The sequence below is a fragment of the Pararhizobium antarcticum genome (assembly GCF_001885585.1).
Classification (GTDB): Bacteria; Pseudomonadota; Alphaproteobacteria; order Rhizobiales; family Rhizobiaceae; genus Pararhizobium; species Pararhizobium antarcticum.
Window position 1 is genome coordinate 1 of the sequence record NZ_LSRP01000073.1, and the last position, 56,920, is coordinate 56,920.

The 56,920-nt window shown below is 60.7% G+C and carries 51 protein-coding genes and 1 tRNA gene; 36 read left to right on the forward strand and 16 right to left on the reverse strand.

The window, feature by feature from the left end:
* Nucleotides 1–9 precede the first annotated feature (9 nt).
* Complete coding sequence (aceA, locus tag AX760_RS06975; protein WP_071832274.1) at nucleotides 10–1,299, reverse strand: isocitrate lyase; 1,290 nt, start codon at nucleotides 1,297–1,299, stop codon at nucleotides 10–12.
* A 228-nt stretch (nucleotides 1,300–1,527) separates the two neighbouring features.
* Between aceA and AX760_RS06980 the strand changes: the two genes are divergently transcribed.
* A complete protein-coding gene (locus AX760_RS06980) occupies nucleotides 1,528–2,937 on the forward strand; it encodes a helix-turn-helix domain-containing protein (RefSeq protein ID WP_071832275.1) in 1,410 nt (469 codons plus the stop codon).
* Nucleotides 2,938–2,946: 9 nt separating this feature from the next.
* Here AX760_RS06980 and AX760_RS06985 read toward each other — a convergent pair whose 3' ends face one another.
* A complete protein-coding gene (locus tag AX760_RS06985; protein ID WP_071832276.1) occupies nucleotides 2,947–3,900 on the reverse strand; it encodes a fatty acid desaturase family protein in 954 nt (317 codons plus the stop codon).
* A gap of 347 nt (nucleotides 3,901–4,247) precedes the next feature.
* Between AX760_RS06985 and AX760_RS06990 the strand changes: the two genes are divergently transcribed.
* The 5 genes from AX760_RS06990 to AX760_RS07010 all read left to right on the forward strand — a co-directional run bounded on the left by AX760_RS06990 (nucleotide 4,248) and on the right by AX760_RS07010 (nucleotide 8,672).
* The gene (locus AX760_RS06990; protein ID WP_071832277.1) at nucleotides 4,248–5,342 is read left to right on the forward strand and encodes a polyamine ABC transporter substrate-binding protein; all 1,095 of its coding nucleotides are present in this window, start codon (nucleotides 4,248–4,250) and stop codon (nucleotides 5,340–5,342) included.
* Between the two features lie 94 nt (nucleotides 5,343–5,436).
* Nucleotides 5,437–6,579, forward strand: coding sequence for an ABC transporter ATP-binding protein (locus tag AX760_RS06995; RefSeq protein ID WP_071832339.1), 1,143 nt, complete (start codon nucleotides 5,437–5,439; stop codon nucleotides 6,577–6,579).
* A 4-nt stretch (nucleotides 6,580–6,583) separates the two neighbouring features.
* The gene (locus AX760_RS07000; RefSeq protein ID WP_071832278.1) at nucleotides 6,584–7,495 is read left to right on the forward strand and encodes an ABC transporter permease subunit; all 912 of its coding nucleotides are present in this window, start codon (nucleotides 6,584–6,586) and stop codon (nucleotides 7,493–7,495) included.
* A 2-nt stretch (nucleotides 7,496–7,497) separates the two neighbouring features.
* On the forward strand, nucleotides 7,498–8,313 hold the full coding sequence (locus AX760_RS07005) for an ABC transporter permease (protein WP_071832279.1): 816 nt from the start codon (nucleotides 7,498–7,500) through the stop codon (nucleotides 8,311–8,313).
* Between the two features lie 146 nt (nucleotides 8,314–8,459).
* Nucleotides 8,460–8,672, forward strand: a complete 213-nt coding sequence (locus tag AX760_RS07010; protein WP_071832280.1) for a hypothetical protein — start codon at nucleotides 8,460–8,462, stop codon at nucleotides 8,670–8,672.
* A gap of 39 nt (nucleotides 8,673–8,711) precedes the next feature.
* On the opposite strand, the gene AX760_RS07015 is transcribed toward AX760_RS07010, so the two are convergent.
* Nucleotides 8,712–8,966, reverse strand: a complete 255-nt coding sequence (locus tag AX760_RS07015) for a DUF6460 domain-containing protein (protein ID WP_071832281.1) — start codon at nucleotides 8,964–8,966, stop codon at nucleotides 8,712–8,714.
* 108 nt (nucleotides 8,967–9,074) lie between these two features.
* On the reverse strand, nucleotides 9,075–10,919 hold the full coding sequence (locus tag AX760_RS07020) for an AsmA family protein (RefSeq protein WP_175552031.1): 1,845 nt from the start codon (nucleotides 10,917–10,919) through the stop codon (nucleotides 9,075–9,077).
* A gap of 177 nt (nucleotides 10,920–11,096) precedes the next feature.
* Here AX760_RS07020 and AX760_RS07025 point away from each other — a divergent pair, with 177 nt between their 5' ends.
* Nucleotides 11,097–13,049: an acetoacetate--CoA ligase gene (locus AX760_RS07025; RefSeq protein ID WP_071832282.1), complete on the forward strand. Its 1,953-nt coding sequence runs from the start codon at nucleotides 11,097–11,099 to the stop codon at nucleotides 13,047–13,049.
* Between the two features lie 280 nt (nucleotides 13,050–13,329).
* Here the strand turns inward: AX760_RS07025 and AX760_RS07030 are convergent, their stop codons facing one another.
* From AX760_RS07030 to AX760_RS07040, 3 genes are all read right to left on the reverse strand, one after another.
* Nucleotides 13,330–15,012 (reverse strand): ABC transporter permease, encoded by a 1,683-nt coding sequence (locus AX760_RS07030; protein WP_071832283.1) that lies wholly within the window; start codon nucleotides 15,010–15,012, stop codon nucleotides 13,330–13,332.
* 171 nt (nucleotides 15,013–15,183) lie between these two features.
* Nucleotides 15,184–15,597 carry a hypothetical protein gene (locus AX760_RS07035; protein ID WP_071832284.1) on the reverse strand — a complete coding sequence of 138 codons (414 nt, stop codon included), beginning with the start codon at nucleotides 15,595–15,597 and terminating at the stop codon, nucleotides 15,184–15,186.
* Nucleotides 15,598–15,638: 41 nt separating this feature from the next.
* Nucleotides 15,639–19,817: an ATP-binding protein gene (locus AX760_RS07040; protein ID WP_071832285.1), complete on the reverse strand. Its 4,179-nt coding sequence runs from the start codon at nucleotides 19,815–19,817 to the stop codon at nucleotides 15,639–15,641.
* Between the two features lie 262 nt (nucleotides 19,818–20,079).
* On the opposite strand from AX760_RS07040, the gene AX760_RS07045 reads away from it, so the two are divergent.
* From AX760_RS07045 to bcsN, 6 genes are all read left to right on the forward strand, one after another.
* Nucleotides 20,080–20,529: a phasin gene (locus tag AX760_RS07045; RefSeq protein WP_071832286.1), complete on the forward strand. Its 450-nt coding sequence runs from the start codon at nucleotides 20,080–20,082 to the stop codon at nucleotides 20,527–20,529.
* Nucleotides 20,530–20,725: 196 nt separating this feature from the next.
* Nucleotides 20,726–20,802: transfer RNA gene (locus AX760_RS07050), tRNA-His, on the forward strand.
* A 272-nt stretch (nucleotides 20,803–21,074) separates the two neighbouring features.
* On the forward strand, nucleotides 21,075–23,357 hold the full coding sequence (gene bcsA / locus AX760_RS07055; RefSeq protein WP_245294960.1) for a UDP-forming cellulose synthase catalytic subunit: 2,283 nt from the start codon (nucleotides 21,075–21,077) through the stop codon (nucleotides 23,355–23,357).
* The gene (locus tag AX760_RS07060) at nucleotides 23,350–25,719 is read left to right on the forward strand and encodes a cellulose biosynthesis cyclic di-GMP-binding regulatory protein BcsB (RefSeq protein ID WP_071832287.1); all 2,370 of its coding nucleotides are present in this window, start codon (nucleotides 23,350–23,352) and stop codon (nucleotides 25,717–25,719) included. Before bcsA ends, AX760_RS07060 begins: the two co-directional genes overlap by 8 nt.
* A complete protein-coding gene (locus AX760_RS07065; protein WP_071832288.1) occupies nucleotides 25,716–27,818 on the forward strand; it encodes a hypothetical protein in 2,103 nt (700 codons plus the stop codon). Before AX760_RS07060 ends, AX760_RS07065 begins: the two co-directional genes overlap by 4 nt.
* Nucleotides 27,815–28,828, forward strand: coding sequence for a cellulose biosynthesis protein BcsN (bcsN, locus tag AX760_RS07070; protein ID WP_071832289.1), 1,014 nt, complete (start codon nucleotides 27,815–27,817; stop codon nucleotides 28,826–28,828). The genes AX760_RS07065 and bcsN overlap by 4 nt, the downstream gene beginning before the upstream one ends.
* Nucleotides 28,829–28,843: 15 nt before the next feature.
* On the opposite strand, the gene AX760_RS07075 is transcribed toward bcsN, so the two are convergent.
* Together AX760_RS07075 and AX760_RS07080 are read right to left on the reverse strand one after the other, a co-directional pair.
* Nucleotides 28,844–29,725, reverse strand: a complete 882-nt coding sequence (locus AX760_RS07075) for a LysR family transcriptional regulator (RefSeq protein WP_071832290.1) — start codon at nucleotides 29,723–29,725, stop codon at nucleotides 28,844–28,846.
* A gap of 10 nt (nucleotides 29,726–29,735) precedes the next feature.
* Nucleotides 29,736–30,053 carry a putative quinol monooxygenase gene (locus tag AX760_RS07080; protein WP_071832291.1) on the reverse strand — a complete coding sequence of 106 codons (318 nt, stop codon included), beginning with the start codon at nucleotides 30,051–30,053 and terminating at the stop codon, nucleotides 29,736–29,738.
* Between the two features lie 125 nt (nucleotides 30,054–30,178).
* Between AX760_RS07080 and AX760_RS07085 the strand changes: the two genes are divergently transcribed.
* From AX760_RS07085 to AX760_RS07095, 3 genes are all read left to right on the forward strand, one after another.
* Nucleotides 30,179–31,675 carry a CoA-acylating methylmalonate-semialdehyde dehydrogenase gene (locus tag AX760_RS07085; protein ID WP_071832292.1) on the forward strand — a complete coding sequence of 499 codons (1,497 nt, stop codon included), beginning with the start codon at nucleotides 30,179–30,181 and terminating at the stop codon, nucleotides 31,673–31,675.
* A gap of 194 nt (nucleotides 31,676–31,869) precedes the next feature.
* The gene (locus AX760_RS07090; protein WP_071832341.1) at nucleotides 31,870–32,961 is read left to right on the forward strand and encodes a YjgN family protein; all 1,092 of its coding nucleotides are present in this window, start codon (nucleotides 31,870–31,872) and stop codon (nucleotides 32,959–32,961) included.
* Nucleotides 32,951–34,021, forward strand: a complete 1,071-nt coding sequence (locus AX760_RS07095) for a M48 family metallopeptidase (protein WP_071832293.1) — start codon at nucleotides 32,951–32,953, stop codon at nucleotides 34,019–34,021. Before AX760_RS07090 ends, AX760_RS07095 begins: the two co-directional genes overlap by 11 nt.
* A gap of 88 nt (nucleotides 34,022–34,109) precedes the next feature.
* Here the strand turns inward: AX760_RS07095 and AX760_RS07100 are convergent, their stop codons facing one another.
* The gene (locus tag AX760_RS07100) at nucleotides 34,110–35,141 is read right to left on the reverse strand and encodes a Fe(3+) ABC transporter substrate-binding protein (RefSeq protein WP_425348823.1); all 1,032 of its coding nucleotides are present in this window, start codon (nucleotides 35,139–35,141) and stop codon (nucleotides 34,110–34,112) included.
* Between the two features lie 195 nt (nucleotides 35,142–35,336).
* On the opposite strand from AX760_RS07100, the gene rirA reads away from it, so the two are divergent.
* The gene (gene rirA / locus AX760_RS07105; RefSeq protein ID WP_071832295.1) at nucleotides 35,337–35,810 is read left to right on the forward strand and encodes an iron-responsive transcriptional regulator RirA; all 474 of its coding nucleotides are present in this window, start codon (nucleotides 35,337–35,339) and stop codon (nucleotides 35,808–35,810) included.
* A 56-nt stretch (nucleotides 35,811–35,866) separates the two neighbouring features.
* Here the strand turns inward: rirA and AX760_RS07110 are convergent, their stop codons facing one another.
* The gene (locus AX760_RS07110; protein WP_071832296.1) at nucleotides 35,867–36,256 is read right to left on the reverse strand and encodes a response regulator; all 390 of its coding nucleotides are present in this window, start codon (nucleotides 36,254–36,256) and stop codon (nucleotides 35,867–35,869) included.
* A 173-nt stretch (nucleotides 36,257–36,429) separates the two neighbouring features.
* The gene (locus AX760_RS07115) at nucleotides 36,430–37,044 is read right to left on the reverse strand and encodes a helix-turn-helix transcriptional regulator (protein ID WP_175552032.1); all 615 of its coding nucleotides are present in this window, start codon (nucleotides 37,042–37,044) and stop codon (nucleotides 36,430–36,432) included.
* Nucleotides 37,045–37,636: 592 nt separating this feature from the next.
* Here AX760_RS07115 and AX760_RS07120 point away from each other — a divergent pair.
* The 10 genes from AX760_RS07120 to AX760_RS07165 all read left to right on the forward strand — a co-directional run bounded on the left by AX760_RS07120 (nucleotide 37,637) and on the right by AX760_RS07165 (nucleotide 46,489).
* The gene (locus tag AX760_RS07120; protein WP_071832298.1) at nucleotides 37,637–39,232 is read left to right on the forward strand and encodes an ABC transporter substrate-binding protein; all 1,596 of its coding nucleotides are present in this window, start codon (nucleotides 37,637–37,639) and stop codon (nucleotides 39,230–39,232) included.
* A gap of 148 nt (nucleotides 39,233–39,380) precedes the next feature.
* Nucleotides 39,381–40,385 (forward strand): ABC transporter permease subunit, encoded by a 1,005-nt coding sequence (locus AX760_RS07125; protein ID WP_071832299.1) that lies wholly within the window; start codon nucleotides 39,381–39,383, stop codon nucleotides 40,383–40,385.
* A gap of 9 nt (nucleotides 40,386–40,394) precedes the next feature.
* Nucleotides 40,395–41,303 (forward strand): ABC transporter permease subunit, encoded by a 909-nt coding sequence (locus AX760_RS07130; RefSeq protein ID WP_071832300.1) that lies wholly within the window; start codon nucleotides 40,395–40,397, stop codon nucleotides 41,301–41,303.
* Complete coding sequence (locus tag AX760_RS07135) at nucleotides 41,303–42,157, forward strand: ABC transporter ATP-binding protein (protein WP_083531108.1); 855 nt, start codon at nucleotides 41,303–41,305, stop codon at nucleotides 42,155–42,157. The genes AX760_RS07130 and AX760_RS07135 overlap by 1 nt, the downstream gene beginning before the upstream one ends.
* Nucleotides 42,154–42,981: a dipeptide ABC transporter ATP-binding protein gene (locus AX760_RS07140; protein ID WP_071832301.1), complete on the forward strand. Its 828-nt coding sequence runs from the start codon at nucleotides 42,154–42,156 to the stop codon at nucleotides 42,979–42,981. Before AX760_RS07135 ends, AX760_RS07140 begins: the two co-directional genes overlap by 4 nt.
* Nucleotides 42,982–43,123: 142 nt before the next feature.
* Nucleotides 43,124–43,408, forward strand: a complete 285-nt coding sequence (locus tag AX760_RS07145) for a PepSY domain-containing protein (RefSeq protein ID WP_071832302.1) — start codon at nucleotides 43,124–43,126, stop codon at nucleotides 43,406–43,408.
* The gene (locus AX760_RS07150; protein ID WP_071832303.1) at nucleotides 43,405–43,974 is read left to right on the forward strand and encodes a cytochrome b/b6 domain-containing protein; all 570 of its coding nucleotides are present in this window, start codon (nucleotides 43,405–43,407) and stop codon (nucleotides 43,972–43,974) included. Before AX760_RS07145 ends, AX760_RS07150 begins: the two co-directional genes overlap by 4 nt.
* Nucleotides 43,975–43,998: 24 nt before the next feature.
* Nucleotides 43,999–44,673 carry a response regulator transcription factor gene (locus tag AX760_RS07155; RefSeq protein ID WP_071832304.1) on the forward strand — a complete coding sequence of 225 codons (675 nt, stop codon included), beginning with the start codon at nucleotides 43,999–44,001 and terminating at the stop codon, nucleotides 44,671–44,673.
* Nucleotides 44,670–46,043, forward strand: coding sequence for a sensor histidine kinase (locus AX760_RS07160; protein ID WP_071832305.1), 1,374 nt, complete (start codon nucleotides 44,670–44,672; stop codon nucleotides 46,041–46,043). The genes AX760_RS07155 and AX760_RS07160 overlap by 4 nt, the downstream gene beginning before the upstream one ends.
* Nucleotides 46,044–46,144: 101 nt before the next feature.
* The gene (locus AX760_RS07165; RefSeq protein ID WP_071832306.1) at nucleotides 46,145–46,489 is read left to right on the forward strand and encodes a RidA family protein; all 345 of its coding nucleotides are present in this window, start codon (nucleotides 46,145–46,147) and stop codon (nucleotides 46,487–46,489) included.
* A 49-nt stretch (nucleotides 46,490–46,538) separates the two neighbouring features.
* On the opposite strand, the gene AX760_RS07170 is transcribed toward AX760_RS07165, so the two are convergent.
* A complete protein-coding gene (locus tag AX760_RS07170; RefSeq protein ID WP_071832307.1) occupies nucleotides 46,539–46,922 on the reverse strand; it encodes a hypothetical protein in 384 nt (127 codons plus the stop codon).
* Between the two features lie 157 nt (nucleotides 46,923–47,079).
* Between AX760_RS07170 and AX760_RS27095 the strand changes: the two genes are divergently transcribed.
* The 6 genes from AX760_RS27095 to AX760_RS07195 all read left to right on the forward strand — a co-directional run bounded on the left by AX760_RS27095 (nucleotide 47,080) and on the right by AX760_RS07195 (nucleotide 53,344).
* The gene (locus AX760_RS27095) at nucleotides 47,080–47,250 is read left to right on the forward strand and encodes a hypothetical protein (RefSeq protein WP_087149184.1); all 171 of its coding nucleotides are present in this window, start codon (nucleotides 47,080–47,082) and stop codon (nucleotides 47,248–47,250) included.
* A 213-nt stretch (nucleotides 47,251–47,463) separates the two neighbouring features.
* The gene (locus AX760_RS07175) at nucleotides 47,464–48,951 is read left to right on the forward strand and encodes a sensor histidine kinase (protein ID WP_071832308.1); all 1,488 of its coding nucleotides are present in this window, start codon (nucleotides 47,464–47,466) and stop codon (nucleotides 48,949–48,951) included.
* Nucleotides 48,948–49,394, forward strand: a complete 447-nt coding sequence (locus AX760_RS07180) for a response regulator (RefSeq protein WP_071832309.1) — start codon at nucleotides 48,948–48,950, stop codon at nucleotides 49,392–49,394. The genes AX760_RS07175 and AX760_RS07180 overlap by 4 nt, the downstream gene beginning before the upstream one ends.
* Nucleotides 49,394–50,449, forward strand: coding sequence for a sensor histidine kinase (locus AX760_RS07185; RefSeq protein WP_071832310.1), 1,056 nt, complete (start codon nucleotides 49,394–49,396; stop codon nucleotides 50,447–50,449). Before AX760_RS07180 ends, AX760_RS07185 begins: the two co-directional genes overlap by 1 nt.
* A gap of 450 nt (nucleotides 50,450–50,899) precedes the next feature.
* Nucleotides 50,900–52,030, forward strand: a complete 1,131-nt coding sequence (locus tag AX760_RS07190; RefSeq protein ID WP_071832311.1) for an AI-2E family transporter — start codon at nucleotides 50,900–50,902, stop codon at nucleotides 52,028–52,030.
* 66 nt (nucleotides 52,031–52,096) lie between these two features.
* Nucleotides 52,097–53,344 carry an NAD(P)/FAD-dependent oxidoreductase gene (locus tag AX760_RS07195; protein WP_071832312.1) on the forward strand — a complete coding sequence of 416 codons (1,248 nt, stop codon included), beginning with the start codon at nucleotides 52,097–52,099 and terminating at the stop codon, nucleotides 53,342–53,344.
* Between the two features lie 29 nt (nucleotides 53,345–53,373).
* Here AX760_RS07195 and AX760_RS07200 read toward each other — a convergent pair whose 3' ends face one another.
* Nucleotides 53,374–54,177 (reverse strand): response regulator, encoded by an 804-nt coding sequence (locus AX760_RS07200; RefSeq protein ID WP_071832313.1) that lies wholly within the window; start codon nucleotides 54,175–54,177, stop codon nucleotides 53,374–53,376.
* A gap of 240 nt (nucleotides 54,178–54,417) precedes the next feature.
* Between AX760_RS07200 and AX760_RS27100 the strand changes: the two genes are divergently transcribed.
* A complete protein-coding gene (locus AX760_RS27100; RefSeq protein ID WP_245294961.1) occupies nucleotides 54,418–54,570 on the forward strand; it encodes a NepR family anti-sigma factor in 153 nt (50 codons plus the stop codon).
* 105 nt (nucleotides 54,571–54,675) lie between these two features.
* Here AX760_RS27100 and AX760_RS07210 read toward each other — a convergent pair whose 3' ends face one another.
* Both AX760_RS07210 and AX760_RS07215 read right to left on the reverse strand, forming a co-directional pair.
* Nucleotides 54,676–54,924: a YMGG-like glycine zipper-containing protein gene (locus AX760_RS07210; RefSeq protein WP_071832315.1), complete on the reverse strand. Its 249-nt coding sequence runs from the start codon at nucleotides 54,922–54,924 to the stop codon at nucleotides 54,676–54,678.
* A gap of 49 nt (nucleotides 54,925–54,973) precedes the next feature.
* Entirely contained in the window at nucleotides 54,974–55,129 is a 156-nt protein-coding gene (locus AX760_RS07215) for a DUF3309 family protein (protein WP_071832316.1), read from the reverse strand.
* Nucleotides 55,130–55,346: 217 nt separating this feature from the next.
* Here AX760_RS07215 and AX760_RS07220 point away from each other — a divergent pair, with 217 nt between their 5' ends.
* Entirely contained in the window at nucleotides 55,347–55,676 is a 330-nt protein-coding gene (locus AX760_RS07220; protein WP_071832317.1) for a hypothetical protein, read from the forward strand.
* A gap of 209 nt (nucleotides 55,677–55,885) precedes the next feature.
* A complete protein-coding gene (locus AX760_RS07225; RefSeq protein WP_071832342.1) occupies nucleotides 55,886–56,875 on the forward strand; it encodes a PRC-barrel domain-containing protein in 990 nt (329 codons plus the stop codon).
* The last annotated feature ends 45 nt before the right edge of the window (nucleotides 56,876–56,920 follow it).

Consider the following 56,920-nt stretch of genomic DNA (forward strand, 5'->3'; position numbering starts at 1 on the left):
GGAACTGCCTTACTCCGCTGCGGGGCGGAACTGGTCGTGCTCGGTGGATTCGTGCATGGCGGTGGTCGAGGACTTTCCGCCGGAAATCGCCATCGACACGGCATCGAAATAGCCGGTGCCGACTTCGCGCTGGTGCTTGGTGGCGGTGTAGCCGTTGACCTCGGCGTCGAATTCCGCCTGCTGCAGCTCCGAATAGGCGGCCATCTGCCGGTCCTTGTAGCCGCGGGCAAGTTCGAACATGCCGTAGTTCAGCTGGTGGAAGCCGGCGAGTGTGATGAACTGGAACTTGTAGCCCATCTTGCCGAGTTCGCGCTGGTACATGGCGATCGTTGCGTCATCGAGGTTCTTCTTCCAGTTGAACGACGGCGAGCAATTATAGGCCAGCTTCTTGCCGGGATGCACCTTGTGCACGGCTTCGGCAAATTTCTTCGCCTGGCCGAGATCCGGCTTGGAGGTTTCCATCCAGATCATGTCGCAATAGGGCGCATAGGCGATGGCGCGGGCGATGCAGGGTTCGATCCCGTTCCGGACCTGATAGAAGCCCTCGACGGTGCGACCGGCATCATAATCAACAAACGGCTGGTCGCGCTCGTCGATGTCGGACGTCAGAAGCTTGGCGGCCTCCGCATCGGTGCGGGCAATGATCAGCGTTGGCGTGCCCATGACGTCGGCCGCAAGCCGGGCTGCCGTCAGGTTGCGGATGTGCGCTGCCGTCGGGATCAGCACCTTGCCGCCGAGATGGCCGCACTTCTTTTCAGATGCCAGCTGGTCCTCGTAGTGGACGCCGGCCGCACCGGCCTCGATGAAGGCCTTCATGATCTCGAAGGCGTTGAGCGGGCCGCCAAAACCGGCTTCCGCATCGGCGACGATCGGCGCGAACCAGGTGTCGACGGACAGGCCCTTGCCTTCGGCCGTCTCGATCTGGTCTGCCCGCTGCAGCGTCTTGTTGATCCGCTTGGCCAGCTCCGGCGCGGCATTGGCCGGATAGAGCGACTGGTCGGGATACATCGAGGATGCCGTATTGCTGTCGGCAGCGACCTGCCAGCCGGAGAGGTAGATCGCCTTCAGCCCGGCGCGAACCTGCTGCATGGCCTGGTTGCCGGTCATGGCACCGAGCGCATTGACGAAGTCCTCTTCGTGGATCAGTTTCCAAAGCCGGTTTGCGCCGCGCTCGGCCAGCGTATGGCTGATCTGCACCGAACCGCGCAGGCGCTGGACGTCTTCAGCGGTGTAGGGGCGCTCGATACCATCGAACCGGCCCTGCGGTGCGCCTGAAACCAGATTGTAAAAATTAGTCATGCTGTTCTCCTCGCAATTTTCATGACAACCAGAACTTTCGTTCAAGCGTTCGTCTCGTCTCAATGTGTGTGACAAGATTTACATTGCAGGGCACAATCAATCCAGTAGAAACCGAGAATACGCCTCTGGAAAAGGGTTATGCTGTCTTGTCTTTTACAAAAGCGAATTGTAATTCTGTAAAGACTGTAAATACGCATCTCCGCGCAGTTGTGTAAAAGGTATGACAGAATGGCCGAAACAAAAATTTTTGCAGGCCCCCGTGTCCGGCGCATTCGCAATGGCCTGTCGCTGACGCAGACGGCGATGGCCGAGGCACTGGCAATCTCCCCGTCCTATCTCAATCTCATCGAGCGCAACCAGCGTCCGCTGACGGTCCAGCTGCTTCTGAAGTTATCCTCGGTCTACAAGGTCGATCTCGACGAGTTGCAGGGCGAGACGTCGGGCAGTGCGGCGCAATTGCGCGAAGTGTTTGCCGATCCGTTGCTGGCGGGCGAATTGCCGGGCGATCAGGAACTGATCGAAGTGGCGGAGGCCGCGCCGAATGTGGCCAGCGGCATCCTGAAACTCTATCGTGCCTATCGCGAGCAGTCGTTGCGGCTGAAGGATCTGACGGGGCTGTTGTCGCAGGAGGGGCATGGCGCGGCCCTGTCCGAGACGCGGCTGCCGATGGACGGGGTCCGGGACCTGTTCGAGACGCAGCCATCCTATTTCGCCGGGCTCGACGCCGCAGCCGAGGCCTTTCACGCGCGGCTTTCGCCAGCGGATGATCTCCTGACCGCCTTGCGCGAATGGCTGCGCCGGGAGCATGGGCTTGCCGTCCGCACGCTGCCGATCCACGCCATGCCGAACCTGCGCCGCCGCTACGACCGGCATTCGATGCGGCTTTTCCTGTCCGAGCGCCTGTCGCCGGAAGAGCAGTTGCGCGAGATCGCGATGGAGGCTTCGGCACTGGCTTTCCCCGATGTTTTCACGCAGACGCTGGACGATATGCCGCTCTCCGGCGGCGAGGCCCGGCGCATCGCCCGCTTCGAACTGGCGCGCTATGCCGCCCATGCGCTGATGATGCCCTATGGCGTCTTCCACGCCGCCGCCCTGCGCGCGCGCTACGACGTGGACCTGCTGCGCGCGCGTTTCCGCGTTTCCTTCGAGCAGGCGGCCAGCCGTCTGACGACGCTGCAGCGGCCGGACATGGCGGGCATTCCGTTCTTCATGATGGAAATCGACAATGCCGGTCATCGCCTGCGCCGCGGCGGCGCGCAGGGGTTTCCGCAGGCACGGTTTGGCGGGCAGTGTCCGAAGCTTGCTGTGCACTCGGCCTTCACGCAGCCGGGCCAGGTCCTCGTCGACAGGGTCGAGATGCCGGGCGGGGCGATCTTCCTGACGGTGGCGCGGACACTGGAAGGGCCGCAGGCCGGTTTTCAGGAGCGTGTCCGCCGCACGGCCCTTCTGCTCGGCTGCGACTCGGCCCATGCAGGCGAGACGGTCTATGGCGATGGCGCATCGCCGCCGGTTCCTGTCGGTACCGCCTGCCGCCTTTGCGATCGGCAGGGCTGTCTGTCGAGGGCCGAGCCGCCTGTGACCCGCCCGCTCGGGCTCGACGAAATGGTCACCGGCCTCAGTGTCTTCGACTTCCAGTAGAAGCTGGATTCAATAGCTGACCGGGTGGTGGCTCGGCAGGAGTGGTGCGGTCGGGGCAAAACACTCCGATGCAAGGCCGGTCGTGTAGCCCCGCGTGATGTGGGCCTTTTCGGCATAGGTCTGGTTGCGCATCAGGATCGCATGCAGTTCCGGCAGATTATAGTAGGGCACGCCGGGATAGAGGTGGTGCTCGAGATGATAGTTGATGTTGTGGGGCGCGAAGAACAGCTTTTCCCACGCATGCGGATAGACGGTGCGTGAACTGCCGAGTTCGTCGGAATAATCCATGCTTCCGAAATGCTCCGCGACGCTGCGCACATAGAGAAACAGGCAGAAAAGCGTCAGGAAGGGCACGAGCCAGTAGGCAGCGAATGCCGTCCACAGGTCGAAAACGGAAAACACGATCGCCGCCGCCACATAAAAGCCGATCCGCAGCATCTTGTAGGTGCGGGTCGAGCGGTCGTGTTTGGAAATGCGTTTCGCCATATGCAGGATGTCGCGGATCGAATTGACCGCCACCAGATAACCGAGCAGCTGCACGATGCCGTGCAGGAGTTTCTGCGGAAAGGTGAACTGCGCCATGCCCAGTTTGGCTGCCCAGTCGGGGTCGTCGTCCGTGTTGGTGTGCTGGTGGTGGGCAAGGTGGTTCATCCGGTAGCCATCGACGGTCGCCATGATTGGCCAGGCGAGCAGAAGATCGCTCATCCAGTCGCTGACCTTGCGGTTCTTGATGATCCGGTAATGGGCCGCCTCATGCATCAGGCAACCGAAGGCATGCATCCGGCCGGCAATGACCAGCACGGCGGCGATATAGGCAAGCGGATGCTGCATGTACACGCTGAAGGCGATGGCGGCGGCGATGATCGCCCAGTCGCCAATGATCGCCAGGAGTGTTCTGTGGGGCTGGAGGACGGAGAGCCGTTTCAGCTCCCGCGGGTCGATCCGCTGCGACTTGACACTCATGATGCACACCCCGTGACGAAAAACACGAGACCCAAAATCGCAGCTTGGATAGGGTTAATCAATCGTTAATCGACTGGCCCGCAGACGATCTGCCGATATGGTTAAAATGCGATGCATTCCGCTCCGGCCGATTGTCCAAGGATCCAAGGGTACTGAAAAAACTGCATATTTGTCCAGATGCCCGATTTTTTAGCAGCCATGGGATTTGCCTTGCAGGCTTGCGTAAAAGCGCTTGTGGTTGTTCGAAAACATGCCTAACTTCCCAGAAGAACAATCAAGAGAGACCGGTAATGTCACAGGCAGGCACAGCGGCATGCCTCGGCAGAACCGATAAAAAGGGGAATTCTATGTCGAGAAAGATTGTCGCAGCCCTGTCCGCCCTGCTGGTGGCCGGGTCTGCCTCCTTTGCCTTTGCGCAGGAACGCGTCGTCAACGTCTACAACTGGTCCGACTATATCGATGCCAGCATCCTGGAAGATTTTACCAAGGAAACCGGCATCAAGGTTGTCTACGACGTCTTCGATTCCAACGAGATACTGGAAACCAAGTTGCTTGCCGGCAGCAGCGGCTATGATGTCGTGGTCCCCACGGCCGACTTCCTGCAGCGCCAGATACAGGCCGGTGCCTTCCAGAAGCTCGACAAGTCCAAGCTCCCCAATATCTCCAATATGTGGGACATGGTGATGGAGCGCACCGCCCAATACGATCCGGGCAATGAATATGGCCTCGACTACATGTGGGGCACGACAGGCATCGGCTATAATGTCGCGAAGACGAAGGCGATCCTCGGCAACGACGAGGCGCCGACCTGGGACGTGATCTTCAAACCGGAGATCGCTGCCAAGTTCAAGGACTGCGGCATCTACCTGCTCGATTCGCCGACGGACATCGTGCCCACCGCTTTGCTCTATCTCGGTCTCGATCCCAACAGCCACAACAGCGACGACCTGAAGAAGGCCGAGGAATTGCTGCTGTCCGTTCGCCCGAACATCCGCAAGTTCCATTCGTCGGAATACATCAATGCGCTGGCCAATGGCGATATCTGCCTGGCTGTCGGCTGGTCGGGTGACATCCTGCAGTCCCGCGACCGCGCGGCCGAGGCAAAGGCCGGTGTCGAGGTGAACTATGTCGTGCCGCCGCAGGGCGCCAAGATGTGGTTCGACATGATGGCCATTCCCGGCGATGCACCGCATGTCGAGGAGGCCCATGCCTTCCTCAACTACCTCATGAAGCCGGAAGTCATTGCCAAGGCCAGCGACTATGTCTTCTATGCCAATGGCAACAAGGCCTCCCAGGCCTTCATCAGCAAGGACGTGCTCGATGATCCGGCTGTCTATCCGAAACCGGAAACCATCGAGAAGTTGTTCAGCTTCCTGCCTTACGACCCGAAAACCCAACGCGTCGTGACGCGCCTCTGGACCAAGGTCGTCACCGGCCAATAACGATGAAGCGAATGGCCCGGATTTTGTAAATCCGGGCTTTTTCTTAAAGTGGGGTGCGAGGGATGCACCTGTCTGTGTCATTCGGGGATCGATGATGAAATCACTCGGCAGTATCCGGCGTTCCTTTGCTCCCTGGTCGGACCCCGCGTCCAAGCCGTTCATCTCCTTCAAGAACGTCACCAAGACGTTCGGCGATTTCGTCGCGGTCGACAATCTCTCGCTGGATATTTTCACCCGCGAATTCTTCGCGCTGCTGGGCGCATCCGGCTGTGGAAAGTCGACCTTGCTGCGCATGCTGGCCGGCTTCGAGCAGCCCAGTTCCGGCGAGATCATCCTTGATGGCCAGAGCCTTGCCGGCATTCCGCCCTACAAGCGGCCGGTCAACATGATGTTCCAGTCCTATGCGTTGTTCCCGCACATGACGGTCGAGAGCAATGTCGCTTTCGGCCTGAAGCAGGACGGCATGCCAAAGGCGGATATCGCCGAGCGCGTCGACCAGATGCTGAAGCTGGTCAAGCTCGACAAGTTTGCCAAGCGCAAGCCGCACCAACTCTCCGGCGGGCAGCGGCAGCGCGTGGCGCTTGCCCGCTCGATCGCCAAGCGTCCGAAGGTGCTTCTGCTCGACGAGCCGCTCGGTGCCCTCGACAAGAAGCTGCGTGAGGAAACCCAGTTCGAACTGATGGATCTACAGCAGCAACTCGGCCTGACGTTCGTGGTCGTCACCCATGACCAGGAAGAGGCCATGACCATGGCTGACCGCATTGCCGTCATGGCACACGGCAAGGTCATCCAGGTGGCAACGCCACCCGAAATCTACGAGGCACCGAATTCGCGTTTCGTCGCCGACTTCATCGGTGACGTGAACATATTCGACGGGACGGTGTCTGCGGTCAGCGACGGTTTTGTGCGGATCGAGACCGAAGGTGGCCTGTCGATCAAGGTCGCATCGCAGGAGACGCCGGCCGTCGGCGGCAAGGCGGGCTTTGCCGTTCGCCCGGAAAAGATCCGGGTCGGCAACACGCAGCCGGCCTGCGCCCCGCTCAATGCCGCGCAGGGTGTCGTCTGGGACATCGGCTATCTCGGCGACATGACGGTCTTCCACGTCAAGCTTGGCGATGGGCGTGTGGTCAAGGCATCGTCCTTGAATGCCGTGCGCTTGGTCGAGGATCCGATCGGCTACGATCAGGACGTCTGGGTCTGGTTTGACGAAAACGCCGGCGTCGTGCTGAGGGATTGAGCCCATGTCTAAATTCGGATCGGCAATCTTCAACCGGCTCGTGATCATCATTCCCTATGCCTGGTTGCTGGTTTTCTTCCTCATACCGTTTTTCATCGTCTTCCGGATTTCCCTGTCGGAAACCGCGGTCGCCATGCCGCCCTATCTTCCCGTCTTCAACTGGGACGATGGCCTGTCGGGTATTTTTGATGGCATCCGGCAGTTTTCGATCGCCAACTACCTCTGGCTGACGGAGGATTCGCTCTATATCAATGCCTACGGATCCAGCCTCTGGATTGCCGGCGTGTCGACGCTCCTGACACTGATGATTGCCTATCCGATTGCCTATGCCATGGCGCAGGCGCCCGGCTCCATCCGCCCGACCCTGCTGATGCTCGTCATCCTGCCGTTCTGGACCAGCTTCCTGATCCGGGTCTACGCCTGGATCGCCATCCTGAAGCCGGAGGGGCTGTTCAACCAGCTGCTGTTGACGCTGGGGCTGATCGACCAGCCGCTGATCATTCTCAACACCAATTGGGCGATCTATATCGGCATCGTCTATTCCTACCTGCCGTTCATGGTGCTGCCGATCTATTCCGCGCTGGAAAAAATGGACCACAGCCTGACCGAAGCGGCACAGGATCTCGGTTGCACGCCGATATCCGCCTTCTGGCAGGTCACTTTCCGGCTGTCGATGCCGGGTGTCATTGCCGGCTGCATGCTGGTGTTCATTCCAGCGGTCGGCGAGTTCGTCATTCCGGATCTGCTCGGCGGATCGGAAACCCTGATGATCGGCAAGACGCTGTGGAACGAATTCAACGCCAATCGCGACTGGCCGGTGTCCTCGGCGGTCGCCACGATCCTCCTGCTCATTCTGGTGGTGCCGATCATGTTCTTCCAGCAGGCCCAGGCCAAAGCTGATAGCGAGGGGAGATAGGCATGCAACGCTGGTCCCGCTTCAACATCCTGTCTCTCGTTTTCGGCTTTGCCTTCCTCTATCTGCCGATCGTGCTGCTGGTGATCTTCTCCTTCAATGAATCCAAGCTCGTGACCGTCTGGTCCGGCTTCTCCATCAAATGGTACGTGCAGCTGTTTCAAAACCAGGGCCTGATCGATGCCGCCTGGGTGACGTTCCGCGTGGCGCTGCTTTCTGCCACCTGCGCCACCGTTCTGGGCACGCTGGCGGCCCTGGCCATCACGCGTTACACCCGGTTTCGCGGACGCATGCTGTTTTCCGGCATGATCTATGCGCCTCTGGTCATGCCGGAAGTCATCACCGGACTGTCGCTGCTGCTTTTGTTTGTGGCGATCGGCTTTGATCGTGGCTTCTGGACGCTGACCTTGGCCCACATCACCTTCACCATGTGCTTCGTGGCCGTTGTCGTGCAGTCCCGCCTGATGAGTTTCGATCGGTCGATCGAAGAGGCGGCCATGGATCTGGGGGCAACGCCGGTCACTACCTTCATGAAGATCACGCTTCCAGTCATCGCACCGGCGGTGTTTTCCGGCTGGGTTCTGGCGCTGACACTGTCGCTCGACGATCTCGTGATCTCCAGCTTTACCTCCGGGCCGGGCGCAACGACATTGCCGATGAAAATCTACAGTCAGGTGCGGCTGGGTGTGACGCCGGAGATCAACGCCGTCTGCACGATTCTGATCGGCATCGTCGCCTTCGGCGTGCTGATCGCCTCGATCGTCTCGCGTCGCGCTGAGGCGCAGCGCGTCAAGGATGAACGGGCTGCATTCGGACATTAGTCGTGCATAGGACCCGTGCGGCATGTGCCATCGGCGATCGTGACATGATTTGAACAGTTTCCGCACGTTTAAACGCTGGGTAAATAAAAGTTGATTCCGCTTAACGGCGGATATCGTGACGTATTCTTTCTGGGGGGCATTGCACAATGAGCAAATGGCGAAACGAACCCATGCTGCCGCATCATGTTAATCTGTGTCAGCGTGTCTTTGACAGGGCGAAAGCGGCGAGACGGATTTCGGTCGAAAGCGATGCAAATGATCCGGTTGCGGCGCTTGTTCTGACGCTGTACCGGCATGGCGTTCACGAAGAGGACGATTTGCTGGCGCGCGTGCTGGCAGCACTCGACGAGGAATCGTAAGGTCTTCTCCATCCGCGCTATCGGTGAGCCAGGCGGCGCTCAGTCGCGCTCGCGTTCCCTTGGCGGGAGAAAGACGTAGGTGAGGAACCACAGCGGCAGCACGATCATCGATCCCAGAAGCATGTTGGGCACGGCCCAGTTCGTCGCCTGCAGGACATAACCCCAGACTGCCTCAGGCGTCATGCCGATCTGTTCGAGGATCTGTGCCGACGAAATGTTGAACAGGGAAAGCCCGGCCCCCGCAAACAGCGATGCGAGCGCGATCTTGAAAACGGCGGCCAGAAAACGCAGCACGGGCACATCTCCTGTGAGCTGATTCGCTGATTTATTTTAGAGGTTTATCAGGCAGTCCGCATAAGTCTTTCGCAGACGATCCGCGGTCGTCAGGGTCGTAATCTGTCTTCAGGGGCGGATAAGCACCGAAAGTGGTGAAATCACCGGGTTTGGCCATGATCCGCCGACGAAAAAACGCAACGGCGCCGCCTCCGGCTGCGGCTTGGCTGCTTTCAACACGCCCGCCAGGGCAAGGCTTCCGGTTCGGTAGGGGATGCGGCCCGCCAACGTGAGCGTTTGCTGCTGGCCAACGATATCGGCTCTCGTCAATTCAGCGACGCCGTCCTTGATGGTCGCCTCGATATCGGCTGTCGAAAAAGCAAACGAGCCGGCCGTCACCTCCGAAAGATTGAAAAACGCATCCCGGGCCACCAGCGTTTCGAAGTCCGCGGCGTTGAAGTTGACGAGCTTTCCGTCGTTGACGGCCAGCCGGACCCGCCCGGACAGATCGCTGGCGGTCATGGCCCACATCGGCTTGTCCGTTGAAAGGTCGAGGCTGAGGTCGCCGCGGCCGAGCGGCAGGGGGCCTTCAAGCGCGAGCTGGCTGGCCAGCGATTCCAGATCGGCACCCTTGAGCGCAAGGGCCAGTTCGCCCCCACCATTGATCCATTGCTCGGCGATGGCGATGCGGCCGCTGAGCGAGCCGCCGGCATAACCGCTGTCGCCAATATCGAAGGATGCCCGGCCATCCCGCACCATGGCGCCAGCGGCAAGATCGGTCAGCATGATAGGCCCGAGTTTGGCCTGTTGCGCTGACAGGCGCAGATCGAGACGCAGCCATTCCATGAAGCGGGTGTTGACGGTTCTGGCAATCCCGTCGGACGCAGCCGGCAGCGGTGCAAGCGCCCGGAACAGGGTGTTGAGATCAAGACTGTCGAAGGCCAAAGTTCCGCCGATGCGCGGCAGGTGGCCGTCGGGCCGCGTGATGTCGAGAACGCCGGTCGCATTTCCACCGTTGAGCGCCAGGGTCAGATTGTCGAGCTTGAGCGCCTGCCTGCCGACCGTCATTGCTGCGTCCAGGCTGATGGCATCAACCGCTGCAGCTTGGCCGATATCCATTCCGACCCAGCGCAAAAGGGCCGAAACAGACGGTGCAGAAAAGGATGACTGTCCGGAAAAGAAGGCACTCGCCGAAAGACTGCCTGCACCGTCAAACGCGAAGTTGACCGGCGCCGAGGTCAACGCGGTGCTGATCGGCGTTCTGAGGCCGGAGAAAAACGACAGGGGATCATCGCAGACAAACGACCATTTGACGCTTTCCCCCTTGATAACGGCGGACAGGTTGGCCCGGATCCGCTCGGACGGGGTCGGCCAGGCAATGGTGCCGGTGATATCGGTGATGCGGTAATCGGTACCTGTTGGCTGGTCGGCAATGTCGAGGATGCCGTTTTCGATTGTGATATCACCGATCGGTGTACCCTGCGCCAGCACGGGCTTCTGGTCTGGCTCGCCGTCCATCGCATCCGCCATCCATCCGGCCTTGCGCCAGTTGAGCGTGCCGTCCGCCAGCCGTTCGATGCGGAATGCCGGCGCTAGAAGATGGAAATCGGTGAAAACCGGCGTGCCGCGAAGAGCGGCCAGAACGTCGAAATCGGCGGTGATCGCCTGGGCTTTCGCCATGGTTTGCGGATTGTCTCCAACCGAGACGATGGTGACGTCGTGCAGCGTCAGGTGCGGACGCGGCCAGAAGCTGATCGTCGGATCATTGCTGATGCTTGCAAGCCCGCCGGTCCAGGACGAAAGCGCATCTTCCATGTTCGCCTTGACGCTGGCCGTCGACACGAAAAGCGGCAGGGCGACCTTGAACAGCACCACAAGAAGGAAGGCCGCAAGCACCGTCAGTCGGAAGATCGTCGACTGCAAAACACCGCCGAGCCGGATTGTCTTGATCCTGTTCTGAAAGATGTTTTTCATTGTAGCCCGACGATTGTTGCGATCGCAGCCGATCCCGGCCTCTGGATAGGCTTTCAACCGCAAAAAATCAAACGCCAGGGACCGGAAATGTCGCTGCAATGGCATTGCGGCGCGGGCCAGGCTGTTTATCCTGCGTCGCAGCATGATATAGCATCAGGCAGTGGAGTGGAGGACAGCATGCAGTCAGATCGGCCTTTGTGGACACCATCCGAAAGCTTCATTGCGCAGACGCCCATGCGTGCCTTCATGACCTGGTGCGAAACACGGTTTTCCCGCCGGTTTGCGGATTATGACGCCTTCCACGACTGGTCCGTCGTCGAGCCTGGCGATTTCTGGATAGCCGTCTGGGAGCATTGCGGGGTGATCGGCGATCGCGGCGCGGAAGCCCTGGTCCACGGCGATGTCATGCTGGACGCGCGGTTCTTCCCGGACGCAACGTTGAATTTTGCCGAAAACCTTCTCACCAGGACCGGCGGCGGTGATGCGCTGATCTTCCGCGGCGAAGACAAGGCCGCATCGCGCCTGTCATGGGACGACCTGCAGGCGCTCGTCTCGCGTTTGCAGCAGGCGCTCACCGCCATGGGGATCGGCAAGGGCGATCGCGTCGCGGCGATGATGCCGAACATGCCGGAAACCATCGCGTTGATGCTGGCCGTGACGTCGATTGGCGGCATCTGGTCATCCTGTTCGCCGGATTTTGGTGAGCAGGGCGTGCTCGACCGCTTCGGCCAGATCGAACCCAAGCTGTTCATCGCCTGCGATGGCTACTGGTATGGCGGCAAGCTGCAGGACGTATCCGTCAAGGTGCAGGCCGTGACGCGGAAGCTGGCTATCCCGGCGCTGGTCATTCCCTATGCCGGCGATGCCGGGTCGCTGGCGTTGTCGCTCGAGGACGGGCGCACGCTTTCGGAATTCATCGCGCCGTTCGAGGCGCGGCCGGTGGAATATCCCCGCCTGCCGTTTTCGCACCCGCTCTATATCCTGTTTTCGTCGGGCACCACGGGCGTGCCCAAGTGCATCGTCCATTCGGCGGGCGGCACCTTGTTGCAGCATCTCAAGGAGCACCGGTTTCATTGCGGCCTGCGCGAAGATGAAAAGCTCTTTTACTTCACCACCTGCGGCTGGATGATGTGGAACTGGCTGGTCTCGGGGCTCGCCGTCGGCGCCACGCTCTGCCTCTATGACGGCTCGCCCTTCCATCCGGATGGCAATGTCCTGTTCGATTACGCCCAGGCCGAAAAGTTCGCGATCTTCGGTACCTCCGCCAAATATATCGACGCGGTGCGCAAGGGCGGTTTCACGCCGGTCAGCACCCATGATCTGAGTGCGCTCCGGTTGATGACCTCGACCGGATCGCCGCTGTCGCCGGAAGGCTTTTCCTTCGTCTACGAGGGCATCAAGCCCGACGTGCAATTGGCCTCGATCTCCGGAGGCACCGATATTGTCTCCTGTTTCGTGCTCGGCAATCCGCTAAAGCCCGTCTGGCGCGGCGAGATCCAGGGGCCGGGCCTTGGCCTTGCCATGGATGTCTGGAATGACGAGGGCAAGCCGGTGCGCCGCGAAAAGGGCGAGCTTGTCTGCACCAGGGCTTTTCCGTCCATGCCGGTGATGTTCTGGAACGATCCCGAAGGCGCCAAGTACCGGGCTGCGTATTTCGAGCGCTTCGACAATATCTGGTGTCACGGCGATTTTGCCGAATGGACCGAACATGACGGCATCATCATCCATGGCCGCTCGGATGCAACGCTCAATCCCGGCGGCGTGCGGATCGGCACGGCCGAGATCTACAACCAGGTCGAGCAGATGGAAGAGGTCGCCGAGGCCCTGTGCATCGGGCAGGACTGGGACGATGATGTGCGTGTCGTGCTTTTTGTGCGGCTGGCTGCCGGTTTTGTGCTGACCGAGGCGCTGGAAAAGGCGATCAAGGCACGCGTCCGCACGGGCGCCACGCCACGCCACGTGCCGGCCAGGATCATCGCCGTCGCTGACATTCCGCGCACCAAATCAGGCAAGATCGTCGAACTCGCTGTCCGCGATGTGGTGCATGGCAGGGTTGTGAAGAACAAGGAGGCGCTTGCCAATCCGGAGGCTCTCGATCTGTTTGCCAATCTGCCGCAACTGATGACCTGAGCCGAGGGCTGTTAACACTTTGGCGCCGGCAGAATTAACCAAAGCTTTCACTTCAGGGGCGTTAGGTTAAATTTTAGCGGTCTGCGGCAAGGTTTTGTTAACGACTGACAGCGCATGGTGACCTCAACTTGATGGCGTCCAATGAGTGGGCTGCTCGCAGCAGAGGTGCTGCCACTGACATGATGTCATCCCCTATCGAGATCTGTTTGTTGGCATTCAACTTATCGAGGCAGCCCATGGGTTGCCTCTTTTTTTGCCTGCATCAAGGCCGAACGGTGTGTCAGCGCGTCCGCTCCAGAGAGCGCGAGACGAGAATGACCGGGATCATGCCGGCGAGAATGATGATGATCGCGGCGACCGACGCATCTTCCACCTTTGCCCGCGACGCATCCTCGTAGACCAGCGTTGCCAGCGTGTTGAAGTTGAATGGCCGCAGCATGATCGTTGCCGAAAGCTCCTTCATCGTTTCGATGAACACCATCAGGGCAGCCGAAAGCACCGCCGGGCGCATCATCGGGAGAAGAACGCTTTTCAGCGTCTGCCCGCTGGTTCGGCCAAGCGTGCGGGCCGCCATGTCGAGATGCGGCGACAGCTTCTGGAACCCGGCTTCGATCGAGCCTTCCGCCATGGTGAGAAAGCGCACCGAGCAGGCATAGATGATGGCGAAGCCCGTCCCGGAGAGAAGAAGGCCGCTCGAAATGCCGACATGGCTGCGCAGGAAGGCATCCATGCCATTGTCGATGCCGGCCAGCGGAAAGAGCACGCCGATGGCAAGAACGGTTCCCGGAACGCCGTAGCCGAAGGCCGACAGGCGCCCCGCGAGGCCGATGAACCGCGAGCGGCTTGTGCGGGCCGCATAGGCGAGCACGAAGCCAAGCACGACGGTGATGATGGCGGCACAGCTTGCAACGAGGATGCTGTTCATCAGCGCCTGCAACAGTCGCGGCTCGAGGAACTGGTCGAGCCGCTTCAGCGCATAGCCGCCCAGCACGATCAGCGGAACGGCAAAGCCGAGCAGCACCGGCAGAAGGCAGGCGATCATCGCCGCCCATTTTTTCCAGCCGGAGAGGCGCAGGCGGATGGCATCGTGGACGCCGGCCGTTGTCTTCTGGCTGGCGAAGCGCTGGCGCCGCCGCGCCGCACGTTCGATCATCATCAATAAGACGACGAAGACCAGCATGATGCAGGCGATCTGGGCTGCCCCGGCAAGGCTGCCGCGATTGAGCCAGGTATCGAAGATCGAAAAGGTCAGCGTCTGCACGCCGAGGAACTCGACGGCCCCGATGTCGTTCAGGGTTTCCATCGCAACCAGCGTGATGCCGACCATGATCGCCGGGCGCGCCATCGGGATCTGCACCTTGAGGAATACCTTGAGCGGGCTGGCGCCCAGCGTACGGGCCACATCGGCGGCGGCCCGGCCCTGCATCAGGAACATCGCCCGGCAGGCGAGGTAGATATAGGGATAGAGCACAGAGCCCAGAACAAGCACGGCACCGCCGAGAGATCGCACATCCGGAAACCAGTAGTCGCGGCTCGACTGGAAGCCGAAGATCGCCCGGACCGTGGATTGCAGTGGTCCGGTATAGGTGAAGAGTTCGCCGAATGCGTAGGCCGCGAGATAGGCTGGAATGGCCAGCGGCAAAACAAGGGCGGCGGCGAGAAACCGCCTGAAGGGAAACTCGCAACTGGCGACCAGCCAGGCGGTGACGATGCCGGTGATGGCCGTCACGGTCCCGGTCAGGACAATCAGGAGCAGCGTGCGCCCGGTCGCGCGCGGAATGACATAGGCCATCAGATGCGCCCAGTCGCTGTCGCCGCCGGTGACCGCAAGCCAGGCGATGGCGAGAATGGGCAAAAGCACGACCGCGCAGGTCAGCGCCGCCGCCAGAGCAAGCAAGGGATGGGCACCACCGATACCGGCAAACAGCCGTGTGCGCTTCAGGACATGGGTATCAGACGGCAAGGCTCATCTTTCCGCAGCGCGGGCAAGGCTCCGCAAAATGTCGAAAATGCTGGCGGGCAAACTGGTTCGCCACGCTCAACATTTCCTAACGTATAATTCCCGAAACCGGAATTGCTTTGACTGGATGACTGGCGATTTCAGCGTTTTTCAACAAGAGCGATACGCGGATCCCTATCGCACCCAGATCCAGAGCGTTTTTGGATTGTGAATTGCCAGCCCCGCAGCGGAGAGATAGAGGCCGCGAATGCTCCTTGTCGCAACCCATATTAGGACAAGCCAATACAGGTTGCCAAACATCCGTACGCTCCAAACCGTTTCGTGCGGCGGAGACCGTGACGGAAGCCAAATCATCGTGACAAAGAAATAGAGAACCGCGACCATGCCCATCAAAAGGGCGATCAAGGTCGTCCTGTATTGGAAAATATAGTGACTTTGTTCGGGGCCTTGCGTTTGGGTGCTTCTTTTGCGCGCAATGAAGTGCGCAACAATAATGAACACTCCCATGATGCCACCGAGAAGAATGAAGGCATAATTCTTGGCAATGGCGCTGTCGAGACTGTGGGATGTCAAACCCTGTTCGGTCATGATGATCCTCGATACCTTCGGCTCTTGGCGCGTTCCGAACCCTAATCCGCCAGAACCCGCTGCGACGGGAAGGAGATTTCCACCAGCGTGCCTTCGTTGGGTGCCGAGTTGATCGAGAACTGGGCCCGGTTGGCCTCTGCCATCGCTTTGGTCAGCGGCAGGCCAAGGCCGGTGCCGTCGCCGCGTTTGCGCGCACCGGTCGTCACCTGCCGGAACGGTTTCATCGCCTGTTCCAGTTCGGTGCGGGTCATGCCGATGCCGGTATCGCGGACGCGCAGGATGACGCTGCCATTCGCCTCGTAGGCGGTCGAAACGACGATCTGGCCGCCGGACGGCGTGAACCGGATGGCATTCGACAGGATGTTCAAGGCCATCTGCTTGATCGAGCGGCTGTCGGCGACGATGTTCGGGACAGAGCCCGACAGTGACGTGCGGATGATGACGCGCTGGCTGTTGGCCTGCGGTTGCACGAGGGAGACCGCCTCGGACACGGCGTCATTGATCTCCACCGCGGTGAATTCGAGGTCCATCTCGCCGGCCTCGATCTTCGATATGTCGAGCAGGTCGTTGACGATGTCGAGAACGTGCCGGCCGGAGCGGCCGATGTCATTGGCATATTCGACGTAACGCGGATTGCCGATCGCACCGAAATGCTCGCTCGCCATCATGTCGGAAAAGCCAATGATGGCATTGAGCGGCGTGCGGATCTCGTGGCTGACGCGGGCGAGGAAGTCGCTCTTGTGGGCATTGGCGGTTTCGGCGGCGCGCTTGGCATTGCGCAGTTCCTCTTCCGTCCGCTTCCACTGGGTAATGTCACGGATGACGGCGCAGTAACCGTTCGACGAGGAGAGCCGGCCCATGGTCATGAACAGCGGGATGAAACCGCCGGATGCCTCGCGGCCGATGACCTCGCGGCCATCATTGAGCACGCTGGCGACGCCATGGCCGGCCAGGCCGGCCAGATAGTCGAGCACGGCCTTCTGGCTTTCATGGGCAAACAGCATGGCAAACGGCTTGCCGCGAATTTCGCCGTCGTCATAGTTGAAAAGTGCGTTGGCCGAGCGGTTGAGCGAGCGGATTTCGCCATCGGCACCGATAATGGCAACGCCATCGGTCGCCGTCTCCAAGATCGAGCGCAGTTCCTCGGCCTCCATCTGCAGGGCCGCGATGGCTGCATGGTCGGGGTTCACAGCAACGGGCGCGGCTTCCACTTCGGTCTCTACGCTCTCTGTCGCCCTTGCGTCCTGAGGGGCGGCTGACAGCGCCATCACCAGCGCGCTCTTTTCTTCCCAGCGGATCGATTGCAGCCGGGCGTTGACGGGGACCAGCCGTCCATCATTGCGGATGAGCATCATCGTGCCGTCGGGCATGTCGAACAGGCCATCTTCTTCGGCGACGAAAAGCGCGTCGATACCGCCTTCCTCGCGCAACGCCTCCAGCGAGGCAAAACCGGTCAGCGCCAAAAATTCCGGATTGGCATGATAGAGCTCGTCGCCGGCATGAACCAGAAGCGCAACCGGCAGGCTGTCGAGAAGATCCTGGTTGACGCTGCCGGCATGGGCGCTGCTGCGTGTCGGCAGAACATCGACAACGGCCTTCGGCGCGTCGTCTTCGATGTCCGCGCCGGAGGCTGCATCTCCCCTGGGGTCGATATCCTGTTCAGCCTCGGCAGCATGCGGCGTCTCGGCCGACGATAGGCCAGCCGTGTCGTCCCGCTCCTGCTCTGGCGTTTGCGTCTGTGCGACCGTTTCCGGGGTCTCGGCTTGCTCGTCCGTTGCAACAGGCGGAGGGCCGCCCTCGCGTTTGCCGAAGGTTTCGCCAAGCTGCCGGGCGATTTCGCGGAAGGCCGCCTGCTCGCCACGGGTCAGGGTTTCAGCGCCCTGCGGACGATGATTGTCGAGCCGCACGACCTTGTCCGAGGGGCTGTGCCCCGGATTTTCGACGATCTGCAGCGCCGGCCGCTCGCCGCGGAATGGATCCTCGGGCGTCTCATCCGCCGCTTTCGGTGCATCAATCTCGCCGGTCGGCTGGTCGTCGTCGCCAGGCTCAGTGGAAAGCGCCTCTGTTTCGGCCGCGGCGTCGTCGCCCTCGGCCTCGACCGTCAATCCGTCTTCGGCAACAACCGCATCGTCGGGCCTGTCGTCCGTTGCCTCTACGGCGCCTTGGTCCGCTTCCGACGAAAGCGTTGCGTCCACAGCGGCCTCGTTTTCTGCAATCGGTGCAAGCGCCTCGGTGACCGGCAGTGCCGTGCCATCCGCTTCATCGCCGTCATGCCGGTCGAGCGCGTCAGCGACCGGCAGGCCGAGGGCAAGACCGATGCTGCGCGGATCTTCGATCGCATCGGCAACGCGGACGATGCCGAAGCCGCGGAAGCCGTCGAATTCGCGGTTGCGCGAATAGGTCGGCAGCGCCGCAAGATCGACCGGCACCTGCAGGCTTGTGCCTTCCACCGGCCAGAGGATCGTCTTGCCCGACCAGGTGTCGCGGCGCTTCAGCAATTCGCCGATCTTGCCATCCACGTCGAGGTTGTATCGTTCGGCGATTTCGCTGAAGGTCACGCCGGAAATATCGGCCGAGGCCGGGCCGACAGCCCGGGAGAACTCGTCGGAAATCTCGCGGAAGCGACCACCGGAATCGATCTTCCAGACGAAACGCACGGCACGGCTGTCCGGATTGAAGAGGAAGCTGGCCTCATCGCTTTCGGAGGTCGGAGTACCGGCATCGATCTCGGCTGGCGTCGGCAAAGCATCCGCCGGTTCGCCAGGCCGTTCGCCATCGATTTCGCCAGGAAACTTGCCGGAAAACTCGCCAGAAAATTCGTCTGTGGCCTCATCACTGGTTGCCGGCGCAACGGATGTTTCTTCATCACTTTCGTCGGCAATAGCCGCGGTGTTCTCGACCGGTGTCCCGGAGATGGCCTCGACAGGAGCGGTGTGGTTCGCGTCAATCCCTGTTGCAGCCTCGCCCGCGATCGCAGCGTCATCGTCCCGGCTCGGGTCAAGGGGGTCGTTTACGGCTTCAAGGTCCGGCTCGAGCGTCTGGACAATTGCATCCGCTTCCGGCTGGTCGGCTTCCCCTGATGTCTCAATGTCGACGTCCGTGACGCCATCGGCGAGGTCCAGCTGTTCCGGTGCAGGCGCAGCATCGCCCCCGTTGTCCAAAGGCGATTCATCAACTGCGTTGCCGATGAAGGCGCCGGCATCGGCCTGCGATGGTGTTGTTTCAGGTGCGGATGCGCCCGGCAGTGCCTCGGCTTCCGAAACGAATGCATCGCTGGGCGTTTCGTCCGCAACGACACCGTGCTCCGGATCCGGATCGGCATGATTGTTCGGCTCGCTCGATGCGGGATCGATGGAGGCCGGGCCCGCAGCGGAGGCCGCGCCATCGTCCGGCAGCGGCGTTTCCGTCTGAAATCCGGCGCCATCCACCGGCTCTGCCTTGTCGGAAGCGGGTTCGGCATCGGCGAGGATTGCTGCCGGCGGATCGAGAGCCGCAGCCGTGCTGGTGCCGGCAAGGGCGCCATCGTCGAAATCCGCACCCGGATCGAGATTGCCGAGAATGGTTTCGACGGCAAACAGAAGATGCAGGGCAGGGGTGTCGGAGAGCTTGCCGATGGCGGCAGGCAGATGGCCCTTGCCGGTCGGAATCGGGCGCTTGACCAGCCAGTCGCTGTCGCGGGCTACGGCGGCAACCAGCGCGCGGCAGGTCTGCGGCGTCATGGCGAGGCTTTCGAAGCCGGCGGAGGCGGCAATGATGCCACCATCGCCATCAAGCACGGCCATATGCGTGTCGGGATCATCGAAGCCCGAAATCATGGTACGGGCGATTTCCGCCGGGGTGCGCGCCTTGACGTTGCCGGGTGCAGTAAACAGGATCGCCGTTTCGCCCGGATGCACACTGATCATCTTCACCAGCGCGCTGACCGGCATGCGGCGAAAGCCGGTGCCGATGCGCATCAGGAAGGAGCGACTGTCGCCGACGCGCGCCAGTTGCCGGGCTGTTGCCTCCATCTGGCGAAAGGCCACGTCGGCGGTATTGGTGCCGCTGTCGATGAAATCATAGATCGACGGCGTGCCGAAAAGGGCGGCACCTTCGCCGTTCGACCAGAGAACCTGGCCCATGTCCTGGGAAAACAGAACCGCCGCCTCGCCCCGCGCAAAGTGCCCGCGCACCTGCTCATGCACGGCGATGTCGATGAAGGGGTACAGTTTAGCGGACATGAACGGACCTGTTGGCAGAAACGTCACCGGGACGTAGTTATTAACGGTCTATTAATAACCGGGGGTTTCGCCAGGGTCCAGCACGCCGTCCGATTGGCCGCTGCCTTTCGCGGTTGAAGGTTAATACCAGAGATCCATGCCCCACGCGCCTAATTTTTATATGCGATGCACAATTATGTTGCAGCGCACAATATTTTCGTATACAAGATATCCAACATCAACAGGGTGCCTCTGGAGAGGGCCCGACACAGGAGCGCTGATCATGGCTACCAAGAAAACAGACGACGTATTCTCGATGACCTCCTTCGATCCGGCCAAGGTGACCGACAGCATGCGCGAATTTGCCGAAAAGGGCGCCGTGCAGTCCAAGGAAGCCTATGCGAAGATGAAGACGGCTGCCGAAGACGCGACCAAGACGGTCGAAGCGACGCTGGAAAGCGCCCAGTCCGGCACGGTCGAGCTCGGCCTCAAGGCCATCGACGCACTGCGCACCAATGCGGAAAACTCGCTTTCGCACATGGAAGCGCTGCTCGGCGTGAAGTCGATTTCCGAACTGTTCGAACTGCAGACCGCGTTCATCCGCAAGCAGGCTGAACTGGCCATGGAACAGGCCAAGTCGATGCAGGAAGCCACCAAGAAGGTTGCCGAAAGCGTCACCAAGCCGGGCAAGGACGCTGCCGAAAAGGCCATGTCCACCTTCAAGAAGGTCTGATTGCCGATCTGCGCGCCGACAGGCCTGCGCCGATCCTGATCCAAGAGCCGGGTGGGTTGCCACCCGGTTTTTTCATGTCCTGCAATCCCCCGCTCCGTTTTTTCACGGGAAGGCACAAGTTGGGACTTGCAAAAAATGCGGACTGCCCGTATTTGACCCGGAAAGCCGCCCTGCAATCAAGGGCGAGCCTGTTTGTGCGGTTGTAGCTCAGTTGGTTAGAGCGCAGGATTGTGGATCCTGAGGTCGGTGGTTCGAGACCACCCAACCGTACCATTCCTCCCCCTGAACGTGATGCTGTCTGGTTTCTCCACGCTTTATGTCGGCGTGTGCCCAAATCTCGTGGCCGCTTGTAAACGTCGTGTTTACCTCGTTCTGTGCCCTTTCCGCGCTCTCACACTTCATTAGGACTCTATTGACCGTTTGCGCCCTAGGGTCGGCCCGTTCGATGTAGAACCGGCACGCATGATGCGTGGCTGAAATGACAATGAGGCGAGTTGCACATGCGGTGCGGTAAATTTCTGGCGATTCCGGCCGGTGCAGTCGGTTTGACTCTGATCCTCCTGCCGATGAGTCTGCAGGCGCAGTTGATGCTGAGTTTTGCGGTCCTTGGCGTCATGTTCATTGGCATGACGCGCCCGGACAACAGCACCTTCCGGCTTGTCACCTTGGTTTTCGCCGGCATTATCGCTTTGCGCTACGGCTTCTGGCGGACCACCGAGACGCTGCCGAGCATTTCCGAGCCGCTCAATTTCATCCCCGGTTTCCTGCTCTACCTCGCCGAAATGTACTGCCTCTGCATGCTGGCGATCAGCTTTTTCATGGTCGCCGATCCGATCAAGCGCAAGACGCCGGATATGGGTGCCCATGCCGACCTGCCGACGGTCGATGTCTTCATTCCGAGCTATAACGAGGATGCCGAACTGCTGGCGGTGACGCTGGCCGCCGCCAAGTCGATGGCTTATCCCAAGGACAAGCTGAAGATCTTTCTGCTGGACGATGGTGGTACGGATGCCAAGCGCAACCACAGGAATCCGCATATATCGGTCGCTGCGACCCGCCGCCATGAGCAGCTGAAGGCGCTCTGCGTGGCGATGGGCGTGCAGTATCATGCCCGCGAGCGCAACGATCACGCAAAGGCCGGCAATCTCAATGAAGGGCTGAAAATCTCTACGGGCGAACTCGTCGTCGTGTTCGATGCCGACCATGCCCCGGTGCGCGACTTTCTGCGCGAAACGGTCGGCTTCTTCCGCGAGGACGAAAAGCTGTTCCTCGTGCAGACCCCGCATTATTTCCTCAATCCGGATCCGCTGGAAAAGAACCTCCAGACCTTTGCCCGCATGCCGTCCGAAAACGAGATGTTCTACTCGATCCTGCAGCGCGGGCTCGACAAGTGGAATGCCTCGTTCTTCTGCGGTTCCGCCGCCGTCCTGCGCCGTTCGGCCCTGGAAACGGTCGACGGCTTCTCCGGCCAGTCGATCACCGAGGACTGCGAAACGGCACTGTCCCTGCACTGCAAGGGCTGGAACAGCGTCTATATCGACAAGCCGCTGATCGCCGGCCTGCAGCCCGAAACCTTTGTCTCCTTCATCGGCCAGCGCGCCCGCTGGTGCCAGGGCATGCTGCAGATCCTGCTGTTGAACCGCCCGTTCCTCGCCAAGGGTCTCTCGTTGCCGCAGCGCCTCTGCTACGCCGGCATCAACACCTTCTGGCTGTTCCCGCTGGCGCGGCTGGCCTTCATGTTCTCGCCGCTGCTCTATATTTTCTTCTCGCTCGAGATCTACAAGGCCAATATCCTCGAATTCGCCTCCTATGCCGTGACCTATCTCGTCAGTTCCTTCGCCATGCAGAGCTATCTCTACGGCAAGGTCCGCTGGCCGTGGATTTCCGAGCTCTACGAATATGTGCAGGCGGTGTTCTTGTTCGGCAGCATCATCAGCGTCGTGCGCAACCCGCGCAAGCCAACCTTCAACGTCACGGCCAAGGGCCAGACGCTCGACCAGAGCAAACTTTCGCCGCTGGCAAAGCCGTATTTCGCGATCTTCTTCCTGCTGCTCGCGGCGGCCCTTTATTCCGGCTACCGGGTGCTCACCGAACCGGTCGCCAGCGAGCTTCTGCTGATCGTCGCCATGTGGAACCTGATCAATCTCGGTCTTGCCGGTGCCGCCCTCGGCGCTATCGCCGAACGCCGCGAACTGCGCCGCAACCAGCGCCTGCCGGTCAAGCGCCATGCCTTGCTGCGCATCGCCGATGCCGTCTATACCGTCGTCATCCAGGATGCCTCCAGCGGCGGCGTGTCGATCGAATTCGTCGATCCGGAACCGAAGATGGACCTTGCCAACCCGACACGGGCGCAGGTCGAAGTGCGCCGCGGCGGCCAGACGATTGCCTTCAATGTCGTCTATCGCTCGCGCCGGACCCTGGACAAGGCATCGATCTTCGGCTTTGCCTATGCCGAACGCACGCCGGAAACCTTCATGGCGATTGCGGAGTTGATGTATTCCGACCAGTCGGTCCTGCAGGATCGCCTCGTCCGTCGCCAGGTGCGCCGCAATTTCTTCTGGGGCACGAGCCGCTTTGCGCTGTGGAGCCTGACGGAATCCTTGCGTGCCGTTCGCTACAGCGCCGGCCTCATCCGCGAAAGCGTCGCGCATTCCTTCGAGGATGCACCGATGGTCCTCAACGACAACAAGGTCGTGCCTGTCGGTGTGTCCGCAAGGCCCATTGACGCACCATCCCCGGTTATTGCCGGCTCTGTTCAAACAGGGTCTGTTCAAACAGGCCCGGTTCACACAGGCCCGGTTCACACAGGAACGCAGCTCTATGGTTAAGTCCCTCAGCGTCAAGACTGTCGGCCTGTCGCTTGCCGCCCTGATGGCGCAGGCCCTGCCGCTTTCCGCCCAGAGCCTGCTCGAGGCGGCCCCTGTCGTCACAAGGGCGCAGCCCGGTGCCAGCGAAGCCATCCTGTCGACGCGCGCAGCACCGGCCGTGCCGGAGGAAAAGAAACCCGGCGGCCTCGTGCCCTTCGAGCAGTCAGCCCCGGACTATCGCCTCACCGGCGAGGATGATGTCGGCCGCTTCACCTTCAATCTCTCCGCCGAGCAGGTGGCGAAGGGCGGCAGCCTTTCGCTTCCTTACCGCAACGCAGTCTCCGTGCTGCCCGATACGTCGGTGATGGACGTGGCCGTCAACGGCCGACCGGCCGGCACGTTCCGCATTGCCTCGCCGAACGACTTCAAGCCAGAGCAGATCAAGGTTGCCGGTGCGCTGCTGAAGGCCGGGCGCAACGAGGTCACGCTTCGGGCCCGCCAGTTTCACCGCGTCGATTGCTCGCTGGAGGCGACCTACGAACTCTGGAGCGAACTCGATCCGCAGACGAGCGGCTTCATCGCTGCCAAATCGGAAGGCTTCAACTTCTTCGATGACGTGCTCACGGTCGCCCGCAACGAGGCCGGCGTCACCGATATCCGGCTGATCCTGCCGCAGACGGCAACCGCCGAAATGCTGAACGATGCGGCGCCTGTCTTGCAGACGCTGGCGCTGTTCATGAACCGCGACGATCTTTCCGTCAGTGTCGGCGACAGGCCGGGCACTGGTCCGGGCATCGATCTCTACGTTTCCACCGAAAAGACCCGCGCCCAGCTCGGCACCACCACGGTGATCGTGCCCTATGGTCTTTCGGTCGCCAACGCCGGCGAAGAGGGCAGGGCCATGGTCAGCCTGCGCGGCGCCACCCGTGCCGAGATCAGCAGCCAGTTGCTCGCCGCCATTCGCGGCCCGCTGAAGGAAAGCCTCGACAGCGGCATCTTTGCAACCGGCACCGGCACGATCCGCGCCGATGCGTCGAGCCGCTACCAGCTCAGTGATACCGGCTACGAGACCCGCGTCTTTTCCGGTCGTCTTTCGCGCACCGACTTCAACATGGTCATGCCGGCGGATTTCTATCCGGCCGATTATGACACGATCGGCCTTCGCCTGTTTGCGGCGACGTCGCCGGGCCTGAAGCGCACCGCCCAGCTTCTCGTCCGCGTCAATGACAAGGTCGTCACCAGCTATCCTTTCCGCAACACCGAGGGCGAGCAGTTTGACGGCAAGCTGATCGAGCTGCCGCTGCGGGCCTTTCATCCCGGCGAAAACAAGGTCGAGCTTTTGGCCGAACTGCCGACCGCATCCGACGATGCCTGTGCTCCGGAAGCCCGCAACGATGCCAAGCCGCGCTTCATTCTGTTGAAGAACACCGAGATCACCGTGCCGGCCCTGGCCCGCATTGGTCGCCTGCCGGATATTGCCGCATTGGCCGGCAATGCCTATCCCTATGCGGACGGCAAGCCCTTCGATATCTTCGTCGAGCGCCCGGACGGTCAATCCGTCGGCGCGGCGCTGACAATGCTGTCGCGGCTCGCCATTGCCGCCCGCAATCCGCTCAATGCCAGCATCCGCCTGAGTGCGGCCACGGCTGTCGAAGGCCGCAACGCCCTGGTGATCACCACCGACAAGGAATTTGCCGAGATCGGACGCGCCGGCAAGGGCGAGTTTCCGCTGGACGGCTTTGCTGAAGACGGCGACGCGACCGCCCTTGACACCGATCCGCTGAAGACGGCGGCGATTTCCAGTGCTGCACTGTTGCAGGAGGCGTCTGCCGGACCGGGCACGGACGATGCCGAGGCCCTGCTGGATGCGTTCAAGAAGTCGACCACGCAGCCGGATGGCCTTTCCTGGAACAGCCGCATCGGCAGCTGGTTCAGCATGGCTGGTGCGCGCTTCGCCCAATGGCTCAACTATGATGACGGTGCAAACCGGACGCTGGCCTTGAAACCCGACCAGTCGCTTCTGACCCTGTCGCAGATTCCGTCGCCGGAAGGCAGCGGCACCTGGACGGTGCTGCATGCCCGCTCGCCGCGCGATATTGCGCTTGGCGTCCGGCGTCTCGTCGAACCAGCGGTCTGGAGCAAGCTCGACGGTGGTTCGGCAGAAATCCAGACGGCAAGTCTGGCGGTCAATATGCTGCCGGCCGGCACGCATTTTATCGCCGGCATGACCGATCAGAGCCCGGCCAATATCCGCCGTCTCGCGGCCGCCTGGTTCTCCGACAATTTTCAGTTCTACGTCCTGCTTATCGTCGCTTCGATGGGCATTTTCGGGGTCTGGCTCGGCCGGACCGTGCCGCGCAAGGGTGTGAGGTCCGATCAATGATCAGCAAACGTTTTATTGCTCTGCTTGCCGCATCCTGCATGCTGCTGCCCGCGCTGGGCCGCACTCAGGATTCCGCCGCTTTGTTGACGCAGGCCGAAGGGTCATTCCGTATTGTTGATGACGCGATGGACGGTGCGGTTGCCAACGACGCCGGAACCGAGGAGCCGCAGGCGTCCGCGCCCGGCACGCAGCCAGCGGTGACACGCGCCCAGCCGGCACCGGACGCCGTCGAACTGGCGGCGCTCTATTATTATGCCGAGCAGAAACAGGAGGAGCGGGTTGCCGCCGAAGGCGCGCGGCTGCGGCTGAAATATCCGGCCTTCGAGCTACCGCAGGATCTGTATCAGCCCTTGACCAGCCGCAGCGCCGACGAGACGCTGCTCTGGAAGCTTTATCAGAAGAATGATTTCACCGGCATCGATGCCGAGATCATCCGGCTGAAAAGCGAAGCGCCGGAGTGGACGCCGAGCGCCGATTTCAGCGAGAAACTGGCGCGCAAAAAGCAGCGCGTGCTGATGACCGAGGCAGCCAGCGCCAAGAACTGGACCGGTGTCATTCAGGCAGGCAACGCCATCGATCCGGCGACGGAAACCGAGGTCGATCTGCTCTGGCAACTGATCGACGCCTATTCCCAGACCGGCATGCGCGACCCGCTTGCCAATGTCTATCGTGGCATCCTGCTGCGCGAAGGAGAAAAACGCCTGCCGGATGCTGCCCTCGTGACCACACTGCAAAAGGCCATCCGCGATTTCCCGGCCTCCGAGGTGCAGGCCGTCATCAGCAAGCTCTCGGTGACGCCGGCCATGCAGGCCGGACTGCAGCCGGTTGCCTCCGATCTGCTGCGCAAGACCGTTGCCGATTTCAATGCGGATGAAAAACGCACCGAGCCCCTGGCAGATGCCGATCTGGAGCCGTTGAAACTGGCAACGCAGACAAAGCCGGTGGCCACCGACATGGGCCTGCTCGGCTGGTACTATCTGAAGATCAAGCAGCCGGCGCTCAGCGCCCAGTGGTTCAAGAAGGCCATGGACGTGAAACCTAACGCCAGCAGCGCAAAGGGTCTCTATCTCAGCCTCGCGGCGCAGAATCTCGAGGAAGAAGCCTATCAGGTCGCCGCAGCGCATCTGCAGGATCTCTCCGGCGATCCGGAATTCCTGATGAATGCCCTGTCATTGCGCTTTGCCAAACCCGACATGGCGACGATCGACGAACAGATCGTTGCCTCCTACTCGACGACGATCCTGCAGACGCTGAACGCCGATCACGCGGAAATTCTCGCCTGGTACGCCTATAATTCCAAGCAGTACGAGGCCGCCGCCGCCTGGTTCGGCAAGGCGATCGACTGGAAGACCGCACCGGCACGGGTCAAGGGGCTCGCTCTGTCGATGATGCGCCTGTCGCAGAAGCAGGAATTTGCCGAACTGCAAAGCAAATACAAGGACATCTATCCGGAGATCTGGGCCGAGATCAAAATCGCCCCGGCACCGAAGGGCAAGAAGGCCACGGCGGTGATCAAGCCGCGTGGCGCGATCCAGGCCAATTATTTCCGTAACTTCCAGGCCAAGCGCTACAGCGCCTGCATCAGCGACCTCAACGACCTGCGTGGCCGTGGCCAGATGACGCCGAATGCGTCGCTGATCGGCGGGTGGTGCTATCTCGGTCTGAGCCGGCTTTCCGAAGCGCGCGCCGCGTTTGCCGAGGCCATGGCCGCCGGCGGGCAGATGCAGGCCGACGCCGCCTATGGCACGGCACTGACGCTTCTGCGCGGCAAGCTGACCGACGATGCCGATGCGATCCTGCGGGCCTATCCGATGACGGCGGAACGCGACCGCGAGGTGCGGGCCGAAATCTACGTGCAGCGGGCCCGCTCGGCCTTCGACCAGAAGCAATACCAGGTGACACTCGATGCGCTGAACACGCGCGCCTCGCTGGTCGCAGAACCCGCAGATCTTAGCCAGTTGCGCGGCTGGTCCTATTATCACCTTGGCAACAAGGGCATGGCCCGGCAGGTCTTCCAGCGGCTGAACGATCATCTGAACGACGCCGCCTCGCGCCGCGGCCTGCTCGAGGCCTCGCGCATCGAAGGAGCACGCCAATGATCCGCAGGCTTTTCTGGCTGGTTCCGCTCGTGCTGTCCGGCTGCAATACGATCGATGATCCCTTTTTGCAGACCGCCTCCCTGACGCGGGACGGCGCTGGCGCGGGGCCGGCGCTGGCGCGGTCCGTCTCGCCAGACCTGGCGTTGGGCACGATCCCCGTGATCAGCGGTTCCGCCGCCTCGGTACGCCAGACCGTCCGGAAGAACTACGCGCTGCAGACGATCGTCTATGGCAACACCACCGACCTGCCCGGCGAAAATACCCTGGTCGTCACCGTTGGTGCGCCCGGCAGTGAAAAGGGCTTCACCCGCGCGCCGTCTGCGGGCGACCTGCGGGGCGAGATTGCCACGGCGCTTCCGGGCGTCGCCATGAAGATCAGCACCATCATCGGTGACAATGCCTATGGCACATTCGGCTATGCATCCGGCGCGACCGGAAAGAATGGCAGCTGCATCTATGCCTGGCAGCTGGCGCGCAATGTCAGTGCCCGCGATGGCGCCGGCTTTTCTGCGCTTGGTCGATCGAAATATGCGGCTCAGGTCCGCCTGCGCTACTGTGCGACCGCAACGTCGGTCGAGCAACTCGTCGGCCTGATGAACGCCCTGCGGCTGAAACCGGTGACCGATCAGACGCTGGAGACGCTTCGCTATTCTGCGGGGCAGGGCGTCGCCTCCGTTCCGGTGTTGCAACCGGTCGTCCAGCAGGCCGCCATCGAGACGCAGCCGGTGCCACAGCGCCAACGCATCCGCCGGATTGCAAGCCCTGAAGTGGTCGAGGATGACAAGGAAACCGTAGCGCCCGACGACGGCAGCATCAAGAACCCGGTCAAGGTCCCGTTGCCGAGTGCTGCGGCGGTCTCGGCAGGCAGTGCAGGCAAGGAGCCGGCTGCCGAAGTTGCCGTCGCGCAACCTGCACCGGTTGCGGAGACGGTGGAAGCAGATCCCGTCGAGATGCCGATCGCCAAGCCGACGCTGATCCCCCTGCCGAGCGCGGTTGCGATCAAGAAATGATCGTATTCCGCCGGATCAGAGAAAGATCCGGTGTTCGGCAGTGACCAGTTCCTGAAGGAAATCGACGACGGTCCGGACTCGCACCAGATCGCGGGCGCTTTCGTGATAGGTCGTCCAGTAGGCGCGCCGGATCATGGTGTCGGGCAGGATGCGGACAAGCTCCGGATATTGCCGGGCGATATAATTGTGCAGGATGCCGATCCCGGCACCGGACCGCACGGCCTCCGTCTGGCCGGTGGCGCTGGAAATCTCGAAGGCGGCATCCCAGCTGCGCATCACTTCCGCCGTGAAGTTCAAGGAGGCCGTGAAGATCAGGTCTTCGACATAGCCGATCCTGCGGTGGGTTTTCAGCGCCTCGACTGTCGCGGGCGTGCCGTGTTCGGCGAGGTAGGCCTGCGCGGCGTAGAGGCCGAGCGTATAATCCGTTAGTTTTGACGAGATCAGCCGTCCCTGCTCGGGGCGCTCAAGCGTAATCGCGATGTCGGCCTCGCGCTGCGACAGCGAAAACGAGCGCGGAACCGGGACGAGCTGGATGCGCAGTTCCGGATAGCGCGCCGTGAGCCGACCCAGCCGTGAACTGAGGAAAGACACGCCAAACCCATCCGGTGCGCCGATCCGCACGGTGCCGGCGATCGCCGTGTCGATGCGGCCGATCTGCGATTGTGCCGCCAGCATCTCGGTTTCCATGCGCTCCGCCGCATTCAGGAAAATCTCGCCCTCCGCCGTCAGGTCGCAGCCATTGGTCCGCCGGATCAGGAGCCGCGTTTTGAGCGACTCCTCCAGTGCTGTCACGCGCCGGCTGAGCGTTGCATGGTTCAACCCGAGGCGCTTGGACGCAGCAAGGATCTGGCCGCTTCGGGCAACCGCGAGAAACATGCGGACGTCGTCCCAGTTCATGCGGCTTTCCTCATTTCGAGCACATGGCGATGGGGTCAAGCGCGACAAGATCAAGAGACTTCACCATGTTGGCCGTCGCCAATTTGTATTTCAGAAAATGCGGTGTCTTGAGATGCGCCTCATAGGCCGCCCGGCCGGCATAGACTTCGAGGATTCGAATTTTTGCAGGACTGCCTTTGACCGAAACGGCATGCAGCATCAGAACGCCCGGCTCCTTGTCGACCGAGGCTTCGATTTCCTCTGCCAGCAGGGCGATATAGGCCGCAATCTGAGCCGGATCGATTTCCAGATCGGCCATCTGGACGATCTTTTCTTCAGCGTCAATCATCGTATATCTCTACTATCGTCGATGGTGTGCATTAATCCACGCACAACGGTTGCTGATTATCGCGCGTTGATTTGTGCATATTGTAGTGCGACACTCCCGCCATAATCAAGATCAGGAGGATCACCATGTACGAGATCGGTCATTTCATCGATGGCAAGCGCGTTGCCGGCACCAGCGGCCGCACGGCCAATGTCTTCAATCCGGCCACCGGCGAAGTTCAGGCAACGGTGACGCTCGCCAGCGATGCGGAAATGAATGCCGCCGTCGCCAACGCCAAGGCCGCGCAGCCGAAATGGGCAGCCACCAATCCGCAGCGCCGCGCCCGCGTCTTCATGAAGTTCGTGCAACTCCTCAACGACAATATGGACGAACTGGCCGAAATGCTCTCGCGCGAGCACGGCAAGACCATCGAGGATGCCAAGGGCGACGTCATCCGCGGCCTGGAAGTCTGCGAATTCGTCATCGGCATTCCGCATCTGTCGAAGAGCGAATTCACCGAAGGTGCCGGTCCCAACATCGACATGTATTCGATCCGCCAGGCTGTCGGCATTGGCGCCGGCATCACGCCGTTCAACTTCCCGGCGATGATCCCGATGTGGATGTTTGCGCCTGCCATCGCCTGCGGCAATGCCTTCATCCTGAAGCCATCCGAGCGCGATCCGTCCGTGCCGATGCGCCTTGCCGAACTGATGATCGAAGCCGGTCTTCCGGCCGGTATTCTCAATGTCGTCAATGGTGACAAGAGCGCCGTCGATGCGATCCTGACACATCCGGACATCTCGGCCGTCTCCTTCGTCGGCTCGACCCCGATCGCCCGCTATGTCTATGGTACGGCTGCGATGAACGGCAAGCGCGCGCAATGCTTCGGCGGCGCCAAGAACCACATGATCATCATGCCGGATGCCGATCTCGACCAGGCCGCCAATGCGCTGATGGGCGCCGGTTACGGCTCTGCCGGCGAGCGCTGCATGGCAATCTCGGTGGCTGTCCCTGTCGGTGAAGACACGGCCAATCGCCTGATCGAAAAGCTGACGCCAATGGTCGAATCCTTGCGCATTGGCCCCTACACCGATGACAAGGCCGATCTCGGCCCTGTTGTCACCAAGGAGGCCAAGGAGCGCATTCTCGGCCTGATCAACAAGGGTGTCGAGGACGGTGCCAAGCTCGTCGTCGATGGCCGCGATTTCAAGCTCCAGGGCTATGAGAACGGCCACTTCATCGGCGGCTGCCTGTTCGACAACGTCACGCCGGATATGGATATCTACAAGACCGAAATCTTCGGACCGGTCCTCTCCGTGGTGCGTGCCAAGACCTATGAGGAAGCGCTCGATCTTCCGATGAAGCACGAATACGGCAATGGTGTCGCGATCTATACCCGCGATGGCGACGCTGCCCGCGACTTCGCAAGCCGCATCAACATCGGCATGGTCGGCATCAATGTACCGATCCCGGTGCCGCTCGCCTATCATTCCTTCGGCGGCTGGAAGTCCTCGTCCTTCGGCGATTTGAACCAGCACGGCACGGACTCGATCAAGTTCTGGACCCGCACCAAGACCGTCACCTCGCGCTGGCCGTCGGGCATCAAGGATGGCGCCGAATTCGTCATGCCGACGATGAAATAAGGCCGGACCTTATCTTCGGTGCTGCAATCTGGGTCTCCTGCGGGAGGCCCTTTTTGTTTTGCGCGACGGGGGAAAACCGTCATCCCGCTTGACCTTGCCCGCAGCGGGACTAAAACTTTTTCAACGAACGGCAGAATATCGGGGGATATTCGGCCGTTTCCTGTTTGCCTATCGTCAGCATCATGGGGGACATCATGGCCTTAACGGACACCGCAACGCTGCCTGCAGCATCCGAAGACTGGCATCGCCTGTCGTTCACCGGCAGCGGCCGGGAATATTTCGGCATCTGGATCGTCAATATCCTTTTGACCATCGTGACCGTTGGCATCTATTCCGCCTGGGCCAAGGTGCGGCGCAACCGCTATTTCTATGGCAATTCGGTGCTGCTCGGGCGCGGCTTCGAATACCACGCCAAGGGCAAGCAGATCTTCATCGGCCGCCTCATCGTGTTTGCCTATCTGGTCATCTACAACGTGCTTCTGACCGTCGTACCGCTTGTCGGCATCGCGCTTGCGGTGCTGATCCTGTTCTTCATACCCTGGCTGGTCATGCGCGGTCTGCGGTTCAATGCCCGCGTCACGAGCTACCGCAATGTCCGTTTCAATTTTGTCGGCGGTGTCGGCGGTGCGTTCCTGGCCTTTCTTGTCGGCCCGGTTCTGGCCGCGCTGACGCTCGGCATTCTGGCGCCGCTCGCCAGCCGCTGGATGTATCGCTATATCGGCAACAACATGCGCTATGGCACCAAGGCGTTCACCACCGATCCGGGGCTTGGCGCAATCTACAAGAACTGGCTGCTGTCGGCGCTGATCATCCTGCTGGGCCTGCTGATCATCGGTTTCCTTGTGTTCCTCAATATGTCGCTGATTTTCTCGCTCATCGACAAACCGCAATCCCTGCCGCCGGAACTGCAGGCAGCCATGGTCACCATGGGCGTGATCGGTTATCTCGTCATCCTGGTTTCCTTCGGCATTGCGGCGCTTGTCTATCGTGCCGGCGTGCGCAACGTTGCCTGGTCATCCACGCTGTTCGATGGTCGCCATCCGTTGAAAAGCGACCTGCCGCGCTTCGGTTATGCCTGGGTGGCGGTCAGCAACCTGATCGTCACGCTGCTGACCCTGGGTCTGATGCGGCCCTGGGCTGCGGTCCGCTTGGCGCGGTATGTCAACACGCATACGGCGGTGCGCTTCTCCGGCAATGTCGGTGAGGTTTTCGCGGTTTCCGAACAGGACGGGTCGGCCGTCGGCGCCGAATTCATGGCCTATGAAGGCTTCGATTTTGGCTTCTGACAACAGGACGATCGCCGAGGGCGAGTGGCATCCGGCCCATTCCAGCCTGTCGGTGGTTGCGCGTCTCGTCGAAGACGCCGGCGCTCTTGTTGTCGAGCGGGTGCCGGGTGGGGACCGGCTCGCCACGGGCGAACTGGCTTCGGTCGAGGTTTCGCCGCGGGTCGGCTCGATCCCGCGGCGGGTGAATTTCGCCGATGGCTCGCTGTTCGAAACGACCGACAATGATGCGATCGATCGATGGCTGCTGCGGAGCGGTCGCCGCAGCACAAGCCTGGTTCACAGGCTGGAACGCTTTCATCCGCGGCTGGTCGTCCTCGTCGTCGCGACGTTCCTGCTCGGCAGCCTCGTCTACCGTTACGCGCTACCGGTGCTGGTCGAGGTGGCCGTCGCAGTCACGCCACCGGTGGTGCCCAAGATCATGTCCGTCAGCACGATGGAGACCATGGACCGGACCATGCTCAGCCCGTCGCAGCTTAATGCGGGCAAACAGCGCGAGATTTCGGAGGATTTTGCAAGGATTGCCGCGTTGTCGCCGCGCGGCACGGCTGGCTACAGCCTGAATTTTCGGGCAGGGGGCGCGGTTGGGCCGAATGCTTTTGCATTGCCGGACGGAACTCTGGTTCTGACCGACGAACTGGTTGAACTGGCCGCTGGCGACGATGAAATGATCATTGGCGTGCTGGCCCATGAGATCGGCCATGTCGAACTGGAGCACAGCCTGCGCCAGGTCTATCGCGCTGCCGGCATGGCGGGGTTGATCATGATGCTCGCCGGCGATGTCGGATCGGGCATCGAGGATCTTCTGGTTCAGGGCGGGGGCCTTCTGGCGCTGTCTCATTCGCGCACGGCGGAAGCCGCCGCCGATCGCCATTCGGTGGAACTGATGTCGAAAGCCGGCTTCGACGCGACGGCCATTGCCCGCTTCTTCGAACTGCTGGAACAGAAACTCGGGGACCGTTCGGACACCAGCATGCTGTCGACCCACCCGGGGACGCCCGAGCGCAAGAAGGCCATTCTGGACTATGCCGCTGAAGTGCAGGCAAAGCAGCAAGCCGACTGATCCTTCGGATAGCCTTCCCGCAAACACGAAAAAGGCAGCCGCTCGGAAGAGGGCTGCCTTTTCGAGAAACGGTCATGACCGCCGGTGGTTACATTTCCGCACCGTCATTGTAGCCCACCTTGTCGACCAGTTCAGAGGCCTTCTTGCGGTTGGCGGCGATATCGGCAAGCGGCAGCGGATCTGCCTTGATCGGACCAAAGGACTGGACGATCGCCGATGCTTCTTCACCCGGCTTGACGGGATATTCGAACACCTGCTCGGCATAGATCTTCTGGGCATCGCCTTCCGACAGGAATTCCATCAGCTTGAGGGCGTTGTCCTTGTTGGGGGCGTTCTTGGCCAGTGCCATGCCGGAAATGTTGACATGGGTGCCGCGGTCAGCAGCATTCGGGAACAGGACCTTGATGGCGCCGGCCCAATCCTTCTGTTCCGGCTCCTTCTCATTGGTCATCATCAGACCGACATAGTAGCTGTTGCCGAGCGCGATGTCGCATTCCCCGGCAAAGATCGCCTTTGCCTGATCGCGATCGCCGCCGTCAGGCTTGCGGGCGAGATTGTTCTTCAGACCGGCCAGCCATTTTTCGGCATCCGCTTCGCCGTGATGGGCGATCATCGATGCGATCAGGCCGACATTGTAGGAATGCTGTCCGTCACGCGTGCAGATCTTGCCCTTCCACTTGGGATCGGCGAGTTCCTCATAGGTAATCTCAGTCTGGGCAACGCGCTCCTTGGAAGCATAGACCACGCGGCCGCGCGTCGTCAGGCCGAACCAGTTGCCATCCGGATCGCGATACTGGGCCGGGATGTCCTTGTTGATGGTTTCGTCGTTGACGGGTTGCGTAACGCCGGCTTCCTTGGCTTCCGTCAGACGGCTGATGTCAACCGTGAGGATGAGGTCTGCCGGCGAATTGGCGCCCTCCGCCTGGATGCGCTCGACAAGGCCCTTGTCGAGGAAGAGCACGTTTGTGGCAATGCCGGTTTCCTTCGTGAAGGCGTCCAGAAGCGGCTGGATCAGGTCCGGCTGGCGGTAGGAATAGATGTTGACTTCACCCTCGGCACGGGCAGGCGCGCTGATAAGGGTTAGCGCTGTCGTTGCGGCCAGCGCCGAGAGTATCATCATCTTGAACGGCATGGTGTCCTCCTTGGCTCATTTAACTTAACTAATAATCTCACCTTTTGCCGAAGCGACACTGGACAGTCAAGCGCCAAGCTGATCAAGTTCACGTCAAAATGATTTTCTGCTTTTTTGGAATTGTTCCAAACTATGATCCGCCTTATATGAAGGTGAGTGCTTTCGAATCTCCCGGAGTAAGTGATGCGCCTGACGAAGCAAACGAATTACGCAGTCCGCATGCTCATGTACTGTGCTGCGAATGACGGACACCTCAGCCGTATTCCGGAAATCGCAAAAGCCTACGGCGTATCCGAACTGTTTCTGTTCAAGATCCTGCAGCCGCTCAACAAGGCCGGCCTGGTGGAAACCGTGCGTGGACGCAATGGCGGCGTGCGCCTGCCAAAGCCCGCATCCGAGATCAGCCTTTTCGATATCGTCAAGGTGACGGAAGACAACTTCGCCATGGCGGAGTGTTTCGAGGCCGGCGAAATCGATTGCCCGCTGGTCGACAGCTGCGGGCTGAATTCGGCGCTGCGCAAGGCGCTCAATGCCTTTTTCGAAGTGCTCCAGCAATATTCGATCGACGATCTCGTCAAGGCCCGTCCGCAGATCAACTTCCTGCTTGGTCTCGAAGAGACGCGACGTCCCGTCAGAACCGCCCAGACGGCTGCCTGAACTGACAGTCTTCGGATGACAGCCTTTGATGGCGGGATCTGGCTTGAAGACCTGTGTCAGCCCTTGGTGACATACTCTCTGAGGATGAACTCGATGGCCGTCGGGTCGAGTTCCGACTTGTCGAGGCGGAAATCGGCGCCGTATTCCTCGAACTTCTGAAAATACGGATCAGCAAGTGACGAAGAGATCACGCCGATCGGCCCGATGAACCCCTGCTTGCGCATGGCCGGTACTGTCTCGCGGAAGTCCGCCTGCGGCTGCAGCCGGTTGTCCATCAGCACCATGTGGACGGCATTGCCGCCGAGCAGGAATGCGAGCGCTTCGTCGATTGTTTCGCGATAGTGCAGTTCGATCGTGGCGCTCGTCACTTTCTTCATCAAGGCCCGCAGGATGACGTTCTCCGCCGGGTCATCATCAACGAGCAATATGTGAATTGTCTGGGTCATGGTGATCTTGACGGTTTCTCGAGAAGTGGCGGAACAAGGGGCGGCTGAAAAAGGCATGCACAGGTTATGCTAGGTCTCGAAGACCGGGATGATGCCCGATCCCGACGAAATTTCCGGCGTCATTGAGGCCAAGGCGCGCTTGGCCGCATCTGCAACAGCCGTCATTCCCGTCTTTACTGTATGATCTGCTCCCGGATCGCCTTGGCCACCATCTGTGTCCGGTTGACGACATCGAGTTTCTTCAGGATCGTTGCGGTATGGGAATTGATGGTATGCTCCGACACGGAGACGATCAGGGCAATTTCGCTTGCCGTTTTCCCGTGCGAGATCCAGCGCAGGATTTCCGTCTCCCGCGGCGTCAGACCCAGTCCGGCTTTATTGGAAAGCACCAGTCGGTAGAAATAGTCAAAGGCGGCGATCGCATCGTAACAAAGCTCGAAATGTTCCTGCCGCTCGATATCGTCGCCATCCCCCAGAAACAGAACGGCATAACGCGCCCCGTTGATGCCGTTGACCGGCACGCAGAGCAGAAGCTCGAAGCCCAGTTGTGCGAGAAGATTGCTGCCATTGCCCAGATGCAGGTCGTCTGCCCTCCACACGGAGGAAATGCCAGAGGCGTGCAGGCTCTTGTAAACGACCGAATCACCGAATCGATGCCGCTTGTCGTATTCCTCGGCGAGACCCGACGGGAGGTCGTGCAGCGTCAGCCGGTTGGACAGCATGCAGGCGTCGTTTTCATTCCCCAGCTGCAGGATGCCGAAATGATCAAACCCGAAACGGAGCGACATGTTGTGGAATATGCGGAAGAAATCGACACGATTGAGAGCTTTCTCCAAATCGCTGCAGATGTCATATCGCCGATGGTTCTTCAAAAGAGTTGCCACAGGGCGGCCGTCCCCACCTAATCTCCGCAACATCAGTTTAGCGTGTGAATCGCCATAAGCAACTGATTCGGGAAATCAAAATCGGGATGCGCGGTGTTTTGGCCGGGGCTGCCTTGGCAGACATGTCCGATCGCGAGAGGGAGGACTGCCTCGTCTGCTCTCAGTATCCCCGCCTGGTCACTGACAGCAGGACAGTCCTCCCAACCCGCCGGATGTCTATCGCATCCTTACCCATTCCACGCTATCCGTTCAATTTGCGATTGACTTTTTCCGTGGGCGGAAAACCGATTCGGGCGTTGATCTCCGATTGTTTACCGTAAAAGCCGTGGATAGCCTGCGACTCGTCGAATTCGGAAGAATTTTCCAATTGGACAAATTTTTGAAGACGGTTATTGCAATACCGGGTTAAATGTCGTTCCATCCTGCCTTGACGGGAAGCGAAAGCATCCCGCATCAAAAAATTATGAGAACAATAACAAAACTGGGAAGCAAGCTCATGAAAAAGCTCACAACTCTCCTTGCGGCCACCGCGATTGCCACGTTGATGGCCGGGTCCGCATGGTCCAAGACTTTCGTTTACTGCTCGGAAGCGTCGCCGGAGGGCTTCGATCCTGGCCTCTATACGGGCGGCCAGACGTTCGACGCCGCAGCCCATACCGTTTACAATCGGCTGGTCGAATTCAAGCGCGGCACGACGGAAATCGAGCCGGCACTGGCGGAAAGCTGGGATATCTCCGCCGATGGCAAGGAATACACTTTCAAGCTTCGCCCGGGCGTAAAGTTCCAGACGACCGAATACTTCACACCGTCGCGTGAAATGAACGCTGACGACGTGATCTTCTCGTTTGAGCGTCAGTACAAGGAAGACAATGCCTGGAACAAGTATGTTCCCGGTGCCTCATGGGAATACTTCTCCGGCATGGGTCTGCCTGATGTCATCGAAAGCATTACAAAGGTCGATGATCTCACGGTCAAGATCACGCTGAAGCGCCCGGAAGCGCCGCTGCTGGCCAATCTCGGCATGCCGTTCATCTCGATCATGTCGAAGGAATATGCCGACAAGCTTCAGGCTGACGGCAAGATGGAACTGATGAACCAGCAGCCGCTGGGCACGGGTCCGTTCTCGTTCGTCGCCTACCAGACGGATGCGGCGATCCGCTACAAGGCCAATCCTGACTACTGGGGCGGCAAGCAGCCGATCGACGATCTCGTTTTCGCGATCACCACCGACGCCGCCATCCGCGCGCAGAAGCTGAAGGCCGGCGAATGCCACCTGATGTCCTATCCGAACGCTGCTGACGTCGAGGAACTGAAGAAGGATCCGAACCTGACGATCTCCGAGCAGGCCGGCCTGAACGTCGCCTATCTCGCCTACAACACGCTGGTTCCGCCGTTCGACAAGGTCGAGGTCCGCAAGGCCCTCAACATGGCCATCAACCGTCAGGCCATTGTGGATGCCGTCTTCCAGGGTGCGGCACAGGTTGCCAAGAACCCGATCCCGCCGACAATGTGGTCGTACAACGATGCTGTCGAGGACGACAAGTTCGATCCTGAAGCAGCCAAGAAGATGCTTGAAGATGCCGGCGTTGCCGGTCTCAAGATGAAGATCTGGGCCATGCCCGTCGCGCGTCCCTACATGCTGAACGCGCGCCGTGCCGCCGAACTGATGCAGGCGGACCTTGCAAAGATCGGCGTCGAAGTCGAGATCGTCTCCTATGAGTGGGCCGAATACCTGAAGCTCTCGTCTGCAAAGGACCGCGACGGTGCGGCCATGCTCGGCTGGACAGGCGACAATGGCGATCCGGACAACTTCCTTGATACTTTGCTCGGCTGCGATGCCGTCGGTGGTAACAACCGCGCGCAATGGTGCAACAAGGAGTTCGACGACCTCGTAACGAAGGCCAAGGAAACCTCCGACATTGCCGAGCGCACGAAGCTCTATGAACAGGCGCAGATCGTCTTCAAGAGAGAAGCCCCGTGGAACACCCTCGATCACTCGCTGGCCGTCGTGCCGATGAGCAATAAGGTTTCCGGCTTCGTCCAGTCCCCGCTCGGTGACTTCGCCTTCACAGGCGTGGATATCGCCGAGTAAAGACTTCATCGAGGCATGCCGCATTGCGGCTGCTGTGTCCGGCGGCTCGAAATCAGTTTCGGGCCGCCGGTTTTCGAGCATGATAGCGGACTATGCTGCAGCAGGTTCCCCAAGCCGTCATTCGCTCCTACCAACGGACTAAACGCTCATGTTGCGCTTTATTTTCGGACGGCTGGCCGTCCTCGTTCCCACCTTCATTGGTGTTTCCATCATCGCATTCTCCTTCATCCGCCTGCTGCCCGGGGATCCCGTGATGCTGTTGGCGGGCGAGCGCGTGATGTCGCCTGAACGCCACGCCCAGATCATGGCCGAGCTCGGTTTCGACCGGCCGATGTACATCCAGTACTTCGACTATCTGATCAATTTGCTGCAGGGTGATTTTGGCAGTTCGATCATCAGCAAACGGCCGGTGCTCGACGATTTCCTGACGCTGTTTCCGGCAACGGTCGAATTGTCGATCTGTGCCATCCTCCTGGCGGTCTGTCTGGGTATTCCGGCGGGTGTTTTGGCTGCGGTCAAGCGCGGCACCTGGATGGACCAGACGATCATGGGCACGGCGCTGATCGGCTATTCCATGCCGATCTTCTGGTGGGGTCTGTTGCTGATCATCTTCTTTTCCGGCTATCTCGGCTGGACGCCCGTTTCGGGACGCATCTCGTTCCTGTATTTCTTCCCGCCGGTCACCGGCTTCATGCTGATCGACAGCCTGTTGTCGGGGCAGCCTGGTGCCTTCAAGTCGGCGGTCACCTATCTGATCCTGCCGACGATCGTGCTTGCCACCATCCCGCTGGCGGTCATTGCCCGGCAGACACGCTCGGCCATGCTCGAAGTGCTCGGCGAAGACTATGTCCGCACGGCACGGTCCAAGGGTCTGTCGCCGTTCCGCGTGATTGGCGTGCATGCTTTGCGCAATGCGCTCATTCCGGTCATCACCACGATCGGCCTTCAGGTCGGCGTGTTGCTGGCCGGCGCCATCCTCACGGAAACGATCTTCTCCTGGCCCGGGATCGGCAAATGGATGGTCGATTCAGTGTTCAAGCGCGATTATGCCGTCGTGCAGGGTGGACTGATGCTGATCGCTGCCGTGATCATGGTCGTCAATCTCATTGTTGATGTGCTCTACGGCTTCATCAATCCCCGAATCCGGCATTAGGAGGCTCATATGGCTGTTGTCGATACAAACGCCGTCCCCCCGTCGGGCTTAGTACCTCCGTCCGGTCTGGCCGAGTTCTGGTTCTATTTCTCGCGCAACAAGGGCGCGGTGATCGGCCTTGCGGTTTTCACGATCATCCTTCTTCTGGCCGTGTTTGCGCCGATCGTCTCTCCGCATTCGCCGAGCATCCAGAACCGTGACGTCCTGCTCTTGCCGCCATCATGGTCGGAAGGCGGGCAGTTGACCTATCTGCTCGGGACCGACCCTGTTGGTCGCGATATCCTGACCCGGCTGATCTATGGTGCGCGCTTCTCGCTGTTCATCGGTCTCGTGGTCGTCACTCTCTCGGTGCTCGCGGGCGTTATGGTCGGCCTCGTCGCCGGCTATTTCCGCGGCCGCACCGATACGATCATCATGCGGGTGATGGATATCATCCTCGCCTTCCCGTCGCTGCTTTTGGCGCTGGTTCTCGTGGCCGTGCTCGGGCCGGGGCTCGTGAACGCGATGATCGCCATTTCGCTGGTCAACCTGCCGCATTTCGTGCGGCTGACCCGCGCTGCGGTCATGACCGAGCGGACCAAGGACTATGTCATCGCCTCCAAGGTGGCCGGGGCCGGCACGACGCGCATCATGTTCCTGACGATCCTGCCCAATTGCCTGGCGCCGCTGATCGTGCAGGCGACGCTGGCCTTCTCGGCCGCCATCCTCGATGCCGCAGCCCTCGGCTTCCTCGGCATGGGCGCCCAGCCGCCGACACCCGAATGGGGCACGATGCTCGCCGAAGCGCGCGAGTTCATCCAGCGCGCCTGGTGGGTCGTGACGTTTCCGGGGCTCGCCATCCTCATCACCGTTCTGGCAATCAACCTGATGGGCGACGGGCTGCGTGATGCACTCGACCCCAAACTGAAGAGGTCCTGATGGCCCTGCTTGAAATCGAAAATCTCGCTGTCGAATTCCAGACATCGACCGGTCCCTTCCGGGCCGTCGATGGCGTTTCGCTCAAGGTCGATGCCGGCGAAGTGCTGGCGATCGTCGGCGAGAGCGGCTCCGGCAAGTCCGTCTCCATGCTGGCGGCCATGGGCCTTCTGCCGTGGACGGCCAAGGTCACCGCCGACAAGCTGCTCTTCAACGACATCGATCTGCTCGGCCTTTCGGCGGCCGATCGGCGCAAGATCGTCGGCAAGGACATTGCCATGATCTTCCAGGAGCCGGTGGCGAGCCTCAATCCGTGTTTCACTGTCGGCTTCCAGATCGAGGAAGTGCTGCGCATCCATCTCGGACTGGACAAGGCTGCCAGCCGGGCGCGCGCCATCGAACTTTTCGACCTGGTCGGCATCCCCAATCCTGCAGACCGTCTCGGCCATTTCCCGCACCAGATGTCGGGTGGCCAGTGCCAGCGCGTGATGATCGCGATTGCGCTGTCGTGCAATCCGAAACTCTTGATTGCCGACGAGCCGACCACGGCGCTCGATGTGACGATCCAGAAGCAGATCCTCGATCTGCTGATGCGCCTGCAGGCCGAGCACGGCATGGGGCTGATCATGATCACCCACAATATGGGCGTCGTTGCCGAAACGGCCGACCGCGTCATCGTCCAGTACAAGGGCCGCAAGATCGAGGAGGCCGACGTGCTCTCGCTGTTCGAATCCCCGAAGAGCCCTTATACCCGGGCGCTTCTCGCCGCCCTTCCCGACAATGCGACGGGCGACCGCCTGCCGACGATTGCCGAATTCCTCAGTGACGACCAGATCTTTGCAGGAGCCGTCCGATGACTGCTGTTCTCGAAGCCAGAAACCTCGTCCGCGACTACTATATTCCCGGAAGCCTGATGAAGAAGGGCAAGACCGTGCATGCGGTCAAGGGCGTCAGCTTCTCCGTCGAGCAAGGCAAGACGCTGGCCATCGTCGGCGAAAGCGGCTGCGGAAAATCGACGCTCGCGCGAATCGTGACGATGATCGATCCGGCAACGTCTGGCGACATGCTGATCGACGGCCAGAAGGTCGATATTGCCAAGGAAAAGCTGACACCGGAGATGCGCCAGAAGGTGCAGATCGTCTTTCAGAACCCCTATGGCACGCTCAATCCGCGCAAGAAGATCGGCGATATCCTGACCGAGCCGCTGATCATCAACACCCGGATGAAGGCGGACGATCGCCGCGACAAGGCGATGGCCATGCTCAAGAAGGTCGGGCTCGAGGAGAAACATTATGCGCGTTATCCGCATATGTTTTCCGGCGGCCAGCGTCAGCGTATCGCCATTGCCCGGGCGCTGATGCTCAATCCCCGGCTTCTGGTGCTGGACGAGCCTGTCTCGGCCCTTGATCTTTCGGTGCAGGCGCAGGTTCTCAACCTCCTGGCCGATCTGCAGGACGAGTTCCAGCTGACCTACGTCTTCATCAGCCACGACCTGTCCGTTGTGCGCTACATCGCCGACGACGTCATGGTGATGTATTATGGCGAGGCCGTCGAATACGGCGCGCGCGAAGAGGTCTTCAGCAATCCGCAGCACAGCTACACGCAGACGCTGTTTGCCGCGACGCCGCGCGCCGACATCGACAGCATCAAGGCGCGGCTGGCCCGCAAGGCTGCCGCCTGACGCATTTTGGCGGCTGGGTTTGCCACCTGCCGCCAATTGCCTTGCCCCAGTCGTGCCCAGCTTTCGCAGCGGACGGCATTCTGACGGCAAGCCTACAGCATGGTTCCCTCACGCCAGATCGGCGAACAACAACGAGGTTCCCATGCAAAAGACAGCCATTTTCGCAGCACTCGGCCTGCTTGTTTTTTCCTCCGCAGCCTTTGCGGATGACGACAACGCATCCTGCACCAGCGCGCCGCACGCCGAATGGATGAGCACCGAGGCCATTTCCGCAAAGGCGGTCGCAGCCGGCTACAAGGACATCCGGCAGGTCAAGACCGAAGGCACTTGCTACGAGATCTATGCCATGACCACGAAGGGTGAACGCGCGGAAGTCATCATGAACCCCGTCAACGGCGATGTCGTCAGGGCGGAGATCGACAATTGACGGCCGATCGTCCTGCAAGCCGGGCGGGCGCATCAGCGCCCGCTGCACCGTCCGCAACCGTTGCCGTCTGGGATCCGGTGGTCCGGATCTTCCACTGGGGGGTGGTCGCGGCCTGCACGCTGAACCTGTTCATCCTGTCCCCGGGAAAGACGTGGCATCGTTACACTGGATATGCCGTCCTTTGCCTGCTTGTGCTGCGCGTTGTCTGGGGTTTCATTGGTTCCCGCTATGCCCGGTTTTCAGATTTTGTCCGCTCGCCATTGGTGATCCGGCGTTATATCGTCGATCTGCGCCATGGTCGCGACGTCCGGCATCTCGGCCACAATCCGGCAGCGGCCGTGATGATGGTGGTGCTGATGATCCTGCTTCTGGCGACAGCCATGAGCGGCTGGATGATGACGCTCGACGCGTTCTGGGGTAATGCCTTGATCGAGGAAGCGCACGAAGTGCTCGCCAACAGCATCATGGTGCTGGCCGGTCTTCACGCCCTGGCGGCGATAGTCGAAAGTGTGCGCCATCGGGAGAATCTGGTGCTCGCCATGGTCACCGGCAGGAAGAAGGCATGATCGCCGTCACATGTGGAAGAACTGATGCGTCTCTTGCTGGTTGAAGACAGTCCGCGCCTTGCCGAGCTTCTCGGTGAAACCGTGCGTGAAGCCGGTTGGCGGATGGATGCGGTGATGACCATCGCTGATGCGGAACTTGTGCTGGCGCTGCGCGAACACGATCTCGTGTTGCTCGATCTCGGCCTGCCGGATGGCAATGGCATTGACCTCTTGCGCCGCATCCGGCGCGACTACAAGGACCTGCCGGTGTTGATCATTTCGGCGCGCGGATCGATCGAGGAGCGGATCGAGGGCCTGGATGCCGGCGCCGACGATTATCTGGTCAAGCCCTTTCATCACAAGGAGTTTCTCGCCCGCTGCCGCGCCATGCTTCGGCGCGCGCCAACGGCCCTTCAACCTGTTCTGGAGGCGGGGCATCTGCGCTACGATCCCGCCACGGCGGAACTGAGCTGCAATGACGAGCCTCTGTCGCTGGCCCCGCGTGAGCGGGCCCTGATCGAACTTCTGCTGCGCGATGCCGGTCGTGTCGTTCTCAAGCGCAAGCTTGAGCAGGCCCTGTCGGAGTTCGGCGAGGAAGTCAGCCACAACGCCCTCGAGCTGGCCGTCTCGCGCCTGCGCAAGAAACTCGTTCCGTTCGAGACCGGCATTGATCTCGTGACAGTGCGCGGGGTCGGCTACATGGTCCAGGCGCTGTCATGAAATCCGCACAACCGTCTTCGCTGACCGGTCTGGTTTCAAGACGCATCGTCGCCTTCACGGTGCTGGCGATGGTCCTGCAGTTCGGCATCGTGCTGGCGGAGTACTGGTCGGACGACAGCGAACTCGGTCGCTTCATCATCGAGCATGAAACCGAAACCCTGGCGGATGGCATATCGGTCCGCGCCGGCACGCTGTCATTTTCCCTGTCCCATGAAATGCGCGAGCGCTACGGCAAGCCGACCGATGCTGAGGGCGGTGCCATCTATATGAGGGTGCGCACCGGAGCCGGGGCAATCCTGTTTTCCAGTTGCGAGGCGATCTGCGAGGCGCATTTCCTTCCGGTCGAGATCAACCCGCCGGCTTTCTGGCAGCGTCAGATTGCACCGGGCAAACCCTTGAGCGTGGCCGGAGGACGCGCGTTCACCGTGGATGGGCAGGAGGTGTTTGTTGAGCTTGCCGTGATCCGGGACCCGCACAGCTTCATCTACAATGTCCTGTTTCACGAGTTGCGCGATCACCTGGTCATTCCGATGCTCCTGATGTTCGGGCTTGTGGCGGGCGCCACCATGCTGTCGATCCGCGCGGCCCTGAAGCCGGTGGTGGAGGCGGCCGAAGCAGCGGACAGGATCGATCCGCGCAACGCGCTCGACCATCTGCCGACGCGCGGCATGCCGCGCGAGATCGCCAACTTCGCCAATGCCGTCAATCGCGTGCTCGAGCGGGTGGCCGATCTCATCCAGGCGCAGAAGATCTTCTCGACCGCGATTGCCCATGAAATCCGCACACCGGTTGCCATCGTCCGCATGGAACTCGAGCGAATTGACGGCGATCGTGCGCGCAAGGCGGAACGCGATCTCGATGCCTTGACCCATATGCTGGAGCAGTTGACCGCGCTCGCCAAGCTGGATGTCGTCGAAAGGGCTTCGTTCAGGACCGTATCGCTCGGTGACCTTGCAAATGCCAGTGTCGCGGCCCTTGCGCCCTTCGTTTTTGCCAATGGCCATTCGCTGGAGTTCGACGACGCGGCGGCATCGCCCGTCCATGCCGTGCCCTCGCTGATCGAAAACACCATCCGCAATCTCGTTGAAAATGCTGTCCGCCATACGCCGCAGGGCACGCATATCATCGTCAGGACTGGCCCCGGCCCGACCCTCGCTGTCATTGACGATGGCCCGGGCTTCGGTTCGGCGTCTGCACGGGTGCTCGAAGGCGGGCGGATCAAGAGTTCGGATGCGCTGGGCGTCGGCCTGAAGATTGTCGAGCGCATCGCCGGACTGCACCATGCCGCACTCAGCCTCGACAGCGAGGCGGGCAGGGGAACGCGGGTCCGTCTTGACTTTCCGGACACCGGCGCGCCGTCGACGGGATAGACGCGGTCAGGGCAAATCCGGTTTCCCTTTGTTGGAAACTGCGATAAAGCGCGCAGGTACGCCCTTCGCGGCGATCCGCAATTCTGATGAGGATCATCTCTATGGATATCAAACGCTTTGAAACCGGTCCGCGCATGAGCCAGGCCGTCGTCCACAATGGCACGGTCTATCTCGCCGGCCAGGTCGGCAAGGCCGGCGACGACGTCACGACGCAGACAAAGCAGGCGCTGGACGAAGTCGATCGCCTGCTGGCGCTTGCCGGCACCGACAAGACGAAAATCCTGTCTGCAACCATTTGGCTGGCCGATATGGTCGATTTCCCGAAAATGAATTCCGTTTGGGACGTCTGGGCCTCGCAGGGCAACACCCCCGCCCGCGCCACTGGCGAAGCCAAGCTCGCGACCCCGGAATACCTGGTCGAAGTGATCGTGATCGCAGCGCTTTAATCTCTGCGATGAAAGAGGGACCCGGTGCTAGGCGCCGGGTCGTCCGCCCTCAATTGCCGATGCGGGCCATACCGGTGTCGCCGTTGTCGCGCACCCATTTGACGCTGTCTGCACCCGTTCTCGTCAATTCGAAGCACATTTTCGATCCATTATACCAGACCTTGAACTGCTGGCAGAGCTTGTCTGCCTGGATCCACCAGCGGCCGCTGTCCGTCGGCTGGATGAATTTACCGAGGCCGACGGCCTTGCCGTCGCCATTGACGACACCGGAAGTCTTGTAGTTGAGCGGAAACTCTCCGCCGAGCGGTGCGGCAAGGTAGATCGTCCGCCCGATGATGTCGCTGCGAATATCGGCTTCCTGCAACTGGCTGGCCTGGGCCGAAGAAAGACCTGCAATCAAAGTTCCCAGTAGTGCGAATGTCAGCGTTTTCATGAACGTCTCCCTGGTGGCACGTAAAGATACGTTTCTGTAGACGATTGGATCAGCGATAAAGTTTCGTGGGCTGCCTGTTTCCTGCAGAAGAATGCGGGAACCAATCCGTTATTCCCGCGTTATCAGGGTATCTCAACACATCGTAAGGAACGCCCGAATGTTGTACTGGTTTCCGAGAGTTTGCCTGGTGCTGTTTTTCGGCGCGGTCATCGGTCTGGGTTTTCTGCCTTCGACCCCGGATGATGTCGCCAACACAGTCATCGTCGTCTTGCTTGGCCTCGGCCTGTTTTCCCTGACGCTGCATGTCTTTCCGCCCGAGCGCTACTGAAGCCTTCGGGTGTCATTCGACACCATTTGCCAAAAATACTCCGGAGCCACCGGTTTTATCCGATGGCTCCGGTGGTCCTGCGTCGAAAGTTCTTTCACCCCGGACATTCAGGGTTGATTTTTCACCGGGAACAGGATTGCTTGACGGCTTGGACCGGCGCTTAGCCGGGACTGTTGGGGGCGGTCGGTCTTTGATTTTCTTGAGCTCGTGACCATGGCCAGGGACTCGATCATTTCTCGGTCGGTGCCGCTGTTCTTACTTGCGGGAGCTGTTCTGCTGCTCGCCCTTGTCCTTGCGTCCCTTCATTTTGCAAATCTCACCAGCCGAAACGCGCAGGAAGCGCTCGACGCTGCCCGCCTGAACGGTCGGGCGATGCGGCTCTTCAGCCTCATCCAGGATGCCGAAACCAGCCAGCGGGGTTACCTGCTCACCGGCGAGGCGCAGTTTCTGACACCGTTCCGGCGTGCCGAGAATCTCGTTCCCCTGCATTTCAAAAGCCTTCTCCCCGATTTTCAATCGATCGCCATTGGCGCGGTTACGGTTGAGCGGCTGGATCGGCTGATCAAGGAAAAACTCGAAGAGCTGCGCGCCACCGTCGAGCTGAAGCGATTGGGAAGGGCCGATACGGCGCTCGGCCTGGTGCAGACCGAGCGCGGCAAGCAGGCCATGGACGAGATCCGCCAGATCATGGTGCGGATCGATGCCATCACCGACAATACCGGCTTCGTGCGTTTGTCCGCCCTTGCAGAGGCCACGCGCCTGCTGATGGTGTCGATCATCGGTGGGGCGATCCTGCTGGTGCTTCTTGTCGGCGGTGCCGTGGCGCTGATCATCTGGCACACGCGCCAGCTACAAAAAGCCGGTGCTGCCCTCGCCTTGCAGAACGAGACGCTGGAGCAGAAAGTGCACGAGCGCACGCGCCACCTCGAACGGGCAAATCGGGAGTTGCAGAGCTATGCCTATATCGTGGGCCACGATCTGCGCGCGCCCTTGGTCAACATCATGGGTTTCACGGCCGAACTCGAGCGGGCATCGGGAGAATTCTCCCGTTATCTCGAGGCCGCGCCCCTGTCGGATGACCCTTCTGCAAAGGCAGCCCGTGAGGCGGTGCACGAGGATGTGCCCGAGGCCCTGCGTTTCATTCGCTCGTCGATGAAGCGCATGGATGACCTGATCAACGAAATTCTCAAGCTTGCCCGCGCTGGAAACCGGCATCTCCAGGCCGAACCGCTTGACCTGGCTGGTCTCGTGGACGAGGTTGCCGGGACACTCAAACACCGTCTCGACAGCAGTGCTGCCGTCGTGGTGATTTCCCCGGAGCTTCCCCGGGTCATATCGGACCGGCTGGCTCTGCAGCAGATTTTTGCAAACCTGCTGGACAATGCGATCAAATATGCCGATCCTTCCCGCAGCCCCCTCATCGAGGTGTTTGGCGAGACCGTCGGGGAGGACGTGACGGTGACTGTGCGCGACAATGGCCGAGGCATAGCGAGCCAGGACAACGAGCGGATCTTCGAGCTTTTCAGGCGCTCCGGCCGGCAGGATAGACCCGGAGAGGGCATCGGCCTGGCGCATGTCCGGGCGCTCGTGCGGCGTCTGGGGGGGGATGTCCTGGTGAGTTCCGTTTTGGGCGAGGGCACCTCCTTCCGGGTTACCATCGCGGCCGACCTTCACCATGCGAGAAAATGGGGTGAACCATGATCACGACTGCGAGACCCGTCAAGATCATCATGATCGAGGACGACGAGGGACACGCCCGTCTGATCGAGAAGAATATTCGGCGCGCCGGCGTTACCAATGACATCCTGGCTTTCGTCAATGGCACCGAGGCGCTCGCGTTCCTGCTCGGCGAGGACGGGACCGGTGGTGTCCATGCCGGGGAAACCATGCTGGTGCTTCTGGATCTCAATCTTCCCGACATGACGGGCATGGATATTCTCGCGCGCCTGCGCGACAGCACCCATCTCAAACGCACCATGGTCATCATTCTCACCACCACCGATGATCCTCGCGAGATCCACCGCTGCTATGATCTGGGGGCAAATGTCTATGTCCCGAAGCCCATGCAGTACGAAAAGTTCGTCAATGCCGTCCAGCAACTCGGGCTGTTCCTGTCGGTCATGGCCCTTCCGGAGGCCACGTGATGTCATCCGCACTGGAGGCGAAGAGCGGCGGCACCCGTATTCTCTACATCGATGATGATGAGACGCTGGGCATCCTGCTCAAGAAAAATCTCGGGCGACTTGGCTTCGAGGTCGTCACCGTGCTGGACGGGATGACCGGGCTTGCGCTGCTTGCCGGCGGCGATATCGATGCGATCGCCCTCGATCATTACCTGCTGGGGGAAACCGGGCTCGACATCCTGCCGGAAATTCTCAAGCGTCCCGACCATCCGCCGGTCGTCTATGTGACCGGTGCCGGCGATACGCGGATCGCGGTACAGGCCCTCAAATCCGGCGCTGACGACTATGTGACGAAAAACGTCTCGACGGATTTCTTCGAGCTGCTGGCTGCAGCGCTCAATCAGGCGCTGGAGAGGGCCGGGTTCCGACGCGAAACGAAGCTGGCCCATGAACTGATGCGGCAGGAGCGTGATCGGGCCGAACTGCTGCTGCGCGAAGTCAATCACCGGGTGGGAAACAGTCTTGGCCTGGCGGCGGCATTGATCAGAATGCAGGCGTCGCTGTTGACGGACCCGGTGGCAATTCAGGCCCTGCAGGAGACGCAGGCCCGTATCAATGCAATCGGCAACGTCCACCGGCATCTCTATGTCAACAATCAGGTCGGTTCGGTCCAGGTGGATGCCTATCTGACGAGCCTCCTCGACGAACTCCAGTCCTCGATGCGCGACGACCTCCATCCGCACACCGTTGTTCTCGACGCGCAACGCATCCATCTTTCCACTGACAAGGTCGTGACCCTGGGCCTGATCGTCAGCGAGCTTGTCACCAATGCCTTCAAATATGCCTATGCGGAGGGGCAGGCTGGAGACATCCGTGTCAGCCTTCAGAGGCGGGACAGCCTGATCAGTCTGCGGGTCGAAGATGACGGCCGGGGCTTCGACCCTGACAGCCCCGCTCTCGGCACAGGTCTGGGGAGCCGGATCATCGCCGCCATGGCGCAGACGATGGGATGTTCGCTTGTCTACGACGTAAAGCTTGATGCTGGAACCCGCGTCGAGATGATGTTTGCCGATTGAGCTGTTGCAGACAGGCGGTCGGCGGGTAGCTGCCGGCCATACTGTCGGAAAATGATGCTTCGATCGATCCTGTCGGTCCCCCTCCGGGCTGGGGGTTGCGCGCGGTCGACCGTTTGCCTTTCCGATCCTCTGTCCGCCACGCTCCTGTGTCCGCCATGCACGGAACGCTGGATTGGGGCGGTGCGGTGTGGTGATGAACAGGTCGCACTGCCGTTTGTTCCGGACCCCGGCAGTGCCGTGAACCTGTATTTCCCTGCACTTGCGTGCCTCCGCCACCTTTGTCTAGACTGGCTGGCAGCCAAGGAACTTTTGCGGCCGTTCCGCGTTTTAGAGGGGCGAAACAAAAGACATTCCTCATACACGTGAGCGCGGTCGTTTTTCGCCCGGTATTTAACATCGTTACCGGGCCGTATTCCGGCAATTGACGACTGGGCAACAGGGGATATCGACATGGGCGCCGCAGTGCCGGAAGAAGCACATTCTCGCAAGCGCAAGCATATTCGCGAGGTGGAGGAAGCGGCAGTCGAGGCTGCCTATCCGGAGGTCAATCCACGCGATACGCTCGATCTCGTCGTTGCCTGGAGCATCGTCGGCATTTTCATCGTCATTGCCTCGACAGTCATCTATCTGATGGAGGCGATCCTCATGCCGATCACCCTGGCGATTGTCGTCGGCATGGTGCTCGGTCTTGCTGCCGACCGGCTGGCAAAATTCGGTCTGCCGCCGGTGGTGGGTGGTCTCCTGCTCGGCATCGTCTTTGTCGTCGGCCTCTTCCTGTTGATCAATGCGCTGGTCGAGCCCATGTCGCAACTGGCGGGCGAGGCTCCGCGGATCCTCGAGCGCACCATCGAGCGGGTGCTGCCATTCATAGAGCGGTTCGACTGGCTGAAGTCTGCGCTTGACGGCGCGGATGAACAGGCCGTCGCCGATATGGCGATGCAGAATGCCGGAACGATGCTGGGTCTCGTCGCTGCCGGCCTGACCCCGGCTCTGGTCCAGACCTTGATCTTCCTCGCGGCGCTTGGCCTGTTTCTCCTTGGCCGCGCGCAATTGCGCAAGACGATCATCATGACTTTCGCGACGCGGGAACGCCGCCTGACGGCCATTCGCATCATGAATGCCACGGAAAATGCGATGGGCTTCTATTTCTCGACGGCGAGCCTGATTTACATCGTGCTTGGCATGATCACCGCCATCATCGCTTTTGCGGGTGGGCTTGCAATGGCGCCGCTGTGGGGGCTCTTTGCGTTTGTGTCCAGTTTCATCCCCTATGTCGGTGTCGCCGTCATGACCATCGCGCTGCTTGTCGCCGGCCTCATGACCCATGACGCCATGCTGCTCGCGCTGGCACCGGCGCTCGGCTTTTTCCTTCTGCATCTCGTCATGGAAAATCTGGTGACACCTTCGATCCTCGGTCACAGGCTGGAGATCAACCCGTTTCTGATCTTTCTCGCGATCATTTTCTGGACCTGGATGTGGGGCGCTGTCGGCGCCATGCTGGCCCTGCCGATGTCGCTGATCGCCATGACGATCTTCGAAGAGGTCCGCACTCATCCGCCCGAACGCCACCTGCCGGCCTGACGCTTGCCGGGCAGGATGATGCGCGCCGCCCGCCAATCATTGCTTGAACAGCACCTAGGAAACATGATGTCATCAGCGCTCGATCCGGACCTCACCGGACAGAATGACCTTCGCGGCGGCACGTCTCCATGGGGCGGCTCCACTCTGCGTCCGCGGGGAGCACCTCTCACCCAAAGCATCAAGGCCGACGTTCTCGTGGTCGGCGGCGGCATTACCGGGTCGCTGGCGGCGCAGCATCTTTCGGCGCTCGGTCTGGATGTCTGCATCATCGATCGTGAGCAGCCGGGGCTTGGTAGCACCAATGCCAGCACGGCAATGCTGCAATGGGAGATCGATTGTCCGCTGGCGGAGCTCACCGGCTTCTATGGTTTCGACCAGGCAGCCTCCATCTACCGCCGCAGCCTTGGCGCCGTTCAGGGGCTGAGCGGTCTTGTGCAATCGCTGCAAATTCCCTGTCTGTACCGCCCACGCTCGACGCTTTACATCGCGTCCGCCGAAGGCAGCAGTACGGAACTGCTGGCGGAACATGCTCTGCGGCAGAGAGCCGGCCTGCCCGGCCAGTTTCTCGAACATCGCGATCTGCTGGCCAATTTCGGCCTTGATCGCGCGGCGGCCATTCTGTCGCCGGGTTCGGCCGATGCCGATCCGCTGCTGCTCTCCTGGGGATTGCTTCGAGCTGCCGTCGGGCAGGGGGCTCGCCTGTTCGATGCCATGGCGACGGAGTATCATTCCTCTTCGAATGCCGTTGTCGTGGAAACCGATGGCCCCTTCGTCATTGAAGCGCGCCATGTCATCCTCGCGACGGGATATGTCATGCCGGACTTCGTCGGCAGCGCCTTACACAGCACGGCCTCGAGCTGGGCCATTGCGACCGTGCCGCAGGAGGATCGCAACCTCTGGCCCGGCCGCGAACTGATCTGGGAAGCGTCAGAGAGCTATCTCTACGCGCGCACCACGCAGGACGGTCGCATCATCATCGGTGGCGGCGACGACGAGACCGTCGATCCGGATGAACGGGACGCCAAATCGGGTGCAAAGGAAGCCTTCCTGATCGAAAGTCTCGGTCGGCTCTGGCCGGCAGCGGATCCGACGATCGCCTATTCCTGGTCCGGCGCCTTCGGCGAGACCGATGACGGCTTGCCGCTGATCGGACCGGTGCCGGGACATCCCCGCCTGCTGGCTGCCTATGGCTATGGCGGCAACGGCATAACCTTCAGCTTCATGGCGTCGCGCATTCTGGCCGCCCTTTGTGGCGGCCAGCGCGAGAGCTGGTTCGATGCCTTTGCGCTGGACCGCCCATCACCGCTCGGCTGATGCCGATCTGCTGTGGAAGGTCGGCGGTATCAGCCGGCCTTGCGCGGCGAGCGTCCTTGCTCGTCGAAGAACAGGGCCTGGCTGATCAGCGCCTTGACCATATCCGGATTGAAGGGCTTGGTGACGAGGAAGGCCGGCTCCGGTTTTTCGCCGGTCAGAAGCCGTTCCGGAAAGGCGGTGATGAAAATCACCGGAAGTGTCGTCCGGGCGAGAATTTCATTGACCGCGTCGATGCCCGAACTGCCGTCCGCCAGCTGGATATCCGCAAGGATCATCTTGGGCGGCGTCCGTCGGAAAAGTTCGATCGCTTCCTTGTGGGTGCGGGCAATGCCGGTGACGTTGTGGCCGAGGCTTTTCACCATGTCCTCGATGTCCATGGCGATCAGCGGTTCGTCCTCGATGATCATGATGTCGGTCGCCACCTGGCCTGAAATGTCGTCCGAAGCCTGGCGCAGCAGGGCAGAGAGCGTTTCCCCGGAAATCTGCAGCACCTCTGCCGCTTCCTCAGCCGAGAAGCCTTCGACGGCCACCAGCAGGAAAGCCTTGCGGGCCGCGGGCGGCACGACGGCGAGATTGTCCGCGGCGCGCTGTTCCCAGCCAAAGGGCGACGTGGTTTCCGGCAGCTCGATGCGGAGGCCGTCAAAAAGCGAGCAGAACAGCTGAAACAGGTTGACCCTGTCGTTTGATCCTTTCGGAAAAAGGCTGATATCGGCAATCAGCGCCTCGAGAGTGGCGGCGACATAGGCATCGCCGGATGTCTGCGAGCCGGTCACCGCGCGCGAAAAACGGCGCAGATAGGGGAGATGGGCAGCAATCCGCATCGAAAGTGACATGGGGGACTTCCTTTGGTATGGTATTGTCATGTGTGAGGGGCGCAGACGCATTCCCGAGTCGAAACTTAAGTGTGGTTTGACCATGTTTTGCCTGATATTGGAAGTTTTGATGCAGCGGGAATTGCGAGTGCCATCGTGGCCATGCGCGACGGTGTGGCGGCGTAAAAGCGAGTTTCTTCAATGAGTGGACGATCAGAAAAGCCAGGCTCACCCGCAGGCCGGCAGGCAAATGCCCACGACATGCTTCAGTCCAACACCCAGATCGCATCCAAACTCAAGGCGCTCTATAGCGCCGTCGAACAGCAGCCGATCCCGGATGTATTTCTCGATCTTCTCGAGCAGCTGGATCGTGCCGAGAAAATTGATGCAGGCCTGGTCAAACCGCAGCCTTGATCGGCCTGTGAAGGCCACTTTGGGCGCCTCGGCCGTATAAACCGCAGGATTCACAAACACAAAAAAACGGGCCGAGGCCCGTTTTTCCGTTTGTATCGACTGTGATCAGCAGGCAGCTGTGTAGCGGCGGCCATAACGGTCACGGTAGTAGCAGCGGCCCGGCTCGTTGGCGCGACCAATCAGTGCGCCGGCAACGCCGCCGACTGCAGCGCCGACCGCTGCGCCGCGAACGTTTCCTGTGGCAACGCCACCGATGACCGCACCGGATGCAGCACCGATGCCGGCGCCACGCTCAGTTTCCGAGCAGGCGGCCAGAGGAAGGATCAGCGCGACTGCGAGCATTATCTTTTTCATTGGGGTTTTCCTCTTCAGAAGTCAGTTGTTGATGTAGGCATGCGGTGGATCAGATGCGGCCCATCAGGACAAGAATGAGCAGGATGACGACGACGAGGCCAAGGCCACCCGACGGTCCATAGCCCCAATTCCGGCTGTGTCCCCAGCTTGGCAGCGCGCCAATGAGAAGAAGTATCAAGACGACCAGCAGAATTGTACCGAGCATGGGTGTTTCCTTATTGTGTAGACGACCTATTGGTCTGACGTGTTGCCGGCAGTTAAACGTCCTCACTCCGAGTTTGTTCCACGCGAAAACTGCGACATATGCGAAAATTTGCACGCAGGCGTCTGGCTTCACGCGAAAGAATTCAAGGCTGTCCGGAACTTCCAAGCTGCATTGCCGTTTGCTTCACAAGGTAACCATTGTGCGAAGGAGCACGGCGATGGAGCATGTTGCAGCAATCATGATGTTGGTGGGGTGCGGTTCGGCAGGCACCGACTGTAGCGAAATTCCAGCCCCCGCCATTGCGTTCGAAACCGTCGCCGCCTGTCGGGCGGAGCTCCAGCCGGCTCTGGACGCGGCACGCCCGCGGTTCAAGGTTACCTATGGACTATGCGAGGCGGTCGATCCGGCTTTGCTGATGGCGGACGCAACGATTGTCTGGGAAGTCACGCCCGCCGGCGAACTAACCGTCTCGGTGACCGACGAGGATGCGGAAGCCCCCCTGCTGGTCGCTGAAAAAGGTGCCCGGCCGACTGTCTATAGCAACTGAGCCGCAGAATCCGGAAGCTCAAGACGCCGCCCGGAGCGGCCGCACCCGATGAGTTCTCCGTGCGTTGCGCGACCTAAACCGCTGCATGACAACCTCTTTTTGGAACAAATCAGCCTGATTTCCGTTGTCTTGCTTCGAAGGCAGCATCTGCATGTTGGCGGATTTCTGCCCATGGCTTTCGAAAGCATGCATTCTTGAAGGAGACCATCATGATCCGCACATTATTGGCAACGACCGCGCTTGCAGCCCTTCTGACGACGGGCGCCTCTGCGCAGCAAGCCGCCACTCCCGCAGATCAAGCTGCACCATCAGTCGCGCAAAAATCCGGAAATGTCGGATATTTTGCGGCGTCGCCGGAACAGATCCTTGCGTCGTCGGTCATCGGCAAGACCGTCTATACGGGCGCGGATGAAGAGGGCGAGGCCGTGGGTGATGTCAATGACGTGGTGATCAACGCCACCGGTGGCGCAGAGGCTCTGGTGATCGGAGTCGGCGGTTTCCTTGGCATCGGTGAAAAGGATGTTGCGGTCAATTTCGATCGCGTCTCGCTTTCTGACAGGGACGGGCAACGCATTATCGTGATTTCGGCGACGAAGGAAGAGTTGCAGGCGGCGCCGCAATTTGACCGCGCCCCGATCATGGATGGCGTGGCGGCCACCGTTCCGGAGGATACGTCTTCCGAAGACACTGTGGCCGCACCGGGGGCGACCTCAACGGAGATGAGCGCGACAGCGCCCGCGACAGCCGAACCGCAGACGGCCGAGACGACGATCCCGACAACGGGCACGACGCCGGAAATGACCGATCCGGAAGTGCCTGCCGATCAGGCCGCAACCACTCAAGCGACACAGTCGGAAGAACTGCAGCCGGTCGATCCGGCTTTGCTGAGTGCGGAAAAGCTGATCGGAACGTCAGTCAAGGTCGCTGACGATACGGAGATCGGCAAGATCGGCGACGTCATTCTCAGCAAGGACGGCAAGCTTGAAGCCTATGTCATCGATGTCGGTGGTTTTCTCGGTATGGGCGCCAAGCCGGTGGCCATGAACGCACAGAGCGTCCAGGTCATGGCCGATGCCGGCGGCGCGATGACGATCTATTCGCCCTTTACAAAAGAGCAACTCGAGCAGCAGCCGGCTTATGACAAGGACAGCTATGCAGCCGGCAGCACCGGCGTGATGCTCTCGGCGCCGTCAAACTGATGATTTAAGGCACTTTGAAACGACAGAAGCCGGCGCGTCGAGTGC

Coding starts and splice junctions, on each gene's coding strand:
- AX760_RS07115 (WP_175552032.1), bottom strand. CDS start 37,044: ATGTCGCTCCGTTTCGGGTTTGATCATTTCGGCATCCTGCAGCTGGGG.
- AX760_RS07180 (WP_071832309.1), top strand. CDS start 48,948: ATGATCACGACTGCGAGACCCGTCAAGATCATCATGATCGAGGACGAC.
- rirA (WP_071832295.1), top strand. CDS start 35,337: ATGCGCCTGACGAAGCAAACGAATTACGCAGTCCGCATGCTCATGTAC.
- AX760_RS07160 (WP_071832305.1), top strand. CDS start 44,670: ATGAAATCCGCACAACCGTCTTCGCTGACCGGTCTGGTTTCAAGACGC.
- AX760_RS07020 (WP_175552031.1), bottom strand. CDS start 10,919: ATGAAAAACATCTTTCAGAACAGGATCAAGACAATCCGGCTCGGCGGT.
- AX760_RS07010 (WP_071832280.1), top strand. CDS start 8,460: ATGAGCAAATGGCGAAACGAACCCATGCTGCCGCATCATGTTAATCTG.
- AX760_RS07195 (WP_071832312.1), top strand. CDS start 52,097: ATGTCATCAGCGCTCGATCCGGACCTCACCGGACAGAATGACCTTCGC.
- AX760_RS06980 (WP_071832275.1), top strand. CDS start 1,528: ATGGCCGAAACAAAAATTTTTGCAGGCCCCCGTGTCCGGCGCATTCGC.
- AX760_RS07185 (WP_071832310.1), top strand. CDS start 49,394: ATGTCATCCGCACTGGAGGCGAAGAGCGGCGGCACCCGTATTCTCTAC.
- AX760_RS07005 (WP_071832279.1), top strand. CDS start 7,498: ATGCAACGCTGGTCCCGCTTCAACATCCTGTCTCTCGTTTTCGGCTTT.
- AX760_RS07225 (WP_071832342.1), top strand. CDS start 55,886: ATGATCCGCACATTATTGGCAACGACCGCGCTTGCAGCCCTTCTGACG.
- AX760_RS07200 (WP_071832313.1), bottom strand. CDS start 54,177: ATGTCACTTTCGATGCGGATTGCTGCCCATCTCCCCTATCTGCGCCGT.
- AX760_RS07040 (WP_071832285.1), bottom strand. CDS start 19,817: ATGTCCGCTAAACTGTACCCCTTCATCGACATCGCCGTGCATGAGCAG.
- AX760_RS07125 (WP_071832299.1), top strand. CDS start 39,381: ATGTTGCGCTTTATTTTCGGACGGCTGGCCGTCCTCGTTCCCACCTTC.
- AX760_RS07100 (WP_425348823.1), bottom strand. CDS start 35,141: ATGATGATACTCTCGGCGCTGGCCGCAACGACAGCGCTAACCCTTATC.
- AX760_RS07175 (WP_071832308.1), top strand. CDS start 47,464: ATGGCCAGGGACTCGATCATTTCTCGGTCGGTGCCGCTGTTCTTACTT.
- AX760_RS07045 (WP_071832286.1), top strand. CDS start 20,080: ATGGCTACCAAGAAAACAGACGACGTATTCTCGATGACCTCCTTCGAT.
- AX760_RS07110 (WP_071832296.1), bottom strand. CDS start 36,256: ATGACCCAGACAATTCACATATTGCTCGTTGATGATGACCCGGCGGAG.
- AX760_RS27095 (WP_087149184.1), top strand. CDS start 47,080: ATGTTGTACTGGTTTCCGAGAGTTTGCCTGGTGCTGTTTTTCGGCGCG.
- AX760_RS07130 (WP_071832300.1), top strand. CDS start 40,395: ATGGCTGTTGTCGATACAAACGCCGTCCCCCCGTCGGGCTTAGTACCT.
- AX760_RS06985 (WP_071832276.1), bottom strand. CDS start 3,900: ATGAGTGTCAAGTCGCAGCGGATCGACCCGCGGGAGCTGAAACGGCTC.
- AX760_RS06995 (WP_071832339.1), top strand. CDS start 5,437: ATGAAATCACTCGGCAGTATCCGGCGTTCCTTTGCTCCCTGGTCGGAC.
- AX760_RS07220 (WP_071832317.1), top strand. CDS start 55,347: ATGGAGCATGTTGCAGCAATCATGATGTTGGTGGGGTGCGGTTCGGCA.
- AX760_RS07190 (WP_071832311.1), top strand. CDS start 50,900: ATGGGCGCCGCAGTGCCGGAAGAAGCACATTCTCGCAAGCGCAAGCAT.
- bcsN (WP_071832289.1), top strand. CDS start 27,815: ATGATCCGCAGGCTTTTCTGGCTGGTTCCGCTCGTGCTGTCCGGCTGC.
- AX760_RS07060 (WP_071832287.1), top strand. CDS start 23,350: ATGGTTAAGTCCCTCAGCGTCAAGACTGTCGGCCTGTCGCTTGCCGCC.
- AX760_RS07145 (WP_071832302.1), top strand. CDS start 43,124: ATGCAAAAGACAGCCATTTTCGCAGCACTCGGCCTGCTTGTTTTTTCC.
- AX760_RS07080 (WP_071832291.1), bottom strand. CDS start 30,053: ATGATTGACGCTGAAGAAAAGATCGTCCAGATGGCCGATCTGGAAATC.
- AX760_RS07025 (WP_071832282.1), top strand. CDS start 11,097: ATGCAGTCAGATCGGCCTTTGTGGACACCATCCGAAAGCTTCATTGCG.
- AX760_RS07140 (WP_071832301.1), top strand. CDS start 42,154: ATGACTGCTGTTCTCGAAGCCAGAAACCTCGTCCGCGACTACTATATT.
- AX760_RS06990 (WP_071832277.1), top strand. CDS start 4,248: ATGTCGAGAAAGATTGTCGCAGCCCTGTCCGCCCTGCTGGTGGCCGGG.
- AX760_RS07215 (WP_071832316.1), bottom strand. CDS start 55,129: ATGCTCGGTACAATTCTGCTGGTCGTCTTGATACTTCTTCTCATTGGC.
- AX760_RS07135 (WP_083531108.1), top strand. CDS start 41,303: ATGGCCCTGCTTGAAATCGAAAATCTCGCTGTCGAATTCCAGACATCG.
- AX760_RS27100 (WP_245294961.1), top strand. CDS start 54,418: ATGCTTCAGTCCAACACCCAGATCGCATCCAAACTCAAGGCGCTCTAT.
- AX760_RS07210 (WP_071832315.1), bottom strand. CDS start 54,924: ATGAAAAAGATAATGCTCGCAGTCGCGCTGATCCTTCCTCTGGCCGCC.
- AX760_RS07165 (WP_071832306.1), top strand. CDS start 46,145: ATGGATATCAAACGCTTTGAAACCGGTCCGCGCATGAGCCAGGCCGTC.
- AX760_RS07075 (WP_071832290.1), bottom strand. CDS start 29,725: ATGAACTGGGACGACGTCCGCATGTTTCTCGCGGTTGCCCGAAGCGGC.
- AX760_RS07065 (WP_071832288.1), top strand. CDS start 25,716: ATGATCAGCAAACGTTTTATTGCTCTGCTTGCCGCATCCTGCATGCTG.
- aceA (WP_071832274.1), bottom strand. CDS start 1,299: ATGACTAATTTTTACAATCTGGTTTCAGGCGCACCGCAGGGCCGGTTC.
- AX760_RS07000 (WP_071832278.1), top strand. CDS start 6,584: ATGTCTAAATTCGGATCGGCAATCTTCAACCGGCTCGTGATCATCATT.
- AX760_RS07090 (WP_071832341.1), top strand. CDS start 31,870: ATGGCCTTAACGGACACCGCAACGCTGCCTGCAGCATCCGAAGACTGG.
- AX760_RS07035 (WP_071832284.1), bottom strand. CDS start 15,597: ATGACCGAACAGGGTTTGACATCCCACAGTCTCGACAGCGCCATTGCC.
- AX760_RS07120 (WP_071832298.1), top strand. CDS start 37,637: ATGAAAAAGCTCACAACTCTCCTTGCGGCCACCGCGATTGCCACGTTG.
- AX760_RS07085 (WP_071832292.1), top strand. CDS start 30,179: ATGTACGAGATCGGTCATTTCATCGATGGCAAGCGCGTTGCCGGCACC.
- AX760_RS07170 (WP_071832307.1), bottom strand. CDS start 46,922: ATGAAAACGCTGACATTCGCACTACTGGGAACTTTGATTGCAGGTCTT.
- AX760_RS07155 (WP_071832304.1), top strand. CDS start 43,999: ATGCGTCTCTTGCTGGTTGAAGACAGTCCGCGCCTTGCCGAGCTTCTC.